The sequence below is a fragment of the Pedococcus badiiscoriae genome, assembly GCF_013408925.1.
Lineage (GTDB): Bacteria > Actinomycetota > Actinomycetes > Actinomycetales > Dermatophilaceae > Pedococcus > Pedococcus badiiscoriae.
This window is the reverse complement of sequence record NZ_JACCAB010000001.1, coordinates 2843052-2899931: the sequence shown is the minus strand read 5'-3', so window position 1 is coordinate 2899931 and position 56880 is coordinate 2843052. Positions and strand designations below refer to the sequence as shown.

General features: G+C 71.2%; 53 protein-coding genes and 1 other RNA gene (2 of these 54 running past the window's edge). 11 read left to right on the top strand and 43 right to left on the bottom strand.

The features are described 5' to 3' along the window. The 19 genes from BJ986_RS13695 to infC all read right to left on the bottom strand — a co-directional run. Positions 1 to 1622 carry the 5' portion of a fumarate reductase/succinate dehydrogenase flavoprotein subunit gene (locus BJ986_RS13695; RefSeq protein WP_179422535.1) on the bottom strand. 298 nt of this gene lie to the left of the window's left edge, so 1622 of the gene's 1920 nt are visible here — the first part of the coding sequence; the start codon lies at positions 1620 to 1622; the stop codon falls past the left edge of the window. A gap of 11 nt (positions 1623 to 1633) precedes the next feature. Continuing rightward, a complete protein-coding gene (locus tag BJ986_RS13690; RefSeq protein WP_179422533.1) occupies positions 1634 to 2449 on the bottom strand; it encodes a hypothetical protein in 816 nt (271 codons plus the stop codon). A gap of 1 nt (position 2450) precedes the next feature. After that, positions 2451 to 2741 (bottom strand): hypothetical protein, encoded by a 291-nt coding sequence (locus tag BJ986_RS13685; protein ID WP_179422531.1) that lies wholly within the window; start codon positions 2739 to 2741, stop codon positions 2451 to 2453. A gap of 104 nt (positions 2742 to 2845) precedes the next feature. Continuing rightward, positions 2846 to 4273, bottom strand: a complete 1428-nt coding sequence (gene argH / locus BJ986_RS13680) for an argininosuccinate lyase (RefSeq protein WP_179422529.1) — start codon at positions 4271 to 4273, stop codon at positions 2846 to 2848. After that, positions 4270 to 4809 (bottom strand): arginine repressor, encoded by a 540-nt coding sequence (locus tag BJ986_RS13675; RefSeq protein WP_179422527.1) that lies wholly within the window; start codon positions 4807 to 4809, stop codon positions 4270 to 4272. Before BJ986_RS13675 ends, argH begins: the two co-directional genes overlap by 4 nt. 3 nt (positions 4810 to 4812) lie before the next feature. Then, complete coding sequence (gene argF, locus BJ986_RS13670) at positions 4813 to 5757, bottom strand: ornithine carbamoyltransferase (RefSeq protein ID WP_179422526.1); 945 nt, start codon at positions 5755 to 5757, stop codon at positions 4813 to 4815. Next, entirely contained in the window at positions 5754 to 6959 is a 1206-nt protein-coding gene (locus tag BJ986_RS13665) for an acetylornithine transaminase (protein WP_179422525.1), read from the bottom strand. Before BJ986_RS13665 ends, argF begins: the two co-directional genes overlap by 4 nt. Continuing rightward, positions 6959 to 7903 carry an acetylglutamate kinase gene (argB, locus tag BJ986_RS13660; RefSeq protein WP_179422524.1) on the bottom strand — a complete coding sequence of 315 codons (945 nt, stop codon included), beginning with the start codon at positions 7901 to 7903 and terminating at the stop codon, positions 6959 to 6961. Before argB ends, BJ986_RS13665 begins: the two co-directional genes overlap by 1 nt. Then, positions 7900 to 9051: a bifunctional glutamate N-acetyltransferase/amino-acid acetyltransferase ArgJ gene (gene argJ, locus BJ986_RS13655; protein WP_179422523.1), complete on the bottom strand. Its 1152-nt coding sequence runs from the start codon at positions 9049 to 9051 to the stop codon at positions 7900 to 7902. Before argJ ends, argB begins: the two co-directional genes overlap by 4 nt. Continuing rightward, entirely contained in the window at positions 9048 to 9458 is a 411-nt protein-coding gene (locus BJ986_RS13650) for an ACT domain-containing protein (RefSeq protein WP_337795303.1), read from the bottom strand. Before BJ986_RS13650 ends, argJ begins: the two co-directional genes overlap by 4 nt. Next, entirely contained in the window at positions 9455 to 10513 is a 1059-nt protein-coding gene (gene argC / locus BJ986_RS13645; RefSeq protein WP_179422522.1) for an N-acetyl-gamma-glutamyl-phosphate reductase, read from the bottom strand. The genes BJ986_RS13650 and argC overlap by 4 nt, the downstream gene beginning before the upstream one ends. Before the next feature lie 1086 nt (positions 10514 to 11599). After that, positions 11600 to 12337, bottom strand: coding sequence for an SDR family NAD(P)-dependent oxidoreductase (locus BJ986_RS13640; RefSeq protein WP_179422521.1), 738 nt, complete (start codon positions 12335 to 12337; stop codon positions 11600 to 11602). Continuing rightward, complete coding sequence (gene pheT, locus BJ986_RS13635; RefSeq protein ID WP_179422520.1) at positions 12334 to 14883, bottom strand: phenylalanine--tRNA ligase subunit beta; 2550 nt, start codon at positions 14881 to 14883, stop codon at positions 12334 to 12336. The genes BJ986_RS13640 and pheT overlap by 4 nt, the downstream gene beginning before the upstream one ends. Continuing rightward, a complete protein-coding gene (gene pheS, locus BJ986_RS13630) occupies positions 14883 to 15989 on the bottom strand; it encodes a phenylalanine--tRNA ligase subunit alpha (protein ID WP_179422519.1) in 1107 nt (368 codons plus the stop codon). The genes pheT and pheS overlap by 1 nt, the downstream gene beginning before the upstream one ends. A gap of 20 nt (positions 15990 to 16009) precedes the next feature. Continuing rightward, positions 16010 to 17125: a PAS domain-containing sensor histidine kinase gene (locus BJ986_RS13625; RefSeq protein WP_179422518.1), complete on the bottom strand. Its 1116-nt coding sequence runs from the start codon at positions 17123 to 17125 to the stop codon at positions 16010 to 16012. A 10-nt stretch (positions 17126 to 17135) separates the two neighbouring features. Further along, entirely contained in the window at positions 17136 to 17927 is a 792-nt protein-coding gene (locus BJ986_RS13620) for an RNA methyltransferase (protein WP_179422516.1), read from the bottom strand. Positions 17928 to 18000: 73 nt separating this feature from the next. Then, positions 18001 to 18387, bottom strand: a complete 387-nt coding sequence (rplT, locus tag BJ986_RS13615; protein WP_179422514.1) for a 50S ribosomal protein L20 — start codon at positions 18385 to 18387, stop codon at positions 18001 to 18003. A 77-nt stretch (positions 18388 to 18464) separates the two neighbouring features. After that, positions 18465 to 18659, bottom strand: coding sequence for a 50S ribosomal protein L35 (rpmI, locus tag BJ986_RS13610; protein ID WP_179422513.1), 195 nt, complete (start codon positions 18657 to 18659; stop codon positions 18465 to 18467). A gap of 102 nt (positions 18660 to 18761) precedes the next feature. After that, the gene (infC, locus tag BJ986_RS13605) at positions 18762 to 19448 is read right to left on the bottom strand and encodes a translation initiation factor IF-3 (protein ID WP_179423887.1); all 687 of its coding nucleotides are present in this window, start codon (positions 19446 to 19448) and stop codon (positions 18762 to 18764) included. A 310-nt stretch (positions 19449 to 19758) separates the two neighbouring features. Here infC and BJ986_RS13600 point away from each other — a divergent pair, with 310 nt between their 5' ends. After that, the gene (locus BJ986_RS13600; protein WP_179422511.1) at positions 19759 to 20142 is read left to right on the top strand and encodes a DUF1844 domain-containing protein; all 384 of its coding nucleotides are present in this window, start codon (positions 19759 to 19761) and stop codon (positions 20140 to 20142) included. Positions 20143 to 20193: 51 nt separating this feature from the next. Here BJ986_RS13600 and BJ986_RS13595 read toward each other — a convergent pair whose 3' ends face one another. Next, positions 20194 to 21468 (bottom strand): MFS transporter, encoded by a 1275-nt coding sequence (locus BJ986_RS13595; protein ID WP_337795298.1) that lies wholly within the window; start codon positions 21466 to 21468, stop codon positions 20194 to 20196. A 112-nt stretch (positions 21469 to 21580) separates the two neighbouring features. Here BJ986_RS13595 and BJ986_RS13590 point away from each other — a divergent pair, with 112 nt between their 5' ends. After that, positions 21581 to 21910 carry a DUF952 domain-containing protein gene (locus BJ986_RS13590; RefSeq protein WP_179422507.1) on the top strand — a complete coding sequence of 110 codons (330 nt, stop codon included), beginning with the start codon at positions 21581 to 21583 and terminating at the stop codon, positions 21908 to 21910. Positions 21911 to 21971: 61 nt separating this feature from the next. Here the strand turns inward: BJ986_RS13590 and BJ986_RS13585 are convergent, their stop codons facing one another. From BJ986_RS13585 to glnA, 10 genes are all read right to left on the bottom strand, one after another. Continuing rightward, complete coding sequence (locus BJ986_RS13585; RefSeq protein ID WP_179422505.1) at positions 21972 to 22691, bottom strand: SseB family protein; 720 nt, start codon at positions 22689 to 22691, stop codon at positions 21972 to 21974. Beyond that, entirely contained in the window at positions 22688 to 23425 is a 738-nt protein-coding gene (priA, locus tag BJ986_RS13580; RefSeq protein ID WP_179422503.1) for a bifunctional 1-(5-phosphoribosyl)-5-((5-phosphoribosylamino)methylideneamino)imidazole-4-carboxamide isomerase/phosphoribosylanthranilate isomerase PriA, read from the bottom strand. The genes BJ986_RS13585 and priA overlap by 4 nt, the downstream gene beginning before the upstream one ends. Positions 23426 to 23459: 34 nt before the next feature. Continuing rightward, positions 23460 to 24098 (bottom strand): imidazole glycerol phosphate synthase subunit HisH, encoded by a 639-nt coding sequence (hisH, locus tag BJ986_RS13575; RefSeq protein ID WP_179422501.1) that lies wholly within the window; start codon positions 24096 to 24098, stop codon positions 23460 to 23462. Further along, on the bottom strand, positions 24098 to 24724 hold the full coding sequence (locus BJ986_RS13570; protein ID WP_179422499.1) for a hypothetical protein: 627 nt from the start codon (positions 24722 to 24724) through the stop codon (positions 24098 to 24100). Before BJ986_RS13570 ends, hisH begins: the two co-directional genes overlap by 1 nt. Beyond that, positions 24721 to 25362, bottom strand: coding sequence for an imidazoleglycerol-phosphate dehydratase HisB (gene hisB, locus BJ986_RS13565; RefSeq protein ID WP_179423885.1), 642 nt, complete (start codon positions 25360 to 25362; stop codon positions 24721 to 24723). Before hisB ends, BJ986_RS13570 begins: the two co-directional genes overlap by 4 nt. Before the next feature lie 71 nt (positions 25363 to 25433). Next, positions 25434 to 26567 (bottom strand): histidinol-phosphate transaminase, encoded by a 1134-nt coding sequence (locus BJ986_RS13560; protein WP_179422497.1) that lies wholly within the window; start codon positions 26565 to 26567, stop codon positions 25434 to 25436. A gap of 37 nt (positions 26568 to 26604) precedes the next feature. Further along, positions 26605 to 27951 carry a histidinol dehydrogenase gene (gene hisD / locus BJ986_RS13555; RefSeq protein WP_179422495.1) on the bottom strand — a complete coding sequence of 449 codons (1347 nt, stop codon included), beginning with the start codon at positions 27949 to 27951 and terminating at the stop codon, positions 26605 to 26607. Between the two features lie 43 nt (positions 27952 to 27994). Next, the gene (locus BJ986_RS13550; protein ID WP_179422493.1) at positions 27995 to 29443 is read right to left on the bottom strand and encodes an MFS transporter; all 1449 of its coding nucleotides are present in this window, start codon (positions 29441 to 29443) and stop codon (positions 27995 to 27997) included. A 17-nt stretch (positions 29444 to 29460) separates the two neighbouring features. After that, positions 29461 to 32490 carry a bifunctional [glutamine synthetase] adenylyltransferase/[glutamine synthetase]-adenylyl-L-tyrosine phosphorylase gene (locus BJ986_RS13545; RefSeq protein WP_179422491.1) on the bottom strand — a complete coding sequence of 1010 codons (3030 nt, stop codon included), beginning with the start codon at positions 32488 to 32490 and terminating at the stop codon, positions 29461 to 29463. A 75-nt stretch (positions 32491 to 32565) separates the two neighbouring features. Further along, positions 32566 to 33903, bottom strand: a complete 1338-nt coding sequence (gene glnA, locus BJ986_RS13540; RefSeq protein WP_179422489.1) for a type I glutamate--ammonia ligase — start codon at positions 33901 to 33903, stop codon at positions 32566 to 32568. Between the two features lie 250 nt (positions 33904 to 34153). Here glnA and BJ986_RS13535 point away from each other — a divergent pair, with 250 nt between their 5' ends. Next, the gene (locus tag BJ986_RS13535; protein ID WP_179422487.1) at positions 34154 to 35530 is read left to right on the top strand and encodes an HNH endonuclease signature motif containing protein; all 1377 of its coding nucleotides are present in this window, start codon (positions 34154 to 34156) and stop codon (positions 35528 to 35530) included. Between the two features lie 80 nt (positions 35531 to 35610). Further along, positions 35611 to 36117 carry a hypothetical protein gene (locus tag BJ986_RS13530; RefSeq protein ID WP_179422485.1) on the top strand — a complete coding sequence of 169 codons (507 nt, stop codon included), beginning with the start codon at positions 35611 to 35613 and terminating at the stop codon, positions 36115 to 36117. Here BJ986_RS13530 and BJ986_RS13525 read toward each other — a convergent pair. The 5 genes from BJ986_RS13525 to BJ986_RS13505 form a co-directional block, all read right to left on the bottom strand. Next, positions 36107 to 37657, bottom strand: coding sequence for an FAD-dependent oxidoreductase (locus BJ986_RS13525; RefSeq protein WP_179422483.1), 1551 nt, complete (start codon positions 37655 to 37657; stop codon positions 36107 to 36109). The genes BJ986_RS13530 and BJ986_RS13525 overlap by 11 nt on opposite strands. 112 nt (positions 37658 to 37769) lie before the next feature. Beyond that, complete coding sequence (locus BJ986_RS13520; RefSeq protein ID WP_179422481.1) at positions 37770 to 40571, bottom strand: bifunctional YncE family protein/alkaline phosphatase family protein; 2802 nt, start codon at positions 40569 to 40571, stop codon at positions 37770 to 37772. A gap of 2 nt (positions 40572 to 40573) precedes the next feature. After that, positions 40574 to 41953 carry an ABC transporter permease gene (locus BJ986_RS13515; protein WP_179422479.1) on the bottom strand — a complete coding sequence of 460 codons (1380 nt, stop codon included), beginning with the start codon at positions 41951 to 41953 and terminating at the stop codon, positions 40574 to 40576. Then, positions 41950 to 42933, bottom strand: a complete 984-nt coding sequence (locus tag BJ986_RS13510; protein ID WP_179422477.1) for an ABC transporter ATP-binding protein — start codon at positions 42931 to 42933, stop codon at positions 41950 to 41952. Before BJ986_RS13510 ends, BJ986_RS13515 begins: the two co-directional genes overlap by 4 nt. A 212-nt stretch (positions 42934 to 43145) precedes the next feature. Continuing rightward, positions 43146 to 45410, bottom strand: coding sequence for an immune inhibitor A domain-containing protein (locus BJ986_RS13505; RefSeq protein WP_337795292.1), 2265 nt, complete (start codon positions 45408 to 45410; stop codon positions 43146 to 43148). Positions 45411 to 45694: 284 nt separating this feature from the next. On the opposite strand from BJ986_RS13505, the gene panB reads away from it, so the two are divergent. The 3 genes from panB to BJ986_RS13490 are packed head-to-tail and all read left to right on the top strand — an operon-like array spanning position 45695 to position 48290. Beyond that, entirely contained in the window at positions 45695 to 46588 is an 894-nt protein-coding gene (gene panB / locus BJ986_RS13500; RefSeq protein ID WP_179422473.1) for a 3-methyl-2-oxobutanoate hydroxymethyltransferase, read from the top strand. Between the two features lie 22 nt (positions 46589 to 46610). Next, on the top strand, positions 46611 to 47624 hold the full coding sequence (gene fgd, locus BJ986_RS13495) for a glucose-6-phosphate dehydrogenase (coenzyme-F420) (RefSeq protein WP_179422471.1): 1014 nt from the start codon (positions 46611 to 46613) through the stop codon (positions 47622 to 47624). Between the two features lie 48 nt (positions 47625 to 47672). Further along, complete coding sequence (locus BJ986_RS13490) at positions 47673 to 48290, top strand: class I SAM-dependent DNA methyltransferase (protein ID WP_179423882.1); 618 nt, start codon at positions 47673 to 47675, stop codon at positions 48288 to 48290. Between the two features lie 39 nt (positions 48291 to 48329). Here BJ986_RS13490 and BJ986_RS13485 read toward each other — a convergent pair whose 3' ends face one another. Beyond that, entirely contained in the window at positions 48330 to 48518 is a 189-nt protein-coding gene (locus BJ986_RS13485; RefSeq protein WP_179422469.1) for a methionine aminopeptidase, read from the bottom strand. Positions 48519 to 48568: 50 nt separating this feature from the next. On the opposite strand from BJ986_RS13485, the gene map reads away from it, so the two are divergent. Next, positions 48569 to 49432, top strand: a complete 864-nt coding sequence (gene map / locus BJ986_RS13480) for a type I methionyl aminopeptidase (RefSeq protein ID WP_179422467.1) — start codon at positions 48569 to 48571, stop codon at positions 49430 to 49432. 43 nt (positions 49433 to 49475) lie between these two features. Further along, entirely contained in the window at positions 49476 to 50249 is a 774-nt protein-coding gene (gene ppgK, locus BJ986_RS13475; protein ID WP_179422465.1) for a polyphosphate--glucose phosphotransferase, read from the top strand. Positions 50250 to 50266: 17 nt separating this feature from the next. Here ppgK and BJ986_RS13470 read toward each other — a convergent pair whose 3' ends face one another. The 7 genes from BJ986_RS13470 to BJ986_RS13440 form a co-directional block, all read right to left on the bottom strand. Beyond that, positions 50267 to 51838, bottom strand: coding sequence for a hypothetical protein (locus tag BJ986_RS13470; RefSeq protein ID WP_179422463.1), 1572 nt, complete (start codon positions 51836 to 51838; stop codon positions 50267 to 50269). Beyond that, on the bottom strand, positions 51814 to 52596 hold the full coding sequence (locus tag BJ986_RS13465; protein WP_179422461.1) for an ABC transporter ATP-binding protein: 783 nt from the start codon (positions 52594 to 52596) through the stop codon (positions 51814 to 51816). The genes BJ986_RS13470 and BJ986_RS13465 overlap by 25 nt, the downstream gene beginning before the upstream one ends. Continuing rightward, positions 52545 to 52823, bottom strand: a complete 279-nt coding sequence (locus BJ986_RS13460; protein WP_179420117.1) for a hypothetical protein — start codon at positions 52821 to 52823, stop codon at positions 52545 to 52547. Before BJ986_RS13460 ends, BJ986_RS13465 begins: the two co-directional genes overlap by 52 nt. Before the next feature lie 24 nt (positions 52824 to 52847). Continuing rightward, the gene (locus tag BJ986_RS13455) at positions 52848 to 53537 is read right to left on the bottom strand and encodes an MBL fold metallo-hydrolase (RefSeq protein WP_179422459.1); all 690 of its coding nucleotides are present in this window, start codon (positions 53535 to 53537) and stop codon (positions 52848 to 52850) included. Positions 53538 to 53613: 76 nt separating this feature from the next. Beyond that, positions 53614 to 53793 carry a hypothetical protein gene (locus BJ986_RS13450; RefSeq protein WP_179422457.1) on the bottom strand — a complete coding sequence of 60 codons (180 nt, stop codon included), beginning with the start codon at positions 53791 to 53793 and terminating at the stop codon, positions 53614 to 53616. 63 nt (positions 53794 to 53856) lie between these two features. Next, positions 53857 to 54254: RNase P RNA component class A (gene rnpB / locus BJ986_RS13445), an RNA gene on the bottom strand. A 33-nt stretch (positions 54255 to 54287) separates the two neighbouring features. Beyond that, positions 54288 to 55736, bottom strand: a complete 1449-nt coding sequence (locus BJ986_RS13440; RefSeq protein WP_179422455.1) for an RNB domain-containing ribonuclease — start codon at positions 55734 to 55736, stop codon at positions 54288 to 54290. Positions 55737 to 55866: 130 nt separating this feature from the next. Here BJ986_RS13440 and BJ986_RS13435 point away from each other — a divergent pair, with 130 nt between their 5' ends. Beyond that, positions 55867 to 56616 (top strand): peroxide stress protein YaaA, encoded by a 750-nt coding sequence (locus tag BJ986_RS13435; protein ID WP_179422453.1) that lies wholly within the window; start codon positions 55867 to 55869, stop codon positions 56614 to 56616. Between the two features lie 16 nt (positions 56617 to 56632). Next, positions 56633 to 56880, top strand: the 5' portion of a protein-coding gene (locus BJ986_RS13430) for an SLC13 family permease (RefSeq protein WP_179422451.1). Its footprint extends 880 nt past the window's final position; the window shows 248 of its 1128 coding nt (coding positions 1–248); the start codon lies at positions 56633 to 56635; its stop codon lies beyond the right edge, outside the window.

Here is a 56880-nt window from a genome sequence, read left to right as displayed (position 1 = left end):
TTGCGCAGGTCGAGGGCCAGGTGCCAGCCGGGGTTGAACTGCCGATGTCCTTCCACCCCTACGGATTTCGCGCGTTCGTCCAGCCCGTCCAGCATCACCAGGGCCTCGCGCACCTCACCCTCGCGCCGGATGATCCCGACGAGGTCGTTCATCTTCTGCTGGAGCTCCTGGTGCAGCGTGTAGGGGTTCTCCGCGGCGTCACGGAACGGCGCGAGGGCCGTCTCGGCCGCGCGGTCGACATCGACCTCGCTGACGGCCGGGCGCGAATCCCCCAGCGCCGCAAGGTATTCCGCGGCGCCGACGCCAGCGCGACGGCCGAACACCAGCAGGTCGGAGAGGCTGTTGCCGCCGAGGCGGTTGGAGCCGTGCATGCCTCCCGCGACCTCGCCCGCGGCATACAGTCCCGGCACGGACGTGGCCGCGGTGTCGGCGTCGACCTCGACGCCACCCATGACGTAGTGGCAGGTCGGGCCGACCTCCATGGGTTCGGCCGTGATGTCGACGTCGGCGAGCTCCTTGAACTGGTGGTGCATCGAGGGGAGCCGCCGCCTGATCTCCTCGGCCGGCAGCCGCGTCGACACGTCGAGGAAGACGCCACCGTGCGGTGAGCCGCGGCCCTCCTTGACCTCGTTGTTGATGGCGCGGGCGACCTCGTCCCGCGGCAGGAGCTCAGGGGGTCGCTTGTTGTTCTCCGGGTCCTCGTACCAGCGGTCCGCCTCGTCCTCGGTGTCGGCGTACTGGCCGCGGAAGACGTCGGGGACGTAGTCGAACATGAACCGGTTGCCGTCGGAGTTGCGCAGCACTCCCCCGTCACCACGCACCGACTCGGTGACCAGGATCCCCTTGACCGAGGGCGGCCAGACCATGCCGGTGGGGTGGAACTGGATGAACTCCATGTTGACCAGGGACGCCCCGGCACGCAGCGCCAGCGCGTGGCCGTCGCCGGTGTACTCCCACGAGTTGCTGGTGACCTTGAAGGACTTGCCGATGCCGCCGGTGGCGAGGATGACGGCCGGCGCCGAGAACAGCACGAAGCGCCCCGACTCGCGCCAGTAGCCGAACGCACCGGCCACCGCGCCGTCCGCCTTGAGGATGTCGGTGATGGTCAGCTCGGCGAACACCTTGAGCCGGCTCTCGTAGTCACCGGTCTCGCGGTGGTCCTCCTGCTGGAGGCTGACGATCTTCTGCTGGAGGGTGCGGATCAGCTCGAGGCCGGTGCGGTCGCCGACGTGGGCGAGCCGGGGGTACTCGTGGCCGCCGAAGTTGCGCTGGCTGATGCGACCGTCGGGAGTGCGGTCGAACAGTGCCCCGTAGGTCTCGAGCTCCCACACCCGCATGGGGGCTTCCTTGGCGTGCAGCTCGGCCATCCTCGGGTTGTTGAGGAACTTGCCGCCGCGCATCGTGTCCCGGAAGTGGGTCTGCCAGCTGTCCTTCTCGTTGGCGTTGCCCATCGACGCCGCGATGCCGCCCTCCGCCATGACCGTGTGCGCCTTGCCGAACAGGCTCTTGCAGATCACCGCGGTCCGCAGTCCCTGCTCACGCGCCTCGATCGCCGCCCGCAGCCCGGCACCGCCGGCCCCGATGACGATGACGTCGTACTCGTGGCGTTCGAGGTCGGTCACAGACGGTCCCTTCAGTTGATGATGCGCAGGTCGCCGATGGTCCCCGAGGAGACCAGCGCGATGTAGGCGTCGGTGACGACCAGGCTGCCGAGGGTCACCCAGGCGAAGGTCATGTGGCGGGCGTTGAGCTTGCCGACCCAGCCCCACGCCTTGTAGCGCCACGGGTGCTTGCTGAAGTGGTTGAGCCGCCCCCCGACGATGTTGCGGCAGGAGTGACAGCCCAGCGTGTAGCACCAGAGCAGCACCACGTTGACCAGCAGGATCAGGGTGCCCAGCCCGAGACCGAACCCGCCGTCCTTGCCGCGGAACGCGTGGAGCACGTCGTAGGTGTTGATGAGCGAGATGACCACGGCGGCGTAGAAGAAGTAGCGGTGCAGGTTCTGCATGATGAGCGGGAACCGCGTCTCACCGGAGTACGTCCGGTGCGCCTCGGGCACCGCACAGGCTGGCGGGCTCACCCAGAACGAGCGGTAGTAGGCCTTGCGGTAGTAGTAGCAGGTGAGCCGGAACAGCAGCAGGAACGGCAGGGTCAGCGCCGCGTACGGGATGAGCGCCGGCCACGCGCCGAACGGGGTGCCGAAGTGGGTCGACCCCGGTACGCAGGACGTCGACAGGCACGGCGAGGCGAAGGGCGTGAGATAGCCGTAGTCGGCGACGAAGTAGTCCTTCTGGAGGCTCGCGCGGACCAGGCCGTAGAGCAGCCAGGCCGTGAAGCACACAAACGTGACGAACGGCTGGAGCCACCAGCGGTCCTCGCGCAGCGTGCGAGCCGCGATGCGGGCCCGACCCGGTGCATGGACGCCTCCGCTGAAGGGGACGTTGGCCACCTCAGTGGTTCCTCGAGGGGCCGACGCCCTCGTCCTCGGCGTCGGACCACAGGGACGGGTCGTACTCCTCGTCGGTGATGAAGACGATCTCGCCCGGGCCGCCGGCGCGGTCCTGGGACCCCACCCCGGCTCCTCGGGCCACGAGGTCGACGTCGTCGGCCAGCCTCACGACGTCGTCACGCAGCCGCTGGACGTCGATGGTGTTGCCGAGCTCCTTGGAGAGTGCGGTCACCGCCCGCCGTAGCCCGGCCACGTGTCCCGCAGCAGCCGTGAGGTCGTCCCTGACGCTCATGACACCGTCCCTTCGCAAGGAGGATGCGGATCGACTGTGACCCGCGCCACGAACCTATCGCGTGGCTCCCCAGATTTCTCGGAAGCCGGCGGACGGGTATGCCGTCAGCGCACCACGAGCGGCTCGTCGACCCACGCGCGGCACTGGGCGACGGCCGCCACGACCCGGTCGCGCTGCTCGGCGACCCGAGCCGGCGCAGTCCCACCCTTGGCGTCGCGGGAGGCGAGCGACCCCTCGACGCTGAGGACGCTGCGCACTCCCGGAGTGAGGTGCTCGGAGACCGCGGCCAGGTCCGCGTCGCTGAGGTCCCAGAGCTCGATCCCCCGGTCCTCACAGACCCGGACGCACGCGCCCGCGACCTCGTGGGCCACCCGGAACGGCACGCCCTCGCGGACCAGCCACTCGGCCACGTCCGTGGCCAGCGAGAAGCCCTGGGGAGCAAGGGAGGCGAGCCGTTCGGTGTCGAACACCATCGTCGCCACCATCCCGCTGAACGCCGGGAGGAGCACCTCGAGCGTGTCCACGGCGTCGAACACCGGCTCCTTGTCCTCCTGGAGGTCGCGGTTGTAGGCCAGGGGCAGCGCCTTGAGGGTCGTCATGAGGCCCGTCAGGTCGCCCACGAGACGGCCGGCCTTGCCACGGGCCAGCTCCGCGACGTCGGGGTTCTTCTTCTGGGGCATGATGCTCGACCCGGTCGAGTAGGCGTCGTCGAGCCTGACGAAGGAGAACTCCTTCGTCGCCCAGATCACGACCTCCTCGGCGAGGCGGGAGATGTCCACCGCCGTCATCGCGGCGACGAAGGCGAACTCCGCCACGAAGTCGCGGGCGGCGGTGCCGTCGATGGAGTTCTCGACCGACGTGGTGAACCCGAGGTCGGCAGCGACCGCCTCCGGGTCGAGGCCGAGCGAGGAGCCGGCCAGGGCGCCGGAGCCGTAGGGCGAGACCGCCGCGCGCACGTCCCAGTCCCTGAGCCGCTGGACGTCCCGCAGCAGGGCCCACGCGTGGGCCAGCAGATGGTGGGCCAGCAGCACCGGTTGGGCGTGCTGGAGGTGGGTCCGCCCCGGCATCGGCACGTCGGCGTTGCGGGTGGCCTGGTCGACGAGGGCGTCGACGACGTCGAGCACCAGCGCACCCACCGACCGGGCGTGGTCGCGCAGGTACATCCGGAACAGCGTGGCGACCTGGTCGTTGCGGGACCGGCCTGCCCGCAGCCGGCCACCGATGTCGACCCCGGCCCGGTCGATCAGACCGCGCTCGAGGGCGGTGTGCACGTCCTCGTCGTCGTCCCCCGGCAGGAAGGCACCCGAGGCGACGTCGTCCGCGAGGGCGGCCAGGCCCGCGAGCATCGCGTCGAGGCCCGCATCGTCGAGCAGGCCCGCCGCGTGCAGCACCCGCGCGTGGGCGCGCGACCCTGCGATGTCGTACGGCGCGAGCCGCCAGTCGAAGTGGGTGGACTTGCTGAGGGCAGCCAGCGCGTCGGCTGGCCCACCCGCGAAGCGTCCGCCCCAGAGGCTGACCTTCTGCTCGCTCACGCGTTCTCCTCCGTGTCGCTGTCCGTGTCGGTATCCGTGGTGTGGGCGGCCGACTGGCCGAGCAGGTCGGAGGCGACCGTGCGGCTGGCCTCGACCCCCGTGGTGATGACCATGATGGTGTCGTCGCCGGCGATGGTGCCGAGCACCCCCGCCAGGGCGGCGTGGTCGATCGCCGAGGCGAGGTAGTTCGCGGCGCCGGGAGGAGTGCGCAGCACCACGAGGTTGTGCGATGGCTCGGCGGTGACGAGCAGCTCCTCGCACACCCGCCTCAGCCGGGCGGTGAGCTGCGACCCGTCTGGCGCCGGGCGCGCGGTGCGGTCGCCGCCCTCGCCCGGCACGGCATACACGAGGGTGCGCCCTGAGCGGACCTTGACGGCACCGATCTCGAGCAGGTCGCGCGACAGGGTGGCCTGGGTGACGTCGATGCCGTCGTCGGCGAGCAGGTCGAGCAGCTCGTTCTGCGAGCGGACCTCGGTGCGTCCGAGGATGGCCACGATCCGTTGCTGGCGACCGGTCCGGGTGGCGGCGATGCTCATCGGTCAGGCCCCCTGGTGGTCCTCGAGGAGGAAGGACAGCAGGGCCTTCTGGGCATGCAGCCGGTTCTCGGCCTCGTCCCAGACCACCGACTGCGGCCCGTCGATCACGCCCGCCTCGACCTCGAAGGCGCGGTAGGCGGGGAGGCAGTGCAGGAAGATGGCGTCCGGTGCCGCGTGAGCCATCAGCTCCTGCGTCACCGCGTACGGCACGAAGGGGCTGGCCGCCCCCTGGCGCTCACCCTTCTGGCCCTCCATGCCCATCGAGACCCACGTGTCCGTGACGACGACGTCGACCCCGTCGACCGCCGCTGAGGGGTCATCGGTGACCAGCACCGAACCGCCGTGAGCCGCGGCGAGCTCCGTGGCGCGGGCCAGGATCGCGGGATCGGGCTGGTGGCTGGCGGGGGTCCCGATCCGGACGTGCATGCCCGCCAGGGCGCAGCCCAGGAGGTAGGAGTGGGCCATGTTGTTGGCGCCGTCCCCGACGTAGCCCAGGGTGAGCCCCCGCAGGGCGCCCTTGTGCTCGGTCACGGTGAGCAGGTCGGCCAGGATCTGGCACGGGTGGAAGTCGTCGGTGAGCGCGTTGACCACCGGCACCCCGGCGTGCGCGGCCATTTCCTCGATGCGGTCCTGGCCGAAGGTCCGCCAGACGATCGCTGCGGCCTGGCGACCGAGCACCCGGGCGGTGTCGGCGATGGACTCGCGCACCCCGATCTGCGACAGGTTGCCGTCGACCACGAGCGGGTGGCCGCCGAGGTGGGCGATCGCGCCGGCGAACGACACCTGGGTGCGCAGCGTCGGCTTGTCGAAGAGGACCGCGACCACTCGGGGCCCCTCGAGAGGGCGGCGGGAGAAGGGTGCCGACTTGAGCTCGAGCGCCCGCCGCAGGACCAGCGCCTGCTCGTCGGCGGTCAGGTCGTCGTCGCGCAGGAAGTGGCGGATGCTCATGCGGGGTCCTCGGAGTTGCGGGCTGCATCGAGCAGCGCGGGCAGGGCGGTGACGAAGGAGTCCAGCTCCTCGGTGCTGATGACCAGGGGCGGTGCGAGCCGGATCGCCTGCGGCGCAACGGGGTTGACGATGAACCCGACGTCGCGGGCCAGCGCTGCCACCGCTGCCGCCACCGGCTTCGCGAGCACGATGGCACGCAGCAGGCCGGCGCCGCGCACCTCGGTGACGAGCGGATGACCAAGCGCCAGAACGGAGTTCGCGAGGTGCTGCCCGGCCTTCGCGGCATGGGCCAGCAGTCCCTGCTCCTCGATCGTCTCGAGGACGGCGAGCCCGGCGGCGGCTGCCAACGGGTTGCCGCCGAACGTGCTGCCGTGCTGGCCGGCCGTGAGCAGCCCGGCCACCTCGGGGCCGAACGCCACGAGCGCGCCGATCGGCACTCCCCCACCGAGCCCCTTGGCCACCGTGATGGCGTCCGGGAGGATGCCGGCCTGCTGGAAGGCGAACCACGTGCCGGTGCGGCCGATTCCCGTCTGGATCTCGTCCAGGACGAGCAGCGCACCGTGCTGCCGGGTCAGCTCGCGGGCCAGGCGCAGGTATGCCGTACCCGGGCTCAGCACCCCGGCCTCCCCTTGCAGGGGCTCGAGGACGACGGCGGCGGTCTCGGCCGTCACCGCAGCGCGGAGCGCGGCCTCGTCGCCGAAGGGGACGTGGCTGACCCCGGCGATGAGGGGCTCGAAGGGCTCGCGGTACGCGGGCTTGTGGGTCAGGGCCAGCGCACCGGTCGTGCGCCCGTGGAAGGCACCCTCGGCGGCGACGATGCCCGAGCGGCCGGTGCGGCGGCTCAGCTTGATGGCGGCCTCGATCGCCTCGGCGCCCGAGTTCGCGAAGAAGACGGCCGACCCCTGCGGGGCACCGGCGAGCTCGACCAGCCGTTCGGCCAGGGCGATCTGGCCCTCGGAGGTGAACAGGTTGGAGATGTGGATCGCCTCAGCCGCCTGCTTGCTGATCGCGCTGACCAGCGCTGGGTGGCCATGGCCCAGCGCGTTGACGGCGATGCCACCGACCAGGTCGAGGTACCGGTTGCCGTCGACGTCCCAGACGTGGCACCCGCTGCCGTGCGACAGGACCAGCGGGGGCAGTCCGAAGACGCCCATCACCGAGCGCTGGTAGCGCGCCAGCAGCTCGTCGTTGCGCGCACCCATCAGGACTCCTCGTCCGGGACGATCATCGTGCCGATCCCCTCGGAGGTGAAGACCTCCAGGAGCAGGGAATGGGGGTGGCGTCCGTCGATGACGTGCGCCTGGGGGACGCCGCCCCGCACGGCTCGGATGCACGCCTCGAGCTTGGGGATCATGCCCGAGTCCACCGTGGCGAGCAGCTGCTGCGCTCCGCCCACGGTCAGCGACGAGAGCAGGGAGTCGCGGTCCGGCCAGTCGGCGTAGACGCCCTCGACGTCGGTGAGCATGACGAGCTTGTGCGCGTGGAGCGCGACGGCCAGGGCGGCAGCGGCAGTGTCGGCGTTGATGTTCAGCACCTGGCCCTCGACGTCGAGGTCGGGCGCCACGGTGGACACGACGGGGATGCGACCGGCGTCCAGGATGTCCTGGACCGCCCCCGGGTTGACCGTCTCCACATCGCCGACGAGTCCGAGGTCGACGGCCTCGCCGTCGACGTGGGTGCCGCGACGCCGTGCCCCGAACAGCGCAGCATCCTCGCCGGACAGCCCGACGGCCACCGGCCCGTGCTGGTTGAGCAGGCCGACGAGCTCGCGGCCGACCTGGCCGGTGAGGACCATGCGGACGACGTCCATGACCTCCGGCGTGGTGACCCGCAGGCCGCCGCGGAACTCGCTGGTCAGCCCGAGTCGGTCGAGCATGTTCGCGATCTGCGGGCCGCCGCCGTGCACGACCACCGGGCGCAGGCCGGCATACCGGAGGAAGGCCACGTCCTGGGCGAAGGCGGCCTTGAGGCTGTCGTCCACCATGGCGTTGCCGCCGTACTTGACGACGACCAGGGCCCCACGGAAGCGCTCCAGCCAGGGCAGCGCCTCGACGAGCGTCTGCGCCTTGCCCTGGGCGACGCGCAGGGCTGCGGCCCCGATGTGGCCGCGGACGGTGTTGGTCGGACGAGTGGGCGGTGGCGTCATGAGGAGTAGGCCGAGTTCTCGTGGACGTACTCGTGGGTGAGGTCGTTGGTCCAGACCGTGACCGCTCGGTCGCCGGCGTGCAGGTCGACGACGACGTGGACCTCGCGGGGGGTGAGGTCCACGAGGGCCCGGTCCTCCCCCACACCGCCCGCGCGGCATACCTGGATGCCGTTGATCGACACGTCGAGCTCGTGGGGCGCGAAGGCGGCCCGGGTGGTGCCCACGGCGGCCAGCACCCGGCCCCAGTTGGGGTCGTTGCCGAACACGGCGCACTTGAACAGGTTGTTGCGGGCGATCGCCCGCGCCACCTCGAGCGCGTCGGCCTCCGACGCCGCGGTCCGCACCTCGATCGCGATGTCGTGGTTCGCACCCTCGGCGTCGGCGATGAGCTGCCGGGCCAGGCTCGCGCAGACCTCGGTGACGGCCGTCCTGAGGTCGGCCGGGTCGACCGCCACCCCGGAGGCGCCCGAGGCCAGCAGCAGCACCGTGTCGTTGGTGGACTGGCAGCCGTCGGAGTCGATGCGGTCGAAGGTCACGGCCGTGGCCGCGCGGAGGATGCCGTCCAGCTCACCCGCCGGGACGACGGCGTCGGTGGTCACGACGACGAGCATCGTGGCCAGTGAGGGGGCGAGCATGCCGGCGCCCTTGGCCATTCCCCCGACGGTCCAGCCGTCGCGCTCGACCTGCGCCAGCTTGGGGACCGTGTCGGTCGTCTTGATGGCCGTCGCGGCGTCCAACCCGCCGTCGACCGCGAGCGCACCGGCCGCGCGTTCGACCCCTTCGAGGAGCGAGGGCATCGGCAGCAGCTCGCCGATCAGCCCGGTCGAGCAGACCACCACGTCGCCGGCCGAGACCCCGAGGACGTCGGCGACCTTCTCCGCCGTGGTGTGGGTGTCGGCGAAGCCCTGGGCGCCCGTGCACGCGTTGGCCCCACCGGAGTTGAGCACCACCGCGTCGACCCGGCCGTCGCTGGCGACCTGCCGCGACCACGTGACGGGGGCCGCCTCGACCCGGTTGCTGGTGAAGACCGCCGCGCCGTGGTGGTCGGGGCCGTCGTTGACGACCAGGGCGAGATCCGGAGCCCCGCTGGCCTTCAGACCGGCGGCCACCCCGGCCGCACGGAAGCCTTGCGCCGCAGTCACGCTCATGCTGTGCCTCCCGAGAGCCTGGCCGGCGCGACCGTGTAGCCGGACCGCTTCCAGATGGTGGTGGCGTCGTCGCTGCGGTGGGCGTCGACGAGGATCCAGTCCGTGTCGAAGGTCGACAGCGCGAGGATGCTGATGCCCTGCTTGGCCAGAGGTTCGAGCAGCCCGGACAGGACGCCGACCATGCTGAAGTCGAGTGGTCCGGCGATCTCGTAGGCGGTCAGCGGACCCTGGACCCGCAGATCCTGCGGCGCCGACGCGAAACCGCAGACGATCGAGGTCTCGCTGTCGGTGTAGGTGATGGAGGCCAACGGGCCCGTCCGCCAGTCCCAGGTCGGCTCCTGCCCGGCGGGCAGCCGGACGAACGCAACGTCCTCGTCATAGCGCATCAGGTGCAGCAGCAGAGTCACGGCGCCACCCCTGCCACCGGCAGGCCTGTGGTCTCGGGCAGCCCGAGGGCGAGGTTCATGCACTGCACGGCGGCACCTGCGGTTCCCTTGGTGAGGTTGTCCACTGCCGCGACGGCGATGACCCGCCCGGCACGCTCGTCGAAGGTGACCTGCACGTGGACGCAGTTGCTCCCCAGCACGCTCGCCGTGGACGGCCATTGTCCCTCGGGCAGCAGGTGGACGAAGGGCTCGTCGGCATACGCCTTGGCCCACGCCTCGCGTATGCCGGCCGCGTCCGCGCCGCTCGCACCCTGCCGGAGGCGCGCGGTGCAGGTCGCGATGATCCCGCGTGGCATCGGTGCGAGCGTGGGGGTGAAGGAGACCCTCACCTGGCTGCCGTCGGCACCGGACGCGGCTGTGAGGTTCTGCTCGATCTCGGGGGTGTGCCGGTGCCCCCCACCCACCCCGTACGGGGACATCGCCCCCATCACCTCGGCGCCGAGCAGGTGCGGCTTCAGCGACTTGCCGGCGCCGGACGTGCCGGAGGCGGCGACGACGACCACGTCGGCCGGGTCGAGGAGCCCCGCGGCGAAGCCCGGCGCGAGGGCGAGCGAGACGGCGGTCGGGTAGCAGCCGGGCACTGCGATGTGCCCGGTCCCGACGAGGGCGTCGCGCTGACGACCACCACCCACGGGCAGCTCCGGCAGGCCGTAGGCCCACGCGCCGGCATACGGGGTGTCGTAGAACGTCGTCCAGTCCGACTCGTCGCGCAGCCGGAAGTCTGCGCCGCAGTCGATGACCGTCACGGTGTCGGGAAGCTGGGCGGCCAGCGCGGCGGAGTGACCGTGCGGCAGGGCGAGGAACACCACGTCGTGTCCCGCGAGCGACTCGACCGTGGTCCCCTCGATGACACGGTCGGCGAGCGGGGTCAGGTGCGGGTGCACCTCACCCAGCCGCTGACCGGCGCTGGAGCCTGCCGTCAACGCGCCGATCTCGACCTCCGAGTGCCCGAGCAGCAGCCTGAGGAGCTCGCCCCCGGCATACCCGGTCGCACCCGCTACTGCCACTCTCACCATGTGCATAAACATACACGACTCTGCACAGTCATGCACGCACGCCGTGCCCCCCTGGCTTTGAGGCATCCCGGCCCCACCCGCGGCGAACATGAATATCTGACAAGGATTCTACAGATCTGGCCATTCCCCTCTAGATTTCTCTGAGTCGCCCGAGGGGGAGGCTGACGAACGGAGGCATCGTGAGGATTTTTCAACTTTGTGCGGCGGCCATCCTGCCATTGGGCCTGGTGACGGTCGCGTCCCCTGCAGACGCTGCGGGGTCGACCGCGAACAGATGTGAGTACACCGAGAGCGAGGAGTCATCTCACGCGGTAGGTGTCAACGCCACCGTCACGATGAGCGCCAGCGCCATCGTGGCGAAAGCAGAGGCGACGTTCGGTGTCGACTACACATACACCTCGTCGAAGACAACAGCCTGGGGGTACGACTCGACTGTCCCCTCCGGCAAGACGTCTCGCGGCCTGATCCTTCATCGAGCTGACAAGTCGGGAGTCAAGAAGCTGACATACAACCCAACCACCTGTGTCGTCAGTAGGACCGATGACGGGACCGCCTGGTATCCGATCAACTCGACAGCGAACAGCACCTACTGCATCGCCCGGGATGATGCGCCGGCGTTCAGCGGCTGGAGGGCCACGTGCGCTGTCACGTAGCTGTGCCCGCTCTCGTGGTGGCTCTGACGCTCGGCGCGTGTGGCGCGAGCACCGAACCGCCGGAAGGGAAGCCGTGCCGCGGACTGGTCGACGCCTCGGACTCCGCCGCCTTCGTGCAGTACAGCGTGGAAAGGGCCGCCTACTGGGACGTCACCCTTGCCGTCCTCCAGAACACGTGCGCCCACTCACCCCGTCGACCCTGTCCCCCTGCCCCCTCTTCGGCCGTTCCGAGTGCAGGCCAATGGAAAGGTCCAGGTCGTCGGGAGGTTCGCCGTCATCGGCGCGTCGCTCTCGCGCGTTCCCACGGCGACCCTCACGTTCCGTGACGGAGGGCAGCGCAGGTCCTTGACGTTGACCCCCACAGTGTCGCTGTGCGCGTGCGGACCCCCTCCGTGATGACCGACCCCACGCAGCGAGGGCCCGGGTCGACTCTTTACGTCAGCGGGTCGTCTGCTCCCCAGGGCAACAGCCCGAGCGTGCGGTCGGACTCGGCCAGTCCCGCGGCAGCCCGCGCCTTCAGTGAGTCCGGGGTGTCGACACCCGCCCTCACCAGCCGGCCGTTCCACTCGTCCAGCTCGCCGCTGGCGATGGCCAGGAGCAGCTCGGCCACGACAGCCGGCTCGGTCCACTCGGTGCGGTCGCGGTGGGCGTCCATGGCTTCGGTCATGTCCGTGCGCACGACACCGGGAGCGAGATCGAAGGCCCGCACTCCGTGGACGGCGTTCAGTCCGGTCGCGGCAGTCAACCGGGCGAGCGCGCCCTTGCTGACGTTGTAGGCGGTCGCGAGGTCGTGGTTGCGGTAGGCCGCACCGGAGTTGATGTTCACGATCCGCCCGGCGCCCGCGGCCAGCATGTGCGGCAGCACGGTCCGCGTCATCAGGTACGGCCCCCTGAGGTTGACCTCGATGGTCTCCCACCACTGGTCGGGGTCGCTCTCCATGATCGACACCTCCGCGTCGATCACCCCGGCGTTGTTGACCAGCAGGTCGATCCGCCCGTGCCGCGCGATGATGTCACCCACCCAGCGCTCGACCGCAGCGCCGTCGGTGACCGGCGCGACCGAGCGCGAGCCCCGCTCGACGGCATACCCGGCGTGCTCGAGGGCGGTCGCGAGGTGGTGACCGATGCCGCGAGAGGCCCCGGTCACCACGGCGACGGGAGCCGCGCTCACCGCTGGACCGCGCCGGTCTTCGCTGCGGCTGCGGCGACGGCCAGGTCGCGCAGCCCACTCACCTCGTCGGTGGTCAGGGTGCGGTCGGTGGCACGGAACGTCAGGCGGTAGGCCAGCGACTTCTTCCCGGCGCCGACCTGCTCGCCGCGGTAGACGTCGAACAGCGCCACCGACTCGAGCCCCTCGCCCGCGCCCTCGCGCAAGGCCGTCTCAACGTCCGCCGCAGGCACTGCCTCGTCGACCACGAGGGCGACGTCGGTGTGGGCCGGCGGATACGTCGACAGGGCCCGTGCCTGCAGGGGCGTGCCGGTCGCGGCGACGATCACGTCGAGGTCGAGCTCGCCCGCGATGGTGCGCGCGGGCAGCTCGAGCGCGCTGGTCACCTTCGGGTGCAGCTCGCCGGCGTGGCCGACCACCGTGCCGTCCGCCAGGGACAGCTGGGCGCAGCGGCCGGGGTGCCAGGGAGCATGGACCACCGAGCTGACGACGAGGTCCAGGCCCACGGACCGGCCCACGGCCAGCGCCCACGCGACGGCATCGGAGGTGTCCGCCTTGCGGGCCGGCCCCCACGGCCCCCCGTGCTCGACCTCGCCCGCAGCCGCGTATGCCGCGTGGCGCGGTTGCGGCGGCACGGCCCCCAGGATGGCGGCGAGCGTCGCGTCGTCGGGACGCACCTCGATGCCGGGGACGGGCGCGCTGGTGGGGTCCGTCTTGGCGCGGGTGACGAGGCCGATCTCGTAGACCGCGACGTCGCGCGAACCCCGGGCGACGTTGCGGCGCAGTGTGTCGAGCAGGGTGTCGAGCACCGACGTCCGCATGACGGGTGCCTCGTCGGACAGCGGGTTGACGAGCGAGACCGCACGCCTGCGCTCGTCGTCGGCGGGCAGGCCCAGCCGGTCGAACAGGGTCGGCGACACGAACGGGTAGCTGAGCACCTCGGTGAGGCCCAGGTGCGCCAGGGTCGTGGCGACGACCCGACGGATGCGCTGGCCGTGGGTGAGCCCTCGACCGGCCGCCTTGGGCTGTGGCAGGACGGAGGGGATCTGGTCGTAGCCACGCACGCGGGCGACCTCCTCGACCAGCTCGGGTCCGTCGGTGAGGTCGGGACGCCAGGAGGGCGGGAGCACCGAGACGTGGTCGTCCTTGCCGCCCTCCTTCACTTGGCAGCCGATGGCGCGCAGGGTCGCGAGCACCTCGTCGCGCGGGTACTCGAGCCCGATGTACCGGGTCGGCAGCGTGGTGTCGAAGAGGAACGGGCGGATGGGCACGCGGTGGTCGACGTCGGTGACGCCCGGGTCGGCCGTGCCGCCTCCGTGCTCGACGAGCAGGTCGACAGCCAGCTGGGCGGCGATCGCCGCCAGTGCGTGGTCGACGCCACGCTCGAACCGCTTCGACGCCTCGGTGGTCAGCCGATGGCGTCGCGCGGACCGGGCCACCGTGATCGGGTCGAAGTGAGCGGCCTCGATGAGGACGTCGGTGGTCGTGTCGGTGACCTCCGACCTGGCCCCGCCCATGACCCCGGCGATGGCCAGCGGCGTGTCGGCCCCGTCGACGATGAGCAGGTCCTCGGGGTCGAGGGCGCGGGCGACGTCGTCGAGGGTGGTGAGCTTCTCGCCGGCCCGAGCACGGCGCGTGCCGATCGAGCCCGACAGGGTGTCGAGATCGAAGGCGTGCAACGGCTGGCCGAGCAGCATCATCACGTAGTTGGTGACGTCCACCGCCAGCGAGATCGGCCGCATCCCGACCTGGGTCAGGCGCTTGCGCATCCACGCCGGGCTGGGCGCGGACATGTCGACCCCGCGGACGATGCGCGCGACGTACCGGTCACAGCCGGGCACGCCGCCCAACGGCGAGGCGTCGGCGAGCTGCACGGCATACCCGCTGTCGTTGGCCTCGGGGGCGACGACGACGGCAGGGTCGGCGGGATCGTGGAAGGCCACCCCGGTGGACAGGGCGTACTCACGGGCGATCCCGCGCATGGAGAAGCAGTAGCCACGGTCGGGCGTGACGTTGACCTCGACGACCTCGTCGGCCAGGTCGAGCAGGGCGATGGCGTCGTCGCCCGGCTTGAGCCCGGCGGCGGCCTCTTCGCCGAGGAGCTCGCTCAGCACGATGATCCCCGAGTGGTCGTCACCGAGACCGAGCTCGGCCTGGCTGCAGATCATGCCGTTGGACACGTGGCCGTAGGTCTTGCGCGCGGAGATCTCGAAACCACCGGGCAGCACCCCACCCGGCAGGACACAGACGACGAGGTCGCCCACGCCGAAGTTGTGCGCTCCGCAGACGACCTCCTGGGGCTTGCCCTCGGTGAGCCGCTGACCGTGCTCGCCGACGTCGACGATGCACCAGTTGATGGTCTTGCCGTTCTTCTGCGGCTCGGGCTCGACCGACAGGACCCGCCCGACGACGATGGGTCCGGCGATGTCGCCACCGTGCAGGCCCTCCTCCTCGAGCCCGACACGCACGAGAGCGGCAGCGATGTCCTCGCCGGTGGCGTCCGCGGGGACGTCGGCGAGCTCGCGCAGCCAGGACACGGGCGCGTGCATCAGATCTCCATTCCGAACTGCTGGGAGAACCGCACGTCTCCCTCGACGATGTCGTGCATGTCGGCGACGTTGTGCCGCAGCATGAGCGAGCGCTCGATGCCGAGCCCGAACGCGAACCCGGTGTACCTGTCGGTGTCGACTCCGGCGGCACGCAGGACGCGCTGGTTGACCATCCCGGACCCGCCCAGCTCGATCCAGCCGGTGCCACCGCAGGTGCGGCAGCGTTCGCCGTCGAGCGAGCCGGACCCGCCGCAGATCCAGCACCGGCAGTCGATCTCGGCGCTGGGCTCGGTGAACGGGAAGTAGTTGGGGCGCAAGCGGGTCTCGATGCCCTCCCCGAACAGGCGCTGGACGAACGCGTCCAGCGTGCCCCTCAGGTGGGCCATCGTGATGCCCTCGTCGACGACCAGCCCCTCGAACTGGTGGAACACGGGCGTGTGGGTGGCGTCGAGGTCGTCGGTGCGGAACACCTTGCCGGGACACAGGACGTAGATCGGCGGCGTGCGGTCGAGCATGGTGCGGATCTGCACCGGCGAGGTGTGCGTGCGCAGGACCAGCCCGGAGCCGGCCGGCTCGACGAAGAAGGTGTCCTGTTCCTGGCGGGCCGGGTGGTCGGCCGGGATGTTGAGGGCGTCGAAGGTCAGCCACTCCGACTCGACCTCGGGACCCTCGGCGATCTCCCAGCCCATCGAGACGAAGATGTCCTCGACCCGCTCGGACACGAGGCTGATCGGATGCCGGGCCCCCATCGGACGGCGCGGGACCCGCACCGTGACGTCGACGGTCTCCTCCACGAGGATGCGCTCGTCGCGCTCCGCCTCCAGCTCGGCCTGCCTCGCGGCGAGGGCCTGGGACACCTGGCCGCGGGCCTGGCCCACGCGCTTGCCTGCCTCGGCCTTGGCGCTCGGGGGCAACGCGCCGATCTCCCGGTTGGCCAGTGCCAGGGCGCTCTTCTCGCCCTGGTGCGCCAGCCGCGCGGCCTTGAGCTGGTCGAGGTCGGCGGCGGCGGCGATTGCCTGGCGCGCCTCGGCCACGGCCTGCTCCACCACGGCAGGGTCGAGCGCGGCGACCTCGACGGGGTCGTACTGCTTGTTGGGTCCGGACACCCCGGCAGTCTAGGGGCGCGTCAGGCGAGGTAGTCGGGCGGCTCAGATGGCAGGCTGAGGCGGAACTGCGCACCCCCGCTGGGAGCGGACTCGACCTGGACCCGACCGCCGTGCGCCTCGACCAGGCCCTTGACGACGTAGAGACCCAGACCGGTGCTCCCCCGGCCCGAACCGTGCCAGAACCTGCTGAACACGAGGTCACGGTGGTCGGCCGCGATGCCCTTGCCCTCGTCGCTGACGACGAGGTCGACCCCGGTGGCGCTGTGGCCCTTGGACTCCAGGACCTCCTGGCCGTTCGCGGTCGCGGGCTGCGCACCGAGGGTCACCACGCCGTCGCCGTGCCGGAACGCGTTCTCGATCAGGTTGGACAGGATCTGGTCGAGCCGGTCGGGGTCCGCCCACACCTCGGGAAGGGTGTCGGGCACCTCGATGGAGAAGCGCTCGCGCTCCTGCCCGCTGGCCACCGCCCGCTCCACGTGGCGGCCGAAGACGGCGGCGACGTCGATCGGCAGGGGACGGATCTGCAGGCGCCCCGAGTCGATCCGGGACACGTCGAGCAGCTCGGTGATAAGACGCGTCACCCGGTCCGCGTCGGCCTCGATCGTCTCGAGCATGAGCCGCTTCTGGTCGTCGGTGAAGCGGTCCCAGCGGCGCAGCAGCGTCGAGGAGAATCCCTTGACGGACGTCAGCGGGGACCGCAGCTCGTGGGCGACGGTGGAGATGAGCGCGGCGTGGTCGGCCTCGAGCCGCCGACGGGCCTCGGCGTCGCGCAGCATGACGATCACGCGGTTGACGGGCTGGTTGCGCCCCGGCCGCAGGTACTTGGCAGTGACGAGCACCTCGGCGCCACCGTCGACCATGAGGTACTTCTCGCGGTGACCGGTGCGGATGTCCAGCCCGTTCCACGGGTCGGTGAGATCCCACCAGTCGGTGCCGTCGTTGTCGCGCAGCACCAGGGCCGTGCGGATGTCGCGTCCCACGAGCTCGGCGGGGTCGATGCCGAGGATCTGGGCGGCCCGCCGGTTCACGATGCTCACCGTGGCGTCCGCCTCGGCCGCGACCATGCCGTCGGGCAGGAGCTCGCTGGCCATGGCGGCCTGCTTGGGCGGCAGGATGGAACCGGGCCGGAAGTCCATGCCGCCGACCCTAGTGGTTCTGGGCGCCCGCGGACGCGTAGAGACAGACCGTGGCGGCCATTGCGAGGTTGAGCGACTCCGCCTTGCCGTAGATCGGCACCCGCACGACCTCGTCGCAGAGGTCACGGATCTGCGGCTCCAGCCCCCAGGCTTCGTTGCCCATGACCCACACGTGGGCCGGCTGGAGGTCGACGTCGGGAAGCATCGTCGTGCCGACACCGTCTGCCGCGAGCACCCGGACCCCGGCCGCCCGGAGCCGGGCCAGGGTCTGCTCGACCGGCAGCCCGGTGACCAGCGGCAGGTGGAACAGCGATCCTGCGGTCGAGCGCACCACCTTGGGAGCGTGGACGTCGACCGACGCGTCACTGACCAGTACCGCGGCGGCACCGGCGGCGTCGGCACCGCGGATCACCGTCCCCGCGTTGCCGGGATCCCGGACGTTCGTCAGCAGGACGAGCAGCCGAGGTCCCTGGGCCAGCACCTCGTCGAGGCTGGCCGTCGCCACCCGGCACACCGCGGCCAGGCCCTGCGGGGCTGGCGTGTCGCACATGGCTGCGAGGACGTCCTCGGACACTTCGTGCAGGTAGAGGTGCGCAGCGCTGGCGGCAGCGACGATGTCGGTGTGCCGCGTGCGGGCCTCGGCGGTGAGGTAGAGGTCGACGACCTGGTCGGGGCGGTGGACTACCACCTCACGCACCGACTGGGGCCCCTCGACGAGGAAGCGTCCGGTCCGCTCACGCACGGAGCGCCGGGACAGTGCCCGCACCGACTTCACCCGGTCCGCCCCTGGATTGGTCATCACAGGACCATTTGACACCGGGGTTTCGCGGTGGGTCGGCGGGGGCATGTCCCGGCGCTCGGAGGTGCGTGGTCGATCAGGCCGACGCGGCCGCGGTCTCCGTGGTCGCCGGCACGTTGGCGCGGGCGATCTCGACGAGGGCGGCGAAGGCTGCCTCGTCGTTGACGGCGAGCTCGGCCAGCATGCGACGGTCGACCTCGATCTCCGCGGCCTTGAGGCCCTGGATGAACCGGTTGTAGGTCATGCCGTTCGCGCGGGCGCCGGCGTTGATGCGCTGGATCCAGAGGCGACGGAAGTCACCCTTGCGGGCGCGACGGTCACGGTAGGCGTACCCGAGGGAGTGGGTGACCTGCTCCTTGGCCTTGCGGTACAGGCGCGAACGCTGTCCGCGGTAGCCGCTGGCGCGCTCGAGGACGACCCGGCGCTTCTTCTGGGCGTTGACTGCCCGCTTCACGCGTGCCACGTGAGTTCTCCTTGCTGTCTAACTGCTTGCGAGGCTGCTTGCTGAGCCCGGCCAAACAATGGGATGGATGGGCTCGGCTACTTGCCGAGGAGCTTCTTGACCTTCTTGGCGTCCGGCTTGGACACCTCGACGTCGTTCGCGATCGAACGGGTGTAGCGCGAGGACTTGTGCTCGAGCAGGTGACGGCCATTGGCCTGCTCGCGCATGACCTTGCCGGTGCCGGTGAGGCGGAAGCGCTTCTTCGCGCCAGAGTGCGTCTTCATCTTCGGCATGGGGCCGATCTCCTTGTGTTGGGTAACCGTGTGTCGTACGTGCGTGTGGTTCGGGTGGCGCCCGGCCTCAGCTGGCGTCAGCTGTCGGGCCCGGCGCCCTGCTCAGCTGGCCGGCTCGGTGGTGGGCTCGGTGCTGGGCTCGGTGGTCGGCTCGGTCGTTGCCGCCTCGGGGGCGGTGGGCTCTGCCACGGCAGGGGCGTCCTGCTGCTGTGCTGCGCCGTCCTCCGGCTGCGCCGGGGCAGCCGACCGGGCGCGGCGCTGCTCGGCCATCGCCTCGGACTTCTTCTTGGTCGGGCCCAGCACCATGATCATGTTGCGGCCGTCCTGCTTCGGAGCCGACTCGACCGTGCCCAGCTCGATGACGTCTTCGGCGAGGCGCTGCAGCAACCGGAAACCCAGCTCCGGGCGGGACTGCTCGCGCCCTCGGAACATGATCGTCACCTTGACCTTGTCGCCACCCTTGAGGAACCGCTCGACGTGGCCCTTCTTGGTGCCGTAGTCGTGCGGGTCGATCTTCGGGCGGAGCTTGATCTCCTTGATGACCGTGTTGACCTGGTTCTTGCGCGCTTCGCGAGCCTTGAGCGCCGCCTCGTACTTGAACTTGCCGAAGTCCATGAGCTTGGCGACGGGAGGCTTGGCCATCGGGGCCACCTCGACGAGGTCGAGGTCAGCCTCGGCGGCCAGACGCAGCGCGTCTTCGACGCGCACGATGCCGACCTGTTCTCCGTTGGGGCCAACCAACCGCACTTCGGGAACCCGAATGCGGTCGTTGATGCGAGGTTCGCTGATGTTGGTGCTCCTCTGTTGGAAGTTCACTGCCGTGCAGTGGCCACGGTCCGGCCGCCACGACGAAGAAAGGCTCCCCGTCGCCGTTGCGCGGGAAGCCTCACCTGATCCGATCACGAGTCCACCGAGGGTGGGTATGCCGCGTGGCTTGCGCCCCCGGCATACGCCTCGGTGACCTCGTTGACCCGGCAACCGTGAGGTTGACGCGGGTGGAAGCAGGTGCTGCTTCACTTGCACACCGGGCCCGCTGCCGGGTCACCCTCTCAGGTCACCCGACGATGGACACGGCCGGTCGATCTGCAAGGCTACCAGCGTGAGCACCGAATCTCCCAATCCCGCCGAGGCCACCGCCGACCCCCAGACCGGTCACGCGCAGGCCACCCGCGACATCGCCGAGGTGCCGGCCGTCGAGGTCATCACCACCGCCGCCATCCACCTGATGAGCGCCGCCGCGGTCAAGTGTGGGCTGGCCGAGGGCCCGGACGCCCGCGAGCACCTCGACCTGGACGAGGCCCGACGGCTCATCAGCGCCCTTGCCGGTCTCATCACCGCGGCGGCACCGGACCTGGGCAGCCAGCATGCCGCTCCCCTGCGGGACGGGCTGAAGTCGCTGCAGCTGGCCTTCCGTGAGGCCTCGGTGATCCAGGACCCGCCCGGCCAGGGGCCGGGCGAGAAGCTCACCGGCTCGGTCGTCTGAACCACGGCGCCTGGACCACGGCGCCTGGACCACGGCGCCTGGACCGCTGCGTCAGGCGTCGGCGACCGCGCCCACCTGCGCGGCCCTGCGTTGCGCTGCCCGCCCTGACGTGGCCGCCGCCCCGGCGAGCGCGACCAGCAGGCCACAGCCCGCGACGACGAGGAACCCCGCCTGCCATCCGCGGTGGTCGATGGCGTATCCGGCCAGCGGAGCGCCGAGCGCCATGCCGCCCGTCATGAACGAGCCGTGCCAGCCCATGGCCTCACCGCGGGCGGCCGCCGGGACCACTCGACTGACCTGGTCCACCGTCGCGGTGATGGTGGGCGCGCAGAACAGCCCGGCCACGAAGGAGAGCACCGCCAGCGAGGCGACCCCGCCGGCCAGCGCCATCGGCGCGCTGACGAGGGCCAGACCGCCGAGCAGCCAGAAGGCCGAGACCGACTTCTGGAGGCCGCCGTAGACGAGCCCGCCGAGGAGGGAGCCGAAGCCCCAGACGGCCAGCACCCACCCGATCGAGGACTGCGCATCGAAGTCGCGCAGCGCCGCCACGATGGCGATGTCGGTGCCGCCGAGCACGACGGTCGTGGCGGCGGCGGCCAGGCAGATCACGATGAAGCGCGCCCGGAACCAGACCGACCGCGCCACCCGAGGCACCGCGGCACCGACCCCCTCGTCGTCGACCAGCCGACCCTCATCGAGGTCGCGGTCGACCTGCGGACCGGACACGTGGTCGGTCGCCTCGTCGTGCATGACGGGGTTGGCGAACCACAGCAGCACCCCGGCCAGCACGCCGAGCATCTCGATGGCGAACAGCACCCACTGGGTGGGCCAGAGCGTGGCGGCCCAGACGCCGGCGGCCGGACCGATCATGAAGGACAGCTCGACGGCCACCGAGTCCAGGGAGATCGCCGTGCGCCGGTCGTCCTCGTGGACCGCGGCGATCACTGCCTGCCGGATGATCGAGAAGGAGGGGACGACGAAGAGCCCGGCCAGCGCGGCGAGGGCCAGCAGCCACCAGTAGGACACGAAGGGCGCCACCGACCAGCAGACGGCCGCCACCACGATCGAGGGCAGGACCACCCGACGCAGGCCCCGGCGGTCGAGCAACCGACCGCGCCAGGGCCCGCTGATGGCGATGGCCAGGGTCGCGGCGGCCGACACGAGCCCGGCCGCGGCGTAGGACCGACCCAGGTGCGAGACGACGTGCAGGGTCAGCACCACCCCGCCGGCGAAGATGGGCATGCGCACCAGGAAGCCGAGCACGACCGCGCGACGCAGGGCGGCGCTCGCGAGGGCTCGACGGTAGCGGGCGTTGGCGAGCAGCACCCACCTACTGTGGCAGCCCGCACCGACACTGGCCAAACCGTTTTTGCTCCTGTCACGGCAACGACTTCGCCGGCTCCCGCCCCGGTGGGGTCGGACCGCTAGGTTGCCGACCATGACGATCTACCACCTGGCCGAACCGCAGAAGTGGGAGCAGGCGCTGCGGGCCGGGCACTACGAGGAGTCCACCCGGGGCCGCACCATGGAGCAGGAGGGCTTCATCCACTGCTCGTCCGCCGACCAGTGGCCGGTGGTGCGGCGCTCGTTCTACGCGGACTACCCGGGGCCCCTGCTGCTGCTCGAGATCGACCCGGACCGGCTCGCCGAGGCACCGGTCGAGGAGGTCGGCCAGCCCGGGACGGGCGAGACCTTCCCGCACCTGTATGCCGCCCTGCCGACCGACGCCGTCGTGTCCGTCACGGAGCTGGCACCTCCGCACGCCTGAGCGGCGTCCCGCCTGCCGTCCCGACTGCCGTCCCGGCTGCCGTCCCGCCTGCCGTCCCGGCTCAGGAGATCGAGAAGGCGAGCCCGTCGATCCGCGCGCGGATCTCGCCGTCGGTGGCGAGGCGTTCGCCGACCGCTGTGGCAATGCCCTGCACGGTGTCCGCGGCGAGGCCGGGGGTCAGGCGCAGGGTCACCCGGAGCACCCCTTCACCGGGCGCGCCCGGGCCGAGCTCATGGTCGAGGACGGCCTCCTGCTCCCGGACCGCGGCCGCGACCGCGCGTCGCACCGTCTCGTCCTCGTGGGCCGGCAGCCACTCCCGCTGCTGGGCCAGCGCCCACACCATGCTGGGTCGCAGGGCGACGGTACGGGGACCCGCGAGGTCGACCACCATCACCTCACAGCGCTCGCTGACCGCGGCCTGGGCGGCGCGGGCGGCGGTCACCGGGACCGGGCGGGCTGCGGCGTCCCAGGCGGCGATGGACGCCAGCGAGGAGAACACCGGCAGGGCGCGGGTGCCATCGGGCGCCACCAGCGTCACCGCCGCCATGTCCGTCTGCTTCTCGACCAGGTGCTCGCCGGAGGCGTCGACGGAGACGGGTTCGGCCACGATGGGCACGAGCAGGCGGGCCGCGGCGACGGCAGCCATCAGGGAGACCTCGTCGCCCGGCTCCGCCAGCGCGGTCAGCAGGGCCGCGTCGGCCTCGCCGGTGTCACCGTCGAACCCCGTGCCGGTGAGCTCGCGTCCACCGAACGGGATCCCCGCGGAGTCGTGGGTGCTCACGGGCGACCCGCGGCGTCGAGTGCCGCGGGGAGCGTGAACGCCCCGCGGTACAACGCCGACCCGACGATCGCGCCCTCGACCCCGAGCGGGACCAATCCCCGGATCGCCTCGATGTCCTCGAGCGTCGACACCCCACCCGAGGCCACGACCGGCCGGTCGGTGCGGGCACAGACCTCGCGGAGCAGGTCGAGGTTCGGACCCTTGAGCATGCCGTCCTTGTTGACGTCGGTGACGACGTAGCGCGCGCACCCCTCGGCGTCGAGCCGGGCCAGGGTCTCCCAGAGGTCGCCGCCGTCCTTCGTCCAGCCGCGCGCGGCCAGGGTGGTCCCCCGCACGTCGAGACCCACCGCCACCCGGTCACCGTGCTCAGCGATGGCCCGCGCGGTCCACTCCGGGTCCTCCAGTGCAGCCGTCCCCAGGTTGACCCTGCGACATCCCGTGGCCAGCGCCGCCTCCAGGGACTCGGCATCGCGGATCCCGCCGCTCAGCTCGACCTGGAGGTCCAGCCGGCCGACGATGTCCGCCAGCAGGTCGCGGTTCGAGCCGCGGCCGAAGGCGGCGTCGAGGTCGACGAGGTGCAGCCACTCCGCCCCCTGCTCCTGCCACCGCAGGGCTGCCTCCCACGGGTCGCCGAACTCGCCCCCGCTGCCCGCCACCCCCTGCACGAGCTGGACGGCGCGGCCGCCCTGGACGTCGACAGCGGGCAGGAGCTCGAGTCGCGGTGCGTGGGTCATGCGGGATCCTCTGGTCGGGGTTGGGGGGTCGTGGTCACAGTGACTTCACCCAGTTCTCGAGGAGGGCCAGGCCTGCGTCACCGGACTTCTCGGGGTGGAACTGCGTCGCCGCCAGCGGGCCGTTCTCGACGGCTGCGACGAACCGCCCACCGTGCTGCGCCCAGGTGACCTTGGGGGCGACGGCGGCGAAGGCGCCGGTGGGCTCCTCCAGGGTCCAGGACTGCACGGCATACGAGTGGACGAAGTAGAAGCGCTCGGACTCCACGCCCGCGAAGAGGTGGCTCCCTGCCGGGACGTCGACCTCGGACCAGCCCATGTGCGGCACCACGTCGGCCTGCAGCCGGGACACTGCCCCGGGCCACTCCCCCAGGCCCTCCTGCGGAGCAGCGCTGGGCTCGTCCGAACCGTCGAACAACACCTGCATCCCGACGCAGACGCCGAGCACCGGGCGTCCCCCGGAGAGCCGCAGGTCGATCACCACCGGACCTTCGGCAGCGCGCAGTCCAGCCATGCAGGCGTGGAAGTTCCCCACCCCGGGCACGAACAGGCCGTCGGCCGCGAGCGCAGCAGCACGGTCCGCGGTCAGCTCCACCTCGGCACCCACGTGCTCCAGCGCGCGCACGGCCGAGCGCACGTTGCCACTGCCGTAGTCGAACACGACAACCCGGCTCATCAGTTCTCCTCCAGTTCGGCGCGGTGCCGAGCCTGCTCGGCCATCCGCGCGTCGAAGCGGGCCACCGCCTGCGCCGTGGGTGCGACCACCTGCCCGCGGAGGCCGACGCCCGGACCGACCAGGTCCGAACCCGGCAGGCCCAGCACCGACAGCAGGTCGGTGATGAGGGCGTCGGCCGTGCTGTCGCGTTCGGCCACCACACCGGCGACGGCACGCTGGTCGCCGTGGCGAGCTCCAGCGGCGGCGACGAGATCCGCCGGCCCGGCCAGCTCGAGGTGCGGTGCGCGCAGGACCCCAGCGCCGGGCTCCCACACCAGCCACCGGATGCCGTCCCGCCAGCCCGGCCGCTGGGCGGTCACCACAGCGCGACCGTCGACGGTGAAGAACCCCAGGGCACCCCTCAGCCTGCGCGGGACGGGACGCGCTGCGAGCACGGCGACGGCGTCGTCGTAGGGCGGCTCCGCGCGGGAGCTGCGCTCGGTCGGCAGCACCGCGGTCCAGGCCCCGAGCGGGACCACCTGGCAGGCCACCAGTCCGCGGCGCAGCCACGAGGTGACAGCCCCCGGCTCGCCGCTGACCAGGAGCAGTCCGCGCGCCTCCCGCGCGGGCTGCCACGGCACGCTCACGTGGAAAGGCTGCCCTTCGCGCTGGGTATGCCGCTGACCCGCTCGTCGCGCGCGACCGCGGCCCGCAGGGCACGGGCCACCGCCTTGTACTGGGCCTCGACGATGTGGTGCGGGTCGCGACCGGACAGCACGCGCACGTGCAGCGCGATCCCGGCCCGCCCGGCGAAGGACTCCCAGACGTGGCGGGTGAGCGAGCCGACGTAGTTGCCGCCGATGACGACGTAGGCCTGCCCGTCGGGTTCGCCCGTGTGCACGACGTAGGGACGCCCGGCCACGTCCACGACGGCCTGGACCAGCGCCTCGTCGAGGGGCACCGTCGCATCGCCGAAGCGGGAGATGCCGGACTTGTCGCCGAGGGCCTCGCGCAAGGCGTCACCGAGCACGATCGCGACGTCCTCGACGGTGTGGTGCGCGTCGACGTCGACGTCTCCGGCGGCCTTGACCCGCAGGTCGATGAGCGAGTGCTTGGCCAGGGACGCCAGCATGTGGTCGTAGAACCTGACCCCGGTGGAGATCTCCGACTGACCCGTGCCGTCGAGGTTGAGCTCGACCTCGACGCTGGACTCCGACGTGGAGCGGCTCAGCGACGCCGTGCGGTCGCCCGCGCGCGTCTGGTGCGCCGGGCTCTGCTGCGTCACGGCCTGCTGCGTCACGGTCTGCTGCGCCACGATCTCAGGGGTCACGGTGTCTGGCGTCACGGTCTCTGGGGTCACGGCGCGCTCCTGTCCTGCTCAGGTCGGGCGATCTGCGCCATCGCGGCGAGGAACGCACCAGTCTCGTCCGGGGTCCCGGCCGTGACACGAAGATAGTGGGGAATGCCGACGTCGCGGACGAGCACTCCCCGGTCCAGCAGCGCCCGCCAGGTCGCGGCCGCGTCGGCGAGCCCGCCGAACAGGACGAAGTTGGCGTCGCTGGGCACTGGCGCCAGGCCGAGATCGGCCAGTCCGGTGACCATCCGGTCCCGCTGCTCCTTGATCGCCTCGACGCTGCCGAGCAGCTCGGGCGCGTGCCGCAGGGCAGCGAGGGCGATCGCCTGGGTGGGTGCGGACAGGTGGTAGGGCAGCCGCACCAGCCGCAGCGCGTCGACGAGGGCGGGATCGGCGGCCAGGTACCCCAGCCGACCACCCGCGAAGGCGAACGCCTTGCTCATCGTGCGGGTGACCACGAGCCTCGGACGGCCTTCGAGCAGGGTCAGCGCGCTCGGCGTGCCTGGCCGGGCGAACTCCTCGTAGGCCTCGTCCACGACGACCACGGGCCGCTCCGCCGCGGCATACACGGCCTCCACCACGTCGAGGCCGAGCGCGGTCCCCGTGGGGTTGTTGGGCGAGCAGAGGAACACGAGGTGCGGGTCGTGCGCGCGGACCTGGGCGACCGCGGACTCGACGGTCAGGTCGAAGGGTGCGCCACCCTGTCCACGCAGGCCGTCCACCCACGTGGTGCCGACCGTGCTGCTGATGATCGGGTGCATCGAGTAGGCCGGCGTGAACCCGAGCGCCGTGCGCCCCGGGCCGCCGAACGCGAGCACAACGTGCTGCAGGACCTCGTTGGAGCCGTTGCCCGCCCACACCTGGGCCGGGTCCACGGAGGTCCCCGACGACGACAGGTATGCCGCGAGGGCGGTGCGCAGGTCGCTGAACTCCCTGTCGGGGTAGCGGTTCAGGCCCGCCGCGACCTCACCCACCGCGGCGGTGATCTCGGCCACGACGGTCGGTGGGACGGGGTACGAGCTCTCGTTGGTGTTGAGGCGCACGGGCACGTCGAACTGGGGCGCCCCGTACGGGGTGCCGCCACGCAGGTCCTCGCGCAGCAGACCCTCGATGCTCGAGCTGTCGATGTCGGTCATCGCCCTGTCACGCCCTGTCACGCCCTGTCACGCCCCGTCACGCCCTGTCGAAGCGGACCTGGACCGCTTCGCCGTGGGCGGGCAGGTCCTCCGCCTGGGCCAGGGCGACGACGTGGTGCGCGACCTCCCGCAGGGCTGCCTCGGTGTAGCTCACCACGTGCACGCCCCGCAGGAACGACTGCACCGACAGGCCACTGCTGTGGCAGGCGCACCCGCCGGTCGGGAGCACGTGGTTCGACCCGGCGACATAGTCGCCCAGGCTCACCGGCGAGTGCGGTCCGACGAAGACCGCGCCAGCGTTGCGCACGCGCTGGCTGACCGCGGCGGCGTCGGCGACCTGCAGCTCGAGGTGCTCCGCGGCGTAGGCGTTGACCACGGCCAGACCGGCGTCGAGGTCGTCGACGAGGACCACTCCCGACTGGGGTCCGCTGAGCGCCTCGCGGACGCGTTCGGAGTGCTTGGTGCCGGCGACACGGTCCTCCAGGTCGGCCCGCACCGCCTCGGCGAGCGCGACGGAGGCCGTCACCAGGACGGAGGCGGCCTGGGGGTCGTGCTCCGCCTGCGAGATCAGGTCGGCACTGACGTGCGCGGGCACCGCCGTGTCGTCGGCGAGGATCGCGATCTCGGTCGGGCCGGCTTCGGAGTCGATGCCGATGATGCCCTTGAGGTGGCGCTTGGCCGCCGCGACATAGATGTTTCCCGGGCCGGTGACGAGGCTGACCGGCTCGCAGACCACCGGTGCCGCGTCGGCGTCGGACGCGTCCTCGAAGCCGAACGCGAACGCGGCGACCGCCTGGGCGCCGCCCACGGCATACACCTCGTCCACGCCGAGCAGCGCGCACGCGGCGAGCACGGTCGGGTGGGGGTACCCGGTGAAGACGCCGGAGCTGTCGCGCTGGGGTGGGCTGGCGACGGCCAGCGACCCGACCCCGGCGATCTGGGCGGGCACGACGTTCATGACGACGCTGGAGGGGTAGACGGCGCGACCCCCGGGGACGTAGAGCCCGACCCGGTCCACCGGGATCCACCGCTCGCTGACCTCACCGCCGGGGACCACGGTCGTCGTGGTGGTGGTGCGGCGCTGGTCCTCGTGGACGATCCGGACCCTGCGGATGGCTTCGTCGAGGGCGGCGCGCACCTGGGGGTCGAGGGCCTCCAGCGCCGCAGCCAGGACGTCCTGCGGCACGCGCAGGGTCGGGGGACGGACGCCGTCGAAGCGCTCCCCCAGCTCGTAGAGGGCTGTGGCACCGCGCTCGCGGACGTCGTCACAGATCGGCCCCACGGTCGCGACGGCGGCAGCGACGTCGAAGTCGGCCCTCGGCAGCAGGTGGCGCAGCTCGCGGACGCCGAGCGGCCGCCCGCGCAGGTCGATCGTGGAGAGCATGGGGCAAGTCTAGGTCGGGCCCGACGGCCGACCCCCTGCGGTCTCAGCCCCCGGAAACGGGGCGAGTGTCGCCGGCGCCCCCGGTGGGACGACCGCCCGGGACTCCCATCGGCGTCAGGTCCGCCAGCGGCGCCATGTCCACCGGCGGCGCCAGGTCAGCCAGCGGCGCCGGGTCCGGCCGCGCCGTCGCCGATCCCTCGCCCGCCTCGTCCTCGTCGGCAGCGTCGGGGCAGATGGTGAAGGTGGCCCTGACGCTGCCCGCGAGCTCCTCCTTGGGCCAGCGAGCGGCGAGCAGCACGAGCACCCCGAGGGTCACGACGGCACAGATGCCCACCGACGCGGCGGGGGTGGTGCGCTCGGAGACCCAGCCGGCACCGAGGAAGCAGGCTCCGGTGACGCCCACGGACAGGGCGCCCGCGAGCCCGAAGACCCGCCCGCGCATGGCGGTCGGGACGAGCAGGGTGAAGGCCGCCTGGAGGGGCAGCATGTAGGACTGCAGGGCGCCGCAGAGGAACCACGCGAGCCACACCACCACGAGGTTCGGCTCGAAGATGGTCACCAGCAGCGGCAACGGGGTGAGCAGGGCCAGGCGCAGGACGAGGGCGGACTGGCGCTCCGCGGGCAGCCGGCCGATGACCAGCAGGCCGACGACCGCCCCCAGGATCGGCGCGGCCATGAGGAGTCCGCCCCAGTTGGGCGACGGGCTGTGCTGGGCGGCGTAGGGCAGCGCCACGGCCTCGGGCGCCGCGATGGCCAGCGCGCTCGCCAGCGACAGCATCAGCATGTAGGTCAGCACGCGGCTGGACCGGATCTGGCGCCAGGCCTGGCCGACGTCGCCGACCAGGCCGGACAGGGGCGCGTCCTCCGCCTTCACGACCGACTTCGGCGGCCGCACCACCATCAGGATGACGGCGCCGACCACGAACGTGCCAAGGTCCATCAGCAGCGTCTTGATGTCGCCGACGAGACCCACCACCGCGCCGCCGATCGCCAGGCCGATCGCCTGGTTGACCTGCGCGGCGAGGGTCGTGAGCCCGAACGCCCGGGAGTACAGCCGGCGATCGGGGAAGATGTCGGTCAGCAGCATCTGGCCCGCCGTCACGGCCGGGCCGCCGACGAACTCGAGGACCGCGACCAGGGCCAGCACGAGCCACAGGGACGTCGTGGCGCCCACCGCGACGATGAGCACCCCCACGAGCGCAGCGCGGATGAGGTGGGTCCCCACGAGGCAGACCCGCGGCGGCATGCGGTCGCACAGCGGCGACAGGAGCGCGCGCCCGAGGATGCTGGGCACCAGCGAGACGGCGAACGTCGCGGCCGTCGCGAGCGCCGAGCCCGTCCACGAGTAGACGACCGCGGCGACGGTGATGCGGGCGATGTAGTCGCCCCAGGTCGACAGCGTCGCGACGGCGAAGACAGGCAGGAAGACCGGGGCGCGGAGGACCTCGGAGAACGAGGGGACCGTGACGGAGTCGTCCCTGCCCGTGGCCATGCGCCGACCGTACCTTCCTAGGTGGAACCGTAAAAGTTGAACTCCGTCACGGTACGCGCATGACGGGCCGTTCGGCGGTACTCCTCCGCAAGATCTGCTCCACTTCCGGGCTCCCCGCCGAGGATGCGGCTCACGCCGTCGGCGACACGCAGGTCCGAGGGCACGCTGTCGACGGCCTTGCCGCGGTAGAGCACGGAGGCGTTGCGCAGCCGAGAGGCGAACGACCAGGCCTCCCGCAGAGCCGCGGCATGGTCGGGAGCGATCAGCCCGGCCGCCTCCGCGGCATCCAGGGCGGGCAGCGTGCTCGTGGTGCGCAGCGACGGGACCGCGTGGGCGTGTCGCATCTGCAGCAGCTGGACGGTCCACTCCACGTCCGACAAGCCGCCGCGGCCCAGCTTGAAGTGGCTCTTCGGGTCGGCGCCGCGCGGCAGCCGCTCAGCCTCCATCCGTGCCTTCAGCGTCCGGATCTCCCGGACCTGCTGGTCGGTGAGGCCGTGCTCGGGCCACCTCAGCGGGTCGATGAGCTCGACGAACCGGGCCCCCAGCTCAAGGTCGCCCGCCAGCGGGGTGGCCCGCAGCAGCGCCTGGGACTCCCAGGTGAGCGACCAGCGACGGTAGTACTCGCGGTAGCTGGCCAGGCTCCGCACCAGGGGCCCGTTCTTGCCCTCGGGGCGAAGATCAGCATCGAGGCCGAGCTGCGGGTCGGGACCCGCAGCGGCCAACAGGCGGCGCAGCTCCTGCACGGTCTCGAGCGCCTGCTCCTGAGCGGTCGCCTCGTCCGCGCCCTCGAGGGGTTCGTGCACGAAGAGCACGTCGGCATCCGACCCGTAGGCGACCTCCCCACCGCCGAGCCGCCCCATCCCCACGACCAGCAGCCGGGTCGACAGCGGGCCGTGCTTGTCCTCGACGACCCGTTGGGCCACGCCCAGCGCGGTCTCGATGAGGGCGGCGGTGAGGTCGGTGAGCGCCCGGCCCACCCCGGCCAGGTCGAGGCTCCCCGCGAGGTCCGCCACCGCGATCCGGAACAGCTCCTGCCGCCTGATGCTGCGGGCTGCCCGCGCCGCCTTGTCGGCGTCGTCCTGGCGTCCCGCCGCCGCGGTCATCCTGCGGACCAGGTCGTCGCGCGAGAGGGGGGTCAGGCCGCCCGAGTCACCGAGGATCGCCACCGACTCCGGCGCGCCCACGAGCAGGTCCGCGGCATACCGGCTCCGGGCGAGCGTGTGCGCGAGCCGTTCGGCGGCGGAGCCTTCGTCGCGCAGGAGGCGCAGGTACCAGTGCGTGGAGCCCAGCTCCTCGCTCACCTTGCGGAACGCCAGCAGCCCACCGTCGGGGTCCGCCTCGTCCGCGAACCAGCCGAGCATGACGGGCAGCAGGGTGCGCTGGATCGCTGCTCGCCGGCTCACCCCGGCGGTGAGCGCCTCGAGGTGGCGCATCGCCCCCGCCGGGTCGCGGAAGCCCAGCGCGGCCAGTCGCTCCCTGGCGGCCTCGGGAGCCAGTCGGGCGTCGTTCGAGCTGAGCCGGGCGACCGCTGCGAGCAGTGGTCGGTAGAACAGTCGCTCGTGGATGCGGCGCACCTCCCGGGCCTGCTGCTGCCACTGCGCGACGACGGCCTTGGCGGCGTCGGAGCGGTGCCCCAGGGCGCGGCCGAGGCGGCGCAGGTCGGTGTCCGTCGTGGGCATCAGATGGGTGCGACGCAGCCGGAACAGCTGGATCCGGTGCTCGAGCGTGCGCAGGAGACGGTAGGACGCGTCGAGGGTGGCGGCGTCCTCGCGGCCGACGTAGCCAGCACGGGCGAGGGCGTCCAGGGCCTCCAACGTCGTGCCCGAGCGCAGCGAGTCGTCGGAGCGGCCGTGCACGAGCTGGAGCAGCTGGACGCTGAACTCCACGTCCCGCAGACCACCCGGACCGAGCTTGAGCTGGCGGTCGGCCTCCCCCGCCGGCACGTGCTGCTCGACCCGCCGGCGCATCGCCTGCACGTCCTCGACGAAGTTCTCCCGCGAGGCGGCCCCCCACACCAGCGGGTTGACGGCCTCGATGTAGGCCGCGCCGAGAGCGCGGTCACCGGCGACCGGGCGTGCCTTGAGCAGGGCCTGGAACTCCCACGTCTTGGCCCAGCGCTCGTAGTAGGTGCGGTGGCTGTCGATGGTGCGCACCAGGGGGCCGTTCTTGCCCTCGGGTCGCAGTGCGGCGTCGACCGGCCACAGGGTCCCCTGCCCCGTCGAGGTGGAGCAGGCCCGCATGAGGTGGGTGGCCAGGCCGGTGGCCGCCGCGATGGCGCTCGCCTCCTCGACCCCCTCCCGGGGCTCGGCCACGAAGATGACGTCGACGTCGCTGACGTAGTTGAGCTCGCGGCCGCCCGTCTTGCCCATGCCGATGACCGCGAAGTCGCACAGCTCGGCCTGCTCCCCCAGCTCGGTGCGGGCGATGACCAGCGCAGCCTCGAGCGCCGCCTCGGCCAGGTCGGCGAGAGCGGCGGCGGCCTCCGGCAGCGCCAGCTCGGGGTCCCCGGAGGTGAGGTCAAGCGCCGCGATGCCCAGCAGCTGGCGCCGGTACCCGATCCGCAGCGCGTCGTATGCCGTGTGCTCGCCCGGGGCGCGAACCGCCTCGACGAGCTCGTGGATGCGCTCCTCCGGCGTGCGGGGGCGGGCGTCCGCGACACTGCGCCAGTGCTCAGGGTGGCCGACGAGGTGGTCACCCAGGGCGGTGGAGGCACCGAGGACGGCCAACAGCCGGTCTCGGGCCGGCCCACGATGGCGCAGCGCCGCCACGAGTCCGGCCACCTCGGTCCCGGCGCCGGACTCGAGGTCGCGTCGCCGCGGTCCCGAGGCGCGCAGCGACTCCATGAGCCGGACCAGGCTGAGCAGCGCGAGGTCCGGGTCGGCGACCGCGCCGAGAGCATCGGGCAGACCGTCCCTGAACAGGTCGTCGAGGGGGTCGACGAGCCCGGCGAGCGCGGGGTCTGCCAGCAGGTGCTCTGCCCGGGGTGGGTCGGCGAACCCGAGCCGGGCCAGGGTCGCAGTCTGGGAGACAACGCGGCCTGAGGTCACCGCGCCAGCCTACGCACTGGCGGGTGACGACCGCCCGCTCCGGTCAGCGGGCGGCATACGAGCGCTGGGCGCCAGTCACAGTCCGGGCAGGTAGCGCTCGAGCTCGAACCGGGTGATCTCGCCGCGGTAGTCGTCCCACTCGGCACGCTTGTTGCGCAGGAAGAAGTCGAAGACGTGCTCGCCCAGGGTGTCGGCGACCAGCTCGCTCTTCTCCATCACGCGGATCGCCTCGTAGAGCGACGTCGGCAGCGGCTCGATCCCCATCGCCTGGCGTTCGGCGGAGGTCAGGCCCCAGACGTCGTCCTCGGTCTCGGCGGGCAGCTCGTAGTCCTCCTCGATCCCCTTGAGCCCGGCGGACAGCATGAGCGCGAACGCGAGGTAGGGGTTGCACGCGGCGTCGAGGGTGCGCACCTCGACGCGGCTGCTCTGTCCCTTGGTGGGCTTGTACATCGGGACCCGCACCATCGCGGACCGGTTGTTGTGGCCCCAGGTCAGGTGGGCCGGGGCCTCGCCGCCACCCCAGAGCCGCTTGTAGGAGTTGACCCACTGGTTGGTCACGGCGGTGATCTCGGCGCCGTGGCGCAGCAGTCCCGCGATGAACTGCCGACCGACCTTGCTCAGCTGGTACGGCGCCCCGGCCTCGTAGAAGGCGTTGCTGTCGCCGTCGAACAGCGACATGTGGGTGTGCATGCCGGACCCGGGGTGCTCGGCGAACGGCTTGGGCATGAAGGAGGCGAAGATCCCCTGCTCGAGCGCGACCTCCTTGATGACCGTGCGGAAGGTCATGATGTTGTCCGCCGTGGACAGCGCGTCCGCGTAGCGCAGGTCGATCTCGTTCTGCCCCGGCCCGCCCTCGTGGTGGCTGAACTCGACGGAGATCCCCATCGACTCGAGCATGGTGATCGCGGCCCGCCGGAAGTCGTGACCGGTGCCGTGCGGCACGTGGTCGAAGTACCCCGCCTGGTCGATGGGCTCCGGGTTCTCGCCCGGCTTGAACCCGGCCTTGAGCAGGTAGAACTCGATCTCGGGGTGGGTGTAGAAGGTGAAGCCGAGGTCGGCCGCCCGTGCAAGTGCACGCTGCAGGACGTGGCGGGGGTCGGCGTGGCTCGGCGAGCCGTCGGGCAGGGTGATGTCGCAGAACATCCGTGCCGTGCCGGGGTTGTCACCACGCCACGGGAGCACCTGGAACGTCGCCGGGTCGGGCTTGGCGAGCATGTCCGCCTCGTACACCCTCGCGAAGCCCTCGATGGCCGAGCCGTCGAAGCCGATGCCTTCGGCGAACGCCCCCTCCAGCTCGGCAGGGGCGACGGCGACGGACTTGAGGGTCCCGAGCACATCGGTGAACCACAGCCGCACGAAGCGGATGTCGCGTTCCTCGATGGTGCGGAGGACGAACTCCTGCTGACGATCCATGTGTCGAATCCTGCCCTAGTTGTGTTTCCCCGGCGTTACGTGCCACGCGGGTGGCTTGGTGTCGGTGACCCGCCGGTATGCCGCGTGGCACGTTGTCGTGTCCGTCGAGTGACGCTGGTGTGCCGTATCGGTGCCGTATCAGCAGCCTTTGTCCACAGCGGCGCGGTTGCGCCAATCGTGGTGTCCTGCAACCTGTTTCACGCTCTGCGATGCAGGTAGCGCTGTCGGTGGTCGCACGTAGTGTGGGGTCATGGAGATCGCAGCGGACACGGGGCAGGAACGGCACGCTGCCCGTCCTGTCCTCGGGGCGGTCACCTCCGCGATCGATGCCCTGGCGACGTCGAGCCGCGAGCGGTTGTGGGCCCTGGCCGATGGTGAGCTAGGCCAGACGCTGACGCTGCTCGGCCGGCTGCGCGCCTCCGTCGACGCCCACCTCGTCTCGGTGCTGGCGGAGGCCAAGCTACGCGGCCTCGGATCGGGCGACGGGTGGGGACCGGTCGACTGGGCGCGCGCGATGGCTCCGCAGCTGCCGACCCGCACGCTGACCGACCTCGACGCCGTCGCTGGAGCCGCCGACGAACCCCGCCTGACCGAGGTGACCTCGGCCGTCGCAGCAGGGGCTGCCGACGATTCAACACAGGCGCTGCCAGTCGGCAAGGCAGCGCAGATCGTCCGGTTCCACCGTTCGGTGCGCGGTTTGGCCGATCCCGACCAGCTCGCCGAGCTGACCGCGATCCTGCTGCACTCTGCCCGCGGCCCCGACGGGCTGCCCGAGCGCGACCTGGCCACCGCACTGCGCCGAGCGGCCGACGGGCTGCGACCCGACCGGCACGTCGAGCACGACGCCGACCTGCGCCGGGCGCACCGGTCGTTGGTCAAGGGACCGGGACCGCTCGGCCTTTCCCGCTACACGCTGCTGCTCGACGACGAGGGCGCCTCGATTGTCGACGCCGCCGTCGACGCGGTCGCCAAGCCCTCGCCCGACCCGGAGACCGGTGCGAGGGACGAGCGCACTCCGGCCGCCCGCAGGGCCGACGCCCTGATCGACCTCGTGACCCGAGCCGTCAGTGCGCCCGAGGGTGTGCCTCGCCAGGCCAAGACCAGCGTGCTCGTGACCGTCGACGTCGACACCCTCACCCGCCGCACCCGTGGGGCCGGGCTCACCCTCACCGGCGAGCTCCTCACCACCGAGACAATCCGCCGGATGGCCTGCGACGCCGAGGTCATCCCGATGATCCTCGGATCCCGCGGAGAGGTCCTCGACCACGGCACCGCCGTCCGCCTCTTCACCACTGCTCAGATCCGCCACCTGTGGCTGCGCGACCGTGGCTGCACCTTTCCCGGCTGCACCAGACCGCCACGGTGGGCGGACGCCCACCACCTCATCCACTGGGCGGACGGCGGCCCGACCGACCTCAGCAACGCCGCCCTGCTCTGCCGAGCCCATCACACGGTCGTCCACCGAGGCGGGTACGCCGCGGTGGTGCTCGACGGCCCGCGAGGTCCCACGGTCCAGTGGGAGCTGGCCCCGGGTTCCTACGACCACCGCCTCGAAGCCCTCAGACGGGCCGGCACCATCCCCCGCTGGCCCGACGAACACCATGACCCCGACCATGACCCCCCATGACCCCCCATGACCCGAGCCAGCACCCGCGCCGACTCCCCTGAACCCGGGCCGCAGAGCCCCGCCCTCAGTACTCTTGGCGCGTGCCCACGGTGCAGATCTCTGAGTCGACCATGCGCGTCGTCCCGTTGCCGCAGGTCTGCGTCAAGACCGGCACGCCGACGGCCGACGTGCTCACCATCACGGGCAGCGCGGCACCACTCTGGACCGGGGTCCTGATCGTGTTCGGGTTCCTGCCCTGGCTCGTCGCGAGCCTGGCCTCATCCAAGCGCTATGCCATCGAGGTGCCGATGCACGCTGCCGTGTGGCGTCGCCACCGCAGTCTCCGCCGCGCCGCACTCATCCTCGTCGTCGCAGGGATCACCCTCGTCCTCGTGGCCTCAATCCAGGGCCGCGACAACGCCTGGCTCCTGCTTCTCCCCACCTTCATCGGGGTGGCCTTGTACGTGGGCAACGAGTCGATGAACACCGTCGGAGTCCACCTCTCGGGAGATGGTGGCCTCCTGCTCACCCGCGTCCACCCGGAGTTCCGACGGGCCCTGCTCGACGCCGACCACGGCACCCAACCCCGGGGGCGACTCAGGCCCTGAGCACCGACATGGCCGCGTTGTGCCCCGGGATCCCGCTGACTCCGCCGCCGCGCCGAGCGCCGGCGCCGGCGATGCGGACGGTCGGGTACGCGGTCTCCACGCCCCAGCTGCCGACCTCCGCGTCGCTCTCGGCCCAGGGCCACTGGAGGGAGCGGTGGAAGATGTTCCCGCCCGGCAGGCCGAGGTCTGCCTCGAGCTCGACCGGGGTGCGGGCCTCCATGCAGAACGCCCCGTCGGGGTCACGCAGCAGGACGTCCTGGATGGGTTCGGCCAGCACCGAGTTGAGCGAGTCCAGGGTGCGGGCCAACGCGAGGTCCTTGACCGCATCGTGTTCCTGCTGCGTCCCCCGGAACAGGCGGGCCGGCAGGTGCAGTCCGAAGAGGGTGAGCGTCTGCGCGTCGCCGGCGGCGAGCTCGGGTCCGAGGATCGAGCGGTCCGACAGGCTGTGGCAGTAGATCTCGCACGGCGGGACCTGGGGCACCCGGCCGGCCTCTGCGGCGGCATACGCCTCCTGGAGCTGGCCGTACCCCTCGTTCACGTGGAAGGTGCCGGCAAAGGCGGCGGCCGGGTCGACGTCCTGGTCGCGCAGCCGCGGAAGGCGCGACAGGAGCATGTTCACCTTGAGCTGGGCACCCTCGGGCGCCTCCTCGGTCGGCAGGGGTTCTGCACCCGCCGCGGTGAGGAGCGTGTTGAGCACCGCCGGCGCGCAGGCCGCGTGGATGGTGGTCGCCTGGGCAGAGCCACCTTCCCATCGGACGACACCGTCGGGGTCGACCGCGAGCACCGTTGTCCCGGTCCGGAGCTGCGCCCCGGCCTTGACAGCAGCGCGAGCCAGTCCGTCCGTCACCGCTCCCATGCCCCCGACCGGCACGTCCCAGTCCCCCGTGCCTCCCCCGATGAGGTGGTAGAGGAAGCAGACGTTCTGGCGCAGGTCAGCTCCGTCGAGGTCGGCGAACGTGCCGATGAGCGCGTCGGTGGCCACGATCCCGCGGACGGTGTCGTCGCCGAACCGCTTTGCGAGGACCTCGCCCAGCGGCCGCCGGACCAGGGCGTCCCAGAGCTCGTCGTCCCCCACCATCGCGGCGAGGTCGGCCTCGCTGCGAAGGGGTTCGAGGACGGTCGGGAAGACCTGTTGGGCCAGGTGGTGCACGCGCCCGTAGAAGTCCTGCCACGCGGCATACTCCGCGCCGCCGCCGGTGAGGGCGGTGAAGCCCGCGGCGGTCGCTGCCTCGTCGCCGTTGTCGACCAACAGGCCGCGCTGGGGGTCGCCCGGGACCGGGGTGAACGAAGAGAACCGCCGCCGGATCAGCCGCACGTCGAGGTCGAGGTCGGCGATCACCTGCCGGGGCATGAGGGAGACGAGGTAGGAGTAGCGCGACAGGCGCGCGTCGACGCCCGGGAACGCCTGCGCCGAGACCGCGGCCCCGCCCACGTGGTCGGCGGCTTCCAGCACGAGCACCCGGCGTCCCGCGCGGGCAAGGTATGCCGCGGCCGTGAGCCCGTTGTGGCCGGCACCGATGACGACGTCGTCGTAGATCACGAGCGGCACTCTATGGCCTGGGCACCGCGGGTCGCCGTCAGCCGACCACAGCCAACGGCCCGCCGGAGCATCCGGCGGGCCGTCGACCTGGTTCGATACGTGCGAGCGAGAGCTACTGCCCGTCCGCGCTCGGGATGTACGCACCCGGGACCTGAGACGGGGCGTAGATCTTCGAGTCGCCCGGGTACGGGCGGGACCAGTCGTGCGCCTGGTACCAGGTGAACCGGTTCATCAGCTCAGGGCTGGCGGTGTCGGGGGAAGGGTTGCTGCTGTTGAAGGCCTGCTTCTTCCGCCAGGTCTCCCACTGCGCCGCGACCGCCTTCTGCGACGGCGGCACGGACGCGGTGGTCGCACCGTTGGGCTGCGCCGCACCGGTGCCCCCGGCCGGGGTGTCCTGACCACACGTCGGAGCAGGAGTGACCTGCTCCGTGAGCGGGATCTGGTTCGGCACCGCGGTGAAGGGGGTGAGGTCCGGCTTGGACTGGAAGGCGTCGTACATCGGCGTGGCCGCTGCGAGCTTCTGGTTCAGCGGCTGCGCTCCCAGGATCTGCTGGATGGTGCGCACCATGTTGATCTGCGAGTAGTAGCGGTTCACGACCTTGCCGTGCTGCGCCCACGGGCTGATGACCTGGACCGGCGCCCGGTGGCCGTCCACGTGGTCGGCACCGTCCTGGCTGTCGTCCTCGACCACGAAGATCGCCGAGTCCTTCCAGTACTTGCTGTGCGAGATCTGGTCGACGACACGGCCCACGGCGAGGTCACCGTCGGCGACCTGCGCCCTCGCGTCGGGTGCGCCGCCGGTGTGGTCACTCGAGAGCCAGAGCATGTTGAAGTTCGCCGGACCGCGCTTCTGGAAGTCCTGCTTCCAGAGCTGGTACCGGTAGGTGTCGGGGATGTTGACGTCGAACTTCGGGTAGTCGTGGACCGTGATCTGGTTCAGCGACGGGATCGGCGACTGGGTGTCCGACTTGAGTGACGGGTCGGTCAGCTGGCTGGGGTCACCGCCGGCCTCCCCCGCCTTGGTGGCGCAGTAGTACTTCTGCCACGTCGCACCGGCCGGCTTGGTCAGGAACTGGGTGAACTCGCCGTAGTTGAGCGCGGTCTTGCCCGCGGAGATCGCCGAGGTCCACAGGAATCCGGACCGCTGGTGTCCGAGGACGTCGTCCTCGGTGTCGTAGCTGCGGACGTACTCGCCGGCGCTGGACTCGGTGTACTCCGGGTTGTCGCCCTGCATCAGCCAGTTGTGACCCTCGGCGGAGTTGGTGCCGATGTCGTACGTGTTGTCGTAGAGCCCGAACTGCTTCTCCAGCGCGTGCTGGTTGGGCGTGACCTTCTGGCCGAACTGCACCAGCGAGGGGTCACCGTTGCCGCGCGCGTCGTCGCCGTACACCTGGTCGTAGGTGCGGTTCTCCTTGACGATCATGAACACGTGCTTGATCGTCGACGGGTCGCCGAGGCGCTTGGGCACGGGGACCGCGGCGACGGAGTCGCGCTCGCCGTGCTTGACGTCGTTCTTGCCCCAGCGGTTCTGGGCGAAGACCGTCGAGGTGTACTTCTCGATCTGCCGGTCGCTGGGCAGCGTGAAGCTGGTCAGCGAGGCCGTGGTGCTGTGGGTGTCGTGGCCGCTGACGACCGGGACGCCGTAGCCCTTGTCCGTCGTGATGGCCGGACCCCGCGCATCGATGCCGCGCCTGTTGGTGACGACCACCCGGTCGCCGACGGTCGCCACGTTCGACGGGTAGTAGTCGGTGGGAAGCAGACCCACGAAGCTGACGGGCTCCTGCGGCCGGTTGGCGTAGCGGTAGACCGCGACCGCGTTCGCGCGGCCGAGCGTGACCAGGAGGTGACCGTCCTTGGACAGCGCGATGCCGGTCGGCTCGTAGCCGACCTTGGACGCCGGCCACGGCTGGGTGGCGATGGTCTGGACGACCGCGTCCTTGCCGGTGTCGATGACCGAGACGGTGTCGCTGTTGGTGTTGGCGACGAACAGGGCGTTGCCGGAGGAGTACATCGCGGTCGGGTGCAGACCCACCTCGATGGACTTGACGGGAGCAGTCGGCGCAGCAGTGTCGATGACGCTGACCGTGCCGGTCGTCGTGGTGTCCAGGTAGGGATCCGTGGGCACGTTCGTGCCGTAGGAGTTGAGCGCGGTCTCGTTGGGCTTGGCAGCCCGGCCACCCTCGTTGCTGACGTACAGCCTGCCGCCCTTGAACACGAGCTGGCGGGGTGCGTTGCCGACCTTCCAGGTCGACTTGACGACTCCGGTGGCCGGGTCGAGGGCGACCACCGTGTTCTGGCCGTTCAGCGCGGCATACAGGGTGGATCCGTCCGGCGAGTATGCCGACTGGCCCGGAAGCGCGGACGCTCCGTTCACCTGCGGAAGCGGGAAGCGTGTCGCGGTTCCCAGGGTCCCGTCGGCGTTGACCGGGAAGCGGGTGAGCGCGTCACGCTGCGAGAGCCAGAGGAACTTGCCGTCGGGTGAGTAGGTCGGGCGCTCCTGACCGACGCTGCCGTCGGCCAGGAACTGGTCCGCGCCGGCGGCCTTGCCGACCCGGTAGACCAGCTTGTTGGCGGCGAGGTCGAAGACCTGGAGCACCACGCTCTTGTCCGCGCTGCTCGCGGCGAGGAACCTGCCGTCAGGGCTGACCGTCGATCCCATGAACTTGCCGTACTCGGTCATGAGCCGGGTACCGATCGGCTTGATCACCTGGTTGTCGGAGACCTGGAGCCCGTCGGCGTACTGCGTGCCGACCGTGCGGTTTCCGAAGGCGTCGGTGGTCGCGTAGGCGATCCCGCCGCCGGCGATGGTGAGGACCACGGTGCCGACGAGGACCGATCGGAACCGGGTGCGGCTACGACCGACCTGCTCGGGACTGGTCGGCGAAATGCGTCGCCGCTGTTGCGTGACCTGCATGTTCATCCTTTCGAGGGGGTGCGCGACAGGTCGACGAGACCATCGACCTGCCACAAGGGGTTGGGTGCGTCCCCGGTCGGGGTGTGCACCTGGAAGTAGCCGTTCACCTCACGGGGCCCGTCGCCATCGGCGACGTAGCGTCCTTCGGCGGCGACATCGAGCTGGTAGATGGCCGTTCCCACGGCGGTGGCGCCCGGGATGTGCCAGGACACGACACATCGCCAGTCGTTGCCCGGGCCTGCGTCGTTGCCGTGCGATCCGGCCCGGTAGCACGAGGCGCTGGTGCGCAGCTGCTCCTCGGTGACGTCCGGGCGGTGGAGCTCACGGGCCTGCAGCCGGTACAGGTGCGCGAACGAGGTGGCAACGGACTGCTCCACCTTCGGTCGCTGGATGCCGGAGCCGGTCGCCGGCGTCGCCGCCCCGACGACCGCGATGCTGGCCCCTGTCAGGACGGCGAGCGGCACGGCTCCGACGAGAAGCAGGCGCAGCCCGGCACCGTCGTAGGTCAGGCCGGCGAAGTCACGGCGGACGAAGAGGAGGTACGCCAGCGTGGTCGCGACCACGACCCAGGCGAGGCTGACCGACAGGCCGACGAGCAGTGGCCCCGGCTGGGCCGGGCTCGTGAACAGGCCGCGCCACGCCAGGAACGTCTGGCTCGGGAGGGCAAGACGCACGGTGGCGGGCATGGGCAGCAGCTGGGCCGACTGCAGGCCGAACGCGAGCAAGGCCGGCACGAGCAGGCCCATCGGCGAGCGGCCCAGCGCGACGGAACCGAGCAGGCCCACGGCGGCATACGCGAGGGAGGCGGCGACCACGCACGCCCAGGACAGCAGCACCGACCGCGCGGCCTGCCCCGGGTCGATGACCGTGCCGTCCAGCCCGACGAGCGCATGGTTGCCGACCGCGGCAACTCCGCCCAGGATGCTCGACGCGGCCAGACCGGCCTCCATGACGAGGATCACCGCGGTGCTGGCGAGCGCCTTCGCGACGAAGATGCGCCGCGGCGACCGGACCGCCATGACGAGGTGACGCCACGTCCCCAAGCGGTCCTCGGCGGCGAACACGTCGCCGGCGACGAGCGCGGTGATGAGTGGGAGCACCCAGCTGCAGGAGAAGCCGAGCACCACCAGCGACCCGGCCCAGCCGGTGGCGGACATCCAGCGCCCGAACACGGTGTCGCTCGGCAGCGAGCTCTGCTGGCTGGCGATCGCGATGAAGATCGCAGGCCCGAGCCAGCAGGCCAGCAGGACGATGCGGACCCGCCACTGGCTCACCAGCTTGACCCACTCGAAGCGGACGCTCGAGAGGAGGTCGGCAGGACCCGCGGCCCCAGCCGTGGCGGGACCGACAGCAGCCGGAGCCTCTGCGAGGGCGGAGCTCATCGGACACCCGCCTGCGACGTCGTGGGGTCGTCCGCTCCGGTGAGCGACAGGAACGCCGCCTCCAGGGGCGAGACGACGGGTCTCAGCTCCCGCAGCGCCAGTCCCGCTCCGACGATCCGGGTGACGAGCTCGTCCACGGCACCGACGGGCCCGCGAGCGACGAAGGCCTCGTCGTCAGGCTCGAGAAGGTGCTCGCCCGTCACGACCTCGATGCCGGGGGTCTGCAGAGCGACGTGTCGGGCGGCCGCGCCGTCCGAGGTGAGCACGCGGTAGTCGAGCCGCCCACTCTCCGCCGCGAGCTTCCCGACCGGCCCGGTGAAGACGACCCGGCCGCCGGCTAGGAGCGTGACCTCGGAGCACAGCGCGGCAAGGTCGTCCATGTGGTGGCTGGAGATCACCACCGCGGCGCCCTGCGCGGCCAGCTCGCTCAGCACCCTGAAGACCTGACGCTTGCCCGCCGGGTCGAGGCCGTTGGACGGCTCGTCGAGCACGAGCAGCTGGGGGGTGCTGAGCAGTGCAGCCGCCAGACCGAGCCGCTGGCGCATGCCGAGGGAGTAGCCGCGCAGGCGCTCGTCGGCAACGTCGACCAGACCGACCTGGTCGAGGACGCGGTCGACCTCGGCGCGACGGTCGGCCGCCTGCCGACGACCGGCCTTGCGCCCACGGAGCCCGGTGAGGGCCATGAGGTTCTGACGCGCGGTCAGGGAGGGATACAGGCCCGGCCCGTCCACGAACCCCGCCACCCCGTCTGGTATGCCGAGCACCCGGTCGACGGGGGCGCCCACGATCTCGAGGGTCCCCTTGTCCGCGACCGACAGGCCGAGCAGCAGCCCGAGCAGCGTGGTCTTGCCTGCGCCGTTCGGCCCCACCAGGCCGTGCACCTGACCGCGCGGGATGTCGAGGTCGACCCCGTCGAGCGCGACCACGTCACCGAAGTACTTGGTGACGCCACGCAACCGAACCGCGGGCGAGCTGTGCATCTGGTCCTCTCGAATCGTCCGAACGACGCAGAGGCTAGGTAGTCGGAAAGGTCAACGAGGGGCGGGAACCTGAACCGCAGGCAAACAACGGGTTCCCGTTCCGTACATGAAGCAGGCACACGAAGCAGGCACACGAAGCGGGGCCCCGGGAGAGACTCCCCGGGACCCCGCTCCACACGCACGCGCTTCAGCTCAGGTCAGGTGCCGGTGACTCACTTGTGGCTGACCTGGACCTGCAGCAGGGTGCCGCCGTTCTCGGACTTGTTGACCTTCATGACCGTGCCCGACCCCGCGACCTGCACCGACGACAGCTTGTTGTCGGCCGACCAGTAGCGCAGCGGGTCGCGGTCGTCGAAGACCGGGATGCCGGGCCGCGACGGGACGTCCGTCGCGATGCCGTTCTTGTGGAAGGGCACCGCGTCGGTGGCCTCGAGCCCGAAGGTGGCATCCCACGGCTGGCGCCGGTTGCCGAGCCTGGTGCCGTCGTAGAACTTCACCGGGGCGGGCCGAGCATCGACTGGCAGCACCTGACCGCCACCGGGGTGGTCGATGGTGTTGTTGTCGGAGTACTCGTTGTCGATGTACCAGACGAGCATGCCGTTCTGGTACGGGAAGCGCTCCACCCAGTCGGGCTTGGAGTTCGCGTAGCCGAAGTTGTACGGACCCGTGCGCAACGTCGCGTCGTAGCCGGTGTACGTCCGGTTCTCGGCGAGGTAGTAGTGGCTGGCCTGGACCGAGGTGGAGCCGGTCATCCGGGTGAACCCGGACGCGGTCCAGCCGTTGGTGCCGCTCTCGACGTCGTCGGTGAACACCGGCGCACCATCAGCGGTGATGGCCAGGTCGTCGAGGAACGGGCCGTCGTAGTGCAGACCACCATCGGTGGCATACCGGAAACGCACCTGACCAGCCTTGCCCGCGAGGGAGGCGAGGTCCCACGTCTTCTGGGTCCAGCCGATGCCCTGCCCCGTGACAGGAGCACCGACCTGGGTCCAGTTCGTCCCGTTCGTGGAGGTCTCGAGGAACAGGTAGTCGTAGCCCTCCTCGATGTCGGCCTTGAGCCACGCGCTCAGCGACGCCGCGCTCTTGCCGGTGAGGTCCACGGCGCGCGTCAGCGTCGTGTTGAGGTTGTCCCCCGAGCCGCCCCACCACTCGTAGCTGCCCGAGTGCGGGGTGTTGTAGTCGGTGGTGACCGTCTTGTCCGGCAGCGTCGCGATGAGCGCCTGGTAGGCCGAGGTCTTCGCAGGCTGGTCCGCCGGGCCGAGCTTGACGGTCATGTCCTTGCCGTAGGGCACGACCTTGTAGTCGAGCCAGCCGAGCTGGAGCTTCTCCCACGGGCCCATGTACCCCGGCGTGCTGCCGATCGAGTCGGTGCCGTGGTTGAGCCACGAGCCACCCGACATGAGCGTCCAGAAGCCGGTGCCGTTGTCGCCACCGTTGGTGTCATAGAGATCCGGCAGGCCGAGGTCATGGCCGAACTCGTGGGTGAAGACCCCGAGTCCACCGTTCTCGGGCTCGGTCGTGTAGTCGCCGATCCACAGTCCGGAGCTGCCCAGCGGCACACCGCCGAGCTTGTTGAAGCTGGGACCGGTTCTGCCCTGGTCGGTCGAGTAGGCGTACCAGCGGTGCGACCAGATGGCGTTGGTGCCCTGCGCGCCGCCCCCGGCCTCTTCCCCCTCGCCGGCGTGGATCGCCTGGAAGTGGTCGATGTAGCCGTCGGGCTCGTTGAAGTTGCCGTCGCCGTCGTAGTCGTACCGGTCGACCTTGTCGAACTGCGCCAGGTAGGAAGCCACGTCGGCGTCGGTCTTGCCCGCGGCCTTCTGGGCGTCGTACCAGGCGGTGGCGGTGTCCTTGATGTAGTTCCAGTACCCGTCGGCGTTGTTCCTCGCGCCGTAGCGGGCCTCGTTGTAGGGCACCTGCACCCAGTCGGAGACGTCGCCCTTGGCGAGGAACCGGCCGTTGGACTGCTTGGTGTAGAAGTCCTTGAATGACTCACCCGGCCCGAACATCAGGTCCTGGTAGTGGGCCCGGTTGAAGTCGGACGTCCAGTACGTCGAGTTGTCGTCCGTGGCATTGCCGTCCCAGACCCGGTCCGGTTTCGGGATCTGGTTGTGGACCGGCCCGGGGGTCGCGTCGAACCTCGGATCGGTCTTGGCGCCGAAGTCGGTGAGGATCGTGAAGATGTCCTCCTCGCGCTCGACGGGGTAGGACACGAAACGGTCCTTCGCCGCCTTGCTGCCCGCAGGCGCCTTCGCGTTGCCCTTGAGCTTGATGACGCGCTGACCGCCGCGCACCTCGGTGGTGGCTCGGCCCTTGACCAGCTGGTCGACGGCCTCCTTGCGCAACGCCCGTTGGGCGTCGCCCAGGGGGTTGGGCAGGTCGTGCGCCTGGTTGGCGCCCGTGGGTTCGGTGCCGTTCGACACAGGGGTGGCCTGTGCGGGAACGGCCAGGCTTGCGGCGACGATGGCCGCGGTAGCCACCCCCGACACAGCACTGATCGGACGAATATTCACATTTCCTCCATGTGGAATTTTCGTGTCCCCCTTCGGACACGTATGCGTCCCCCTTCGGACACATACGAGCGACCAAAACACGTGCGGCGAGCTGGACCAATGGCAGCCGAGTAAGAACTCGGTAAAGAAACCCGGTAAAGAACTTTGAGTCGACGCGGCCCGGGCGCACACCAAATGCAGGCAACCGGCGCAGTTGGCGAGAAATCCTGCCGCGTCCCCACGCCCACGGCCAGCCTCCTAGGATGCCGGACATGAGCGACCAGCCCACCTCAGCTTCCACCTCAGCTTCCAGGACCGCCCCCGAGGTCAGCGCCCCCTACGGCACCGGCGCGCAGGCCGCGCCCCAGCGCCGGGTCCGCGTGCCGCACCTGCAGGCGATGAAGGAGAAGGGCGAGAAGTGGGCCATGCTCACGGCCTACGACATGTATGCCGCCGAGATCTTCGACGAGGCAGGCATCCCGGTGCTCCTCGTCGGCGACTCCGCCGGCAACAACGTCTACGGGTTCGAGACGACCGTCCCCGTCACGGTGGACCACCTCGTCCCGCTGGTGCGCGCCGTCACCTCGGCCGCCAAGCACGCCATGGTGGTGGCAGACCTTCCCTTCGGCTCGTACCAGGCCAGCCCGCAGCAGGCCCTCGCCACGGCCACCCGGTTCATGAAGGAGGGCATGGCGCACGCCGTCAAGCTCGAGGGTGGCAAGCCGATGGTGCCCGAGGTCGAGCTCCTCGTCCGGGCCGGCATCCCGGTGATGGGACACATCGGGTTCACGCCGCAGAGCGAGCACGTGCTCGGCGGCTACCGGGTGCAGGGCCGTGGCGACAGCGCCGACCGGCTCGTGGAGGACGCGGTCGCCCTGGAGAAGGCCGGCTGCTTCGCCGTGGTGATGGAGATGGTGCCCGCTCCCCTGGCCGCCCGGGTCACCGAGGTCCTGCGGATCCCGACCATTGGCATCGGCGCGGGCCCGGACTGCGACGCGCAGGTGCTCGTGTGGCAGGACATGGCCGGCCTGCGCGGTGGCAAGGCCCCTCGCTTCGTGAAGAAGTACGCCGATCTGCGCGCAGCCCTCAGCGCCGCTGCGTCCGCCTACGCCGCCGATGTCGCGTCGGGCACCTTCCCGTCGCCCGAGAACTCATTCCTCGAGTAGCCGGCCGCCCTAGGGTGAGGGCATGACCCTGAGGATCGGATACAAGGCCTCCGCCGAGCAGTTCGCCCCCCGGGACCTGCTGGAGTTCGGCGTGCTGGCCGAGCAGGTCGGCCTGGACACCGTGCTGATCTCCGACCACTTCCAGCCGTGGCGTCACCACGGGGGTCACGCCCCCTTCTCGCTCGCGTGGCTGGCGGCGCTGGGCGAGCGGACCGAGCGGGTGCAGCTCGGGACGTCCGTCATGACCCCGACCTTCCGCTACAACCCCGCCGTCGTGGCGCAGGCCTTCGGCACTCTCGGGTCCCTGTACCCGGGCCGGGTGGTGCTGGGGGTCGGCACCGGGGAGGCCCTCAACGAGGTCGTCGTCGGCTCCGTCGGTGGCGACGAGTGGCCCGAGTTCAAGGAGCGGTTCGGCCGGCTGCGGGAGGCCGTCAGCCTGATGCGCAGGCTGTGGACCGAGGATCGGGTGACCTTCGAGGGCGACTACTACCGCGTCGTCGATGCGACCGTCTACGACCGGCCCGACCAGCCGGTGCCGGTCTACGTCGCCGCCGGCGGCCCCCTCGTGGCGCGGTATGCCGGGCGGGCCGGTGACGGGTTCATCTGCACCTCCGGCAAGGGCGAGGAGCTCTACCGCGACAAGCTCCTGCCGGCCGTGGACGAGGGGCTCGACAAGTCGGGCCGCACCCGCGAGGACATCGACAGGATGATCGAGATCAAGCTGTCCTGGGATCCTGACCGTGAGCAGGCCGTGACCAACTGCCGGTTCTGGGCGCCGCTGTCCCTGACCGCCGAGCAGAAGCACGGCACCAGCGACCCGCTGGAGATGGAGCGGCTCGGTGACGCCCTCCCGGACGAGCAGGTCGCCTCGCGGTGGATCGTGTCGGACGACCCGGAGGAGGTCGTCGCCGCGGTGAGACCGTACGTCGACTGGGGTTTCAACCACCTCGTCTTCCACGGTCCCGGTGACGACCAGGCCCGGTTCCTGAGCACGTTCGCCGACCGCGTCCTGCCGGGGCTGCGCGAGCTCGGCTGACGGGTTCCCCTGCGCCCGAACCGAATCTAGGCTGGAGGGGTGACCGAGATGGAGCCCCGCACCCGGTGGTCCGAGGTGTCCGGCGGTCCGGGCGCGGCCACCGCCTACCAGCAGCGGTTCGACGACCTGGCCGCCAAGGGCATGGACATCCACGGCGAAGCCGCCTTCGTCGCCTCGCTGCTGACTCCCCCCGCCCGCGTGCTGGATGCCGGCTGCGGCACCGGTCGGGTCGCGACCCAGCTGACCGCCCTGGGCTACCACTGCGTCGGCGTCGACGCGGACGCGGCGATGATCGAGGTGGCCGAGCAGCGCGACCCGGCCACGACCTGGGTGCGTCAGGACCTGAGCCGACTACAGCTGCGCTCGCAGGCGTTCGAGCTCGCCGTGCTGGCGGGCAACGTGATCCCGCTGCTGGCACCCGGGACCCTGCTCGACGCCATGGCGCGGGTGTCCGCACACCTGCAACCCGGCGGCCTCGTGGTCGCCGGCTTCGGGCTCGACCCCTCGCACCTGCCCCAAGGGTGCCCGGTGACACCCCTGGAGGACTACGACCGGGCCTGCGAGGTCGCCGGTCTGACCCTGACGCGACGGTTCAGCACCTGGGGCCGCGACACGTGGCGACCGGAGTCGGGCTACGCGGTCTCGGTCCACCGTTCCGGCGGCTGAGCTGCCCGAACGGCGGCTGAGCCGCCCAAGCGCCTCAGCTCAGTCCTCGGACCGGCCTTCCTCCCACGCCTTGTCCTCGGCGTCCCACTTCTCCGTGCGCTCATGCGCGGTCTGGAGCGCGTTCGCAGCCTCCGCCTGGGTGTCGTAGGGACCCATGAGGTCCTCGCCCTGGCTCTTGTTGTCGTCGCTCTCGACCTGACCGCTGCTGACGTTGTACCAGTAAGCCATGGGGTGCCCTCCAACTCGACGGATCTGCATACGTCCCTAGACTCCACCGTATGCCGTTGACCTACGCAAGCGTGGCCCCCGGCGTGGTGTCGCCGCGTCGCCCGGTGCCCGCGTCGATCGAGCGGCCGGAGTACGTCGACCGCCCGGCTCCGGCCCGCGACAACGCCTCGGAGGTCAAAGACGCCGAGACGATCGAGAAGATGCGGGTCGCCGGGCGCATCGCCGCGCAGGCCATGGCCGCGGCCGCGGCGGTCATCGCGCCGGGCGTCACCACGGACGAGATCGACCGGGTCGGCCACGAGTTCCTCATGGACCACGGCGCCTACCCCTCGACGCTGGGCTACAAGGGCTTCCCCAAGTCCCTGTGCACCTCGGTGAACGAGGTGATCTGCCACGGCATCCCCGACGACCGCCCCCTCGAGGACGGTGACATCGTCAACATCGACATCACGGCCTACATCGGGGGTGTCCACGGCGACACCGACGCGACGTACCTGTGCGGTGACGTCGACGAGGAGTCACGCCTGCTCGTGGAGCGCACCCACGAGGCCATGATGCGGGGCATCAAGGCAGCTATCCCGGGTCGCGAGATCAACGTGATCGGCCGGGTGATCCAGAGCTACGCGCGCCGGTTCGGCTACGGCGTCGTCCGCGACTTCACCGGTCACGGCATCGGGCGGACGTTCCACAGCGGGCTGGTCATCCCGCACTACGACGCGGCTCCCTCGTACAACACCCTCATCGAGCCCGGCATGACGTTCACGATCGAGCCGATGCTCAACCTGGGGACGCACGAGTGGGAGATGTGGGACGACGGGTGGACCGTCGTCAGCGCAGACCGGCGCCGGTCTGCGCAGTTCGAGCACACCATCCTCATCACCGAGACCGGCAACGAGATCCTGACCCTGGCCTGAGGTCGGAACCCTCAGGGCCGGGGCAACCGCAAGGAGGCGGACGATGGCCAAGGAAGGCACGCATACCAAGCACGGGCTCCCGTTGGGGATCGACGTGGGAGGCAGCGGCATCAAGGGCGCGCCCGTCGACCTGTCCAAGGGGGCCTTCGCGGCCAAGCGGATGCGGATCGACACCCCGGTGCCGTCCACGCCCGAGGCGGTGGCCAAGGTCATCGACCAGATCGTCGACCACTTCGACGACGTCCGCGGAGACTCCCCCATCGGCGTGACCATCCCCGGCGTCGTGACTCACGGCATGGTGCGTTCGGCCGCCAACATCGACAAGGCGTGGCTCGACTTCGACGCCGAGCCGATGCTGGAGAAGATCCTCGGCCACGACATCGTGCTCGTCAACGACGCGGACGCGGCAGGCGTCGCGGAGATGCACTACGGCGCGGCCAAGGGCCAGAAGGGCCTCGTGGTGATGACCACCCTGGGCACCGGGATCGGGTCCGCGCTCATCTACGACGGCGTGCTGATCCCCAACGCCGAGCTGGGGCACCTCGAGATCGACGGCCACGACGCCGAGACGCGCGCGGCCTCCTCGATCAAGGAGAAGGAGGGGCTCAGCTATCCGGAGTGGGCGAAGCGGCTGCAGCGCTACTACAGCCACCTCGAGGCGCTCCTGTGGCCGGACCTCATCGTGGTCGGGGGCGGCGTCTCGAAGGATGCCGCCCAGTTCCTCCCCCTGCTCACGCTGAAGACCCCGATCGTGGCCGCCCAGCTGGAGAACAAGGCCGGCATCATCGGCGCGGCCCACCTCGCGGCGCACAAGTAGCGCCGGACCGCCTGCCGTCAGCGCATGGAGACGAGGTCCTGCAGCAGGATCGCCTGGCGGCGTCGGAACAGGTCGGCACCCAGCCGGGTGCCGATGACCAGCGCCAGCACCCCCAAGGCCGGGCCGACCGCCAGCGCCGTCCACGCCGCCCACCGCATGCCGAGGTAGGCCAGGACGCCCAGCCCGAGTGCGGGGGTGGACAGCGCGAAGACGGCTGCCCCGCACACCGCTTGGACGCCCAGGGTGACCCCGGCCGCCCCCGGACGGCTCGTGAAGGGGTTCTCCCCCGGTGCGGGGACGGCGTACTGCTTCACCGCGCTGGTCACGCACGCCACCGCGAAGCCGTTGAGCGCCACCGCACAGCCCACGCCGAGGGTGGCTGGCAGCAGCCACCAGGGTGCACCGAGCGCCGGTCCCAGCACGGCATACGTGGGGACGCAGACGACGGCCATCAACCCCGAGGGGAACAGCCGCCCCAGCCGGTCGCTGACCCCGTCGACGCCCGAGGCGACGTGCATCCAGAACGCCGTCGAGTCGTACCCGACGTCGTTGTGCTGTCCCCACCCGATCAGGTATGCCGAGGCGAGCGGCATGGCGACCAGCGCCAGGTCGGACCCCGATCCGATGCCCGGGATGAGCAGACCCGCAGGCAGCAGGACCGTCATCACCGCCGGCATGTTGAAGCGGGGGTCGCGCACCCAGTAGGTGCCGGCTCGCGCGGCGATGGCACCCATCGGCGTGCCGGGCAGCCGGCCGAACAGCCCGAGGCCACTGCGCACCGTGCCGCCGTCTCCGGAGGTCGACCGCGGGTTGCGCAGGACCGACACGAGCAGCCGTTCCCAGACCACCAGCAGGACGACGCACAGGACGGCCGCGAGGAGCAGCCGCGCCAGTCCTGCACCCCAGTGACCCAGGGAGACGTCACCAGCGGCCGCCCACGCCCAGCCGAGAGGCGTCCACGCCAGCACCTCGGCGACCCGGTCCACGGTGGCCCGGTCGAGACCGCCGCCGCTGAGCCCACCGACGATCGGGCCGACACAGACGAGCAGGGCCAGCCCACCCACGCCTGCGACGTCCCGGCCACGACGCGTGCCGAGCACCGCCGACGCCGCCGCGGTGACGATCCGGCTGAGCAGGACACAGGTCAGCAGCCCGAGGACCCCTCCGACGAGGGCCAGCAGGGTGGTCGCCACTGAGCGCGACCCCGCCACGACGGTGCCCAGCACCAGGAGGATCGTGGCGACGCCGGGCAGGCCGACCAGGGCGCTCAGCACCAGCCCGAGGGCCAGCGTGCGTTCCCTCACGGCGAAGGTGGCGAACCGGGTGGGGTCGAGCGTCGGGTCGACACCGAACAGCAGGATCGGCAGGAGTGCCCATCCCGCGACGAGCCCCGCCCCCGCCAGGACGACGCCCGTCCGGGCCAGCCCGAGATCGCCCTGGGCGCGGAGCGCGATCATCCCCGCCAGCACGAGGACGACGAAGCCGCCCCCGTAGAGCACACCGAACACCATCCCCACGATGGCCGCGACGCTGCGGCGCAGGCCGTTGCGCAGCAGGTGCAGCTTCAGTCGGAGGAGGTGCGCAACCATGCCAGGCCCTCCACGTCCGTCGTTCCCCCGACGAGGTCGAGGAAACGGTCCTCGAGGCTCATGCCCGCGCGGACGTCGTCGAGGGTCCCGGCGGACCGGACCGTCCCCGCCGCGATGATCGCCACGTCGGTGCAGATCCGCTCGACGAGGTCCATGACGTGGCTCGAGAGCACCACGGTGCCACCGTTGGCCGCGAAGTCCTCGAGGATGCGACGGATGGTGCGGGCCGACACCGGGTCCACGGCCTCGAACGGCTCGTCCAGCACGAGCAGCCGTGGCGCGTGGACCAGCGCGCACGCGAGGGTGATCTTCTTGGTCATGCCCGCGGAGTAGTCGATGACGAGCTTGCTGGCGGCGTCGGTCAGGCCCAGCGCGGCGAGCAGCTCGCCCGTGCGCTCGACGACGAGGTCCCGGTCCATCCCCCGCAGCAGGCCGGCATACGTCACCAGCTGCTGGCCGGTGAGACGGTCGAACAGCCGCAGCCCGTCCGGGAGGATGCCGATCTGCGACTTGGCACCGACGGGGTCGCTCCACACGTCGGTGCCGAGCACCTGCGCGCTGCCGGCATCGGGCCGCAGCAGCCCGGTGGCCATCGACAGGGTCGTGGTCTTGCCCGCACCGTTGGGACCGACGAGCCCGTAGAAGGAGCCGCGCGGCACGTCGAGGCCGAGGCGGTCGACCGCGGTCGTCGGACCGAAGCGCTTGGTCAGGCCACGCAGGCGCAGCGCGATCTGGGGTGTGGCGTCGGGATCCGGCATGGAGCCGACGCTAGCGTCAGCTGCCTCGCGATGAGCCAGGCCTTCTTGGGCACGCTCGTGTCGACGGTGTAGCGGCGCGGCTTGTCGGGGTCCTGTTCGGCGTAGCCCATCTTCGCCAGGCGCATGAGCACCACAGGACACTGCGCGCAGCGCGGCCTGTCCTTGCAGCACTTCTTCTTCGCCTTGGCGAGCTTGGTCCCCTTGGCGGCCTTCGGGTTCTTGGGCACGCCAGGAGAGTAGGTGAGCCTTACCTAACTGTCCAATTTCGGTCCAGTGTCCGGACGGGCGGCCTCGAACGTCTCGGGCACGCCGCCGGAGAGGTCGTGGATCCGGGTGTCCTTCGACCCGAGGGAGGTCGCCTGGTTCAGGTAGAGAGTGCGGCCGGCGTCGCTCAGCAGGGCGTCGTGGACCGGGATGGCGTGGGGCGCGGCCAGGCGCCGGAGGAACCCCGTCATCTCCCGGCTGCGCTGCCACGGCGCGTTGAGGGGGAAGGCGAGGACGTCGATCCCCTCCGGCTCGGCGTCCAGCGCGTCGCCCGGGTGGAAGAAGGTGGGTTCTGCGTCCGCGCTGATCCGCATGCCGGTGTTGTGGATGCGCGGTAGGTCGTCGTGGATCAGGGCGTGCAGCTCGCCCACTCCCGTCACGGTCGCCGTCCCGACCCTGACGGCGTCGCCCGGCCCCAGGGCATGGGCCTCGAACCCCTTGTCCCGCAACAGGGTCGCGGTGTCGGGATCGGTGTAGACCGCGGCGGCGGGGTTGGCCCGAAGGAGCTCGGGAAAGCGCTCCTGGTCGAGGTGGTCAGGGTGCTGGTGGGTCACCAGCACGGCGTCGAGGCCGCGCTGGGCGTGGGCACCCGGCGACCAGCCCCCAGGATCGATCAGGATGCGCGCGTCGGCGATCTCGACGAGCAGGCTGGCGTGGCCGAGGTGGGTGATTCGCATGCCTCCCACCGTAGGAGGCAGACGTCAGGCCCGCACCGGGACGGCGCGCACCTGCGCGAGGAGGTCTTCGGAGGGCCTAGCTGATCGTGCCGCGCAACCAGACGGCCTCGGCGTGGGCGATCTGCCCGGCGGCCTGGGCCACGAGCGCCAGGTTGCGCTGTCGCTCCGGATCGGCCTCCCGGAGGGCTTCGGCCAGCGCCTGCCTCGCGGTCTCGATGTCGGCGAGGAAGTTGCGCACCGTGACGGGACTGTCCATGACAGGCGAGGCTACTGACTCCCCTCGGGTCGCGCCCCCGGAAGACCGCTCCGGACGGGTGGGTGGATGAGTCGGTCGATACGCCGGGTTCTGTCACCGCTGGTCGTTACCGGCCAGCGGGAGACGGTCATCCATCTAGGACAGCCGTTGCCGACTGCCTCCAGCGCTCTACCCGTGCGCTCGGGCGGGCAGCCCTCGAACGCGCACTGTCTGAGCTTGCTCCAGGTGGGGTTTACCTAGCCGATGTGGTCACCCACACCGCTGGTGGTCTCTTACACCACCGTTTCACCCTTACCGCGGTGCCTGCCCGGCCGAGGCCGAGTGGTCCACCGTGGCGGTCTGTTCTCTGTGGCACTGTCCCGCGGGTCACCCCGGGTGGCCGTTAGCCACCACCTTGCCCTGTGGAGCCCGGACGTTCCTCGGCGGTGATTGCTCACCGACGCGACCGCCTGACCGACTCATCCGTCGCCAAGGATAGGGCAGGTATGCCGCGGCTAGGACACGATCTCGAAGCGGACGGTGCCGGTGGCGACGGTGGCCTCGGTGAGCCGGACCTTCACCGACGTCCCGAGCTCGCTCTGGCCCTCGGCGTTGGCGAGCACGGCCGGGTCCTGGACCTGCACGACGGCCCCACCCTTGTCGCGCTTGTCGACCACCATCGCGTCGAACACCTGGCCGACCCTGTCCTCCAGGGCGGCAGCCTCGACGGCGTCGGCGCAGGCCCGCTCGACCCCGTTGGCGACCTTGTCGGAAGCGGTCATGATCTCGGGCAGCGACGGGAGCGCCTCCCGGGCCCAGGCGGGCACCTCGTCGCCAGTGCTCAGCGCCTCGCAGACGGCCAGCCCGAACCGGTCCACCAGCCGGCGCAGCGGAGCGGTGACGTGGGCGTAGGGAGCAGCCACCGCAGCATGCTCCGACTGCTGCGGCAGGCCGCCGTCGAACGGCGTGTAGCCGGCGCCGCGGAACAGCGTGGTCGCCTCGTGGATGAGGGCCAGGTGCTTGGGGTTGGTGCGGTCGAGCGTGCGCAGGAACTCGCCGTAGGTCAACCCCTGCGGCCAGTCGATGCCCAGGGCACGGCTCGCATGGCGGAACCGGTCCTCGGCCTGCTGGTCGGGTGCCGGCATGGTGCGCAGGATGCCGACCTTGGCCTTGAGCATCATCTCGGCGGCCACCATGCCGGTCATCAGCGAGATCTGGGCGTTCCAGTCCTCGACCTCCAGCGGCGGGCGAAAGTCGAGCCGGTAATGCCCGTCGGCGTCCTCCTTGACCTCCTGCTCGGGCATCGGCAGGCTCGCTCCCCCGCGGCGGCGCTCGAGCTCGAGGCGCTTGCGCCCGACCTCCTTGAGCAGCAGCAGCCGGTCGTCCGCCGAACCGTCGTCGATGGCCTGCTGCACGCCCTCGTAGTCCAGCCGGTCCGTGCTCTTCACCAGGGCCCGGTAGACCTCGGACGCGGTGCACTCGCCGTTGCCGTCGAGCCGCAGGTCCCACACGAACGCCGGTCGCGTCTGCCCGGCCAGCAGGCTGGCTGCCCCTTCGCTCACCACGGTGGGGTGCAAGGGAGTTCGCTTGTCGGGGGCGTACACCGTCTGACCCCGCTTGCGCGTCTCGGCATCGAGCGCCCCACCCGGGCTGACGAACGCGGGCACGTCGGCGATGGCATACCGCACGTGGTAGCCGTCGCCGTCCCGCTCGAGGTGCATGGCCTGGTCGAGGTCCATCGAACCCGGCGGGTCGATGGTGAGGAAGGCGACCCCGGTCTCGTCCCGGTCCGGCAGCGCAGGTGAGGCGGCGGCCGCCGCGGCCTCGGCTTCCACCTCGGCCGGGAAAGCCTCCGGCACCCCGAGCTCGCGGCGGATCGCCTCGAACCGGGCGGCCAGCTCCGCGGACTGCGCGATGGCCTTGTCGGCTCGGGGTTCCTGGACGTGGATGCGGCGCGTGGGCATGGGGTCAACCTATCCAGACGAACCCCGCCGACGACCTTCACGCGACCGCCTCCACGCGACCACCTTCACGCGACCACCTTCACGCGACCACCTTCACGCGAGCAGGCACCTGGCCACCTAGGCTGGGCCCGTGCTGATCCTGCTGCCGCCGTCCGAGTCGAAGACGGGACGGACCCGCGGGCGGCCGGTCGTCGCGGAGCACCTCTCGTTCCCGGAGCTCGCCGCGACCAGGCAGGCAGTCGCGGAGGCCGTGGCGAAGGTCAGCGCCCACCCGGACGCCGCGGTCACGCTCGGGGTGAGCCCCAACCTCACGGCCGAGATCGCGCGCAACCTGGTCCTGCACACCGCGCCCGCCATGGCGGCCTCGCGGGTCTACTCCGGCGTGCTCTACGACGCACTCGACTTCGCCACCCTCGACAGCGCAGCGAAACGGCGGGCCAACCGCTGGCTCGTCGTCGTCTCGGCGCTCTACGGCGCGGTGCGGCCGACCGACGCGATCGCCCCCTACCGCCTCTCCATGGCCGTGAACCTGCCCGGCCTGGGCCCCCTCGCCAGCGCATGGAAGCCGGAGCTGGGACCCGTGCTCGCCCAGGCAGCGGGGCGTGGGCTCGTGGTCGACTGCCGCTCCAGCACGTATGCCGCAGCCTGGACTCCGCAGGGCGACCTGGCGCAGCGCTGGGTGCAGGTCCGCGTGCCGGGAGCCACCCACCTGGCCAAGCACACCCGCGGGCTCGTGGCTCGCGAGCTGTGCCGGGTCGGCAGGGACGTCCGGCGGGTGCCCCAGCTCGCCGACGTGCTCCGGGACGCGTTCTCCGTGACGGTGCACGAGCCGACCCGGCCCGGTCGACCGTGGATCATCGACACCACCGTGCGCTCGTGACCACCCCCGCTGCGCTGTGAACGTCTGCGCAGTGAACGTCTCCGCAGTGAACGTCTCCCAGCTCGGCGACGTCCTCGTGCGGGTGCTGCCCGTGCTCGTCTTCTTCGTCGCGATCACCGTGGTCGCCGAGATCGCTGACGCAGCAGGGGTTTTCGACGTCGCTGGCCACTGGGCCACTCGCGCCGGGCGGCACCGCACTCCCCTGCTGTGGCTGCTGTTCGTGCTCGTCGCGGTGGCCTGCACGGTCGTGCTCAGCCTCGACAC

Excerpts from the sequence above, each read along its gene's own strand:
- BJ986_RS13685 (WP_179422531.1), bottom strand. The coding sequence starts at position 2,741 with ATGAGCGTCAGGGACGACCTCACGGCTGCTGCGGGACACGTGGCCGGG.
- BJ986_RS13675 (WP_179422527.1), bottom strand. The coding sequence starts at position 4,809 with ATGAGCATCGCCGCCACCCGGACCGGTCGCCAGCAACGGATCGTGGCC.
- argF (WP_179422526.1), bottom strand. The coding sequence starts at position 5,757 with ATGAGCATCCGCCACTTCCTGCGCGACGACGACCTGACCGCCGACGAG.
- BJ986_RS13665 (WP_179422525.1), bottom strand. The coding sequence starts at position 6,959 with ATGGGTGCGCGCAACGACGAGCTGCTGGCGCGCTACCAGCGCTCGGTG.
- argB (WP_179422524.1), bottom strand. The coding sequence starts at position 7,903 with ATGACGCCACCGCCCACTCGTCCGACCAACACCGTCCGCGGCCACATC.
- argJ (WP_179422523.1), bottom strand. The coding sequence starts at position 9,051 with ATGAGCGTGACTGCGGCGCAAGGCTTCCGTGCGGCCGGGGTGGCCGCC.
- argC (WP_179422522.1), bottom strand. The coding sequence starts at position 10,513 with ATGGTGAGAGTGGCAGTAGCGGGTGCGACCGGGTATGCCGGGGGCGAG.
- pheT (WP_179422520.1), bottom strand. The coding sequence starts at position 14,883 with ATGCACGCGCCCGTGTCCTGGCTGCGCGAGCTCGCCGACGTCCCCGCG.
- BJ986_RS13625 (WP_179422518.1), bottom strand. The coding sequence starts at position 17,125 with ATGGACTTCCGGCCCGGTTCCATCCTGCCGCCCAAGCAGGCCGCCATG.
- rpmI (WP_179422513.1), bottom strand. The coding sequence starts at position 18,659 with ATGCCGAAGATGAAGACGCACTCTGGCGCGAAGAAGCGCTTCCGCCTC.
- BJ986_RS13590 (WP_179422507.1), top strand. The coding sequence starts at position 21,581 with ATGACGATCTACCACCTGGCCGAACCGCAGAAGTGGGAGCAGGCGCTG.
- priA (WP_179422503.1), bottom strand. The coding sequence starts at position 23,425 with ATGACCCACGCACCGCGACTCGAGCTCCTGCCCGCTGTCGACGTCCAG.
- hisH (WP_179422501.1), bottom strand. The coding sequence starts at position 24,098 with ATGAGCCGGGTTGTCGTGTTCGACTACGGCAGTGGCAACGTGCGCTCG.
- BJ986_RS13560 (WP_179422497.1), bottom strand. The coding sequence starts at position 26,567 with ATGACCGACATCGACAGCTCGAGCATCGAGGGTCTGCTGCGCGAGGAC.
- hisD (WP_179422495.1), bottom strand. The coding sequence starts at position 27,951 with ATGCTCTCCACGATCGACCTGCGCGGGCGGCCGCTCGGCGTCCGCGAG.
- BJ986_RS13550 (WP_179422493.1), bottom strand. The coding sequence starts at position 29,443 with ATGGCCACGGGCAGGGACGACTCCGTCACGGTCCCCTCGTTCTCCGAG.
- glnA (WP_179422489.1), bottom strand. The coding sequence starts at position 33,903 with ATGGATCGTCAGCAGGAGTTCGTCCTCCGCACCATCGAGGAACGCGAC.
- BJ986_RS13535 (WP_179422487.1), top strand. The coding sequence starts at position 34,154 with ATGGAGATCGCAGCGGACACGGGGCAGGAACGGCACGCTGCCCGTCCT.
- BJ986_RS13520 (WP_179422481.1), bottom strand. The coding sequence starts at position 40,571 with ATGCAGGTCACGCAACAGCGGCGACGCATTTCGCCGACCAGTCCCGAG.
- BJ986_RS13515 (WP_179422479.1), bottom strand. The coding sequence starts at position 41,953 with ATGAGCTCCGCCCTCGCAGAGGCTCCGGCTGCTGTCGGTCCCGCCACG.
- BJ986_RS13510 (WP_179422477.1), bottom strand. The coding sequence starts at position 42,933 with ATGCACAGCTCGCCCGCGGTTCGGTTGCGTGGCGTCACCAAGTACTTC.
- panB (WP_179422473.1), top strand. The coding sequence starts at position 45,695 with ATGAGCGACCAGCCCACCTCAGCTTCCACCTCAGCTTCCAGGACCGCC.
- fgd (WP_179422471.1), top strand. The coding sequence starts at position 46,611 with ATGACCCTGAGGATCGGATACAAGGCCTCCGCCGAGCAGTTCGCCCCC.
- BJ986_RS13490 (WP_179423882.1), top strand. The coding sequence starts at position 47,673 with ATGGAGCCCCGCACCCGGTGGTCCGAGGTGTCCGGCGGTCCGGGCGCG.
- BJ986_RS13485 (WP_179422469.1), bottom strand. The coding sequence starts at position 48,518 with ATGGCTTACTGGTACAACGTCAGCAGCGGTCAGGTCGAGAGCGACGAC.
- map (WP_179422467.1), top strand. The coding sequence starts at position 48,569 with ATGCCGTTGACCTACGCAAGCGTGGCCCCCGGCGTGGTGTCGCCGCGT.
- ppgK (WP_179422465.1), top strand. The coding sequence starts at position 49,476 with ATGGCCAAGGAAGGCACGCATACCAAGCACGGGCTCCCGTTGGGGATC.
- BJ986_RS13470 (WP_179422463.1), bottom strand. The coding sequence starts at position 51,838 with ATGGTTGCGCACCTCCTCCGACTGAAGCTGCACCTGCTGCGCAACGGC.
- BJ986_RS13465 (WP_179422461.1), bottom strand. The coding sequence starts at position 52,596 with ATGCCGGATCCCGACGCCACACCCCAGATCGCGCTGCGCCTGCGTGGC.
- BJ986_RS13455 (WP_179422459.1), bottom strand. The coding sequence starts at position 53,537 with ATGCGAATCACCCACCTCGGCCACGCCAGCCTGCTCGTCGAGATCGCC.
- BJ986_RS13450 (WP_179422457.1), bottom strand. The coding sequence starts at position 53,793 with ATGGACAGTCCCGTCACGGTGCGCAACTTCCTCGCCGACATCGAGACC.
- BJ986_RS13440 (WP_179422455.1), bottom strand. The coding sequence starts at position 55,736 with ATGCCCACGCGCCGCATCCACGTCCAGGAACCCCGAGCCGACAAGGCC.